Here is a 54,242-nt window from a genome sequence, read left to right on the forward strand (position 1 = left end):
GGTCGCGCAGCAGACCCAGCTGGCGCTCCACAAGGGAGACCGCCGTGCCGCGCTGGTGCGGAATGCGCATCTCGGCCAGCAGGTCCTCGCGGTCTGCAAAGAAGTCCGGATGCTGTTCCAGCCAGGCCGCAACCTGATCGGCATCGAGCGGGGGCGTTTGGTCTGTCATAAACGTACCTGGCCTTCGTATACACGGACGGCGGGTCCTGTCATGAGCACCGGCTTGCCGGGGCCGGCCCATTCGATATCGAGCAGGCCGCCAGGCAGCTCGATCTGTACAGGCGAATTTAGCCAGCCCTGGCGAATACCCGCAACCACGGCTGCACAGGCGCCGGTCCCGCAGGCCTGGGTTTCACCGGCACCGCGCTCCCAGACGCGCAGGCGCGCCCGGTGTTCATCGATGACCTGGAGAAAACCGATATTGGCCCGGTTCGGAAAACGGGGATGATGCTCAAGTTTGGGGCCGAGTTCATGCACTGGCGCGGTATCGACATTGTCGACCCGCAGGACGCCGTGGGGGTTGCCCATGGACACCGCTGCAAGTTCGACGGTACGGCCCTCGACCTGTACCGGGTAGCTGATCGCCTCGGCGTCGGCCTCGAATGGGATCTGCCTGGGCTCAAGGCGCGGCGCCCCCATGTCGACCGTCACCTGATTGTCGTTACGCAGCCGCAGCTCGATGATGCCGCCTTTGGTCTCGACCTTGATAACTTTCTTGACCGTCAGACGCTTGTCGAAGACAAAGCGGGCAAAGCAGCGCGCACCATTGCCGCACTGCTCGACCTCTGAGCCATCGGAGTTGAAAATCCGATAGCGGAAATCGACATCCGGGTTGCTTGGCGTTTCGACGATCAGGAGCTGATCGAAGCCGACCCCCGTGTGCCGATCGCCCCACTGGCGGGCGTGCTTGGGCTGGATATGCGCGTGCTGGCTAATCAGGTCAAGGACCATGAAATCATTGCCAAGCCCGTGCATCTTGGTAAACCGCAATAGCATGAGAGGTCACTCCGGTAGCCGGCTTTCGCCTGCATAGAGTTCCTCGACCGTCTCACGGCGGCGCACCTCGAAGGCCTGCTCGCCATCTACCAGCACCTCAGCCGCACGACCGCGACTGTTGTAATTCGAACTCATGGTAAAGCCATAAGCGCCTGCAGAGCAGACCGCCAGCAGATCACCTTCGGCCAGCGCCAGATCCCGGCCCTTGGCCAGGAAGTCGCCGGTCTCGCAGATCGGGCCGACCAGATCATAGGCACGGGTCTCGCCATCGCGAGGCGTCACGGGCACGACGTCCATCCAGGCTTCATACAAGGCCGGACGGATCAGGTCGTTCATGGCTGCATCGATAATGGCGAAGTCCTTGTGCTCGGTGTGCTTGAGGTATTCCACACGCGTAAGCAGCACGCCGGCATTGGCCACGATGAAGCGGCCGGGCTCGAAAACCAGAGCAATATTCCGTCCGGCAATGCGCTCGCGGATCGCCTTGATGTAATCGCTCGCCAGAGGCGGCTCCTCGTTGCGGTAACGCACGCCCAGGCCGCCACCGAGGTCCAGGTAACGGATTGTGATGCCACGCTCGGCCAAGCGGTCAATCAGTGCCAGCAAACGATCCAGCGCATCGATGAACGGCTCGAGCGTGGTGAGCTGGGAGCCGATGTGGCAGTCCACTCCGATGATCTGAAGGTTTGGCAGCTCCGCTGCGCGAGCGTATACGGCCTCGGCCTCGGCGATATCGATACCAAACTTGTTTTCCTTGAGGCCGGTGGAGATGTACGGGTGGGTACCGGCATCCACATCAGGATTCACCCGCAGCGAGACGGGTGCCTTGCGGCCCATTTCGGCGGCGACTTCCTGCAGGCGCTCAAGCTCCACCCGGGACTCCACATTGAAGCAGTGCACGCCGACTTCCAGCGCGCGGCGCATGTCGTCTCGGGTCTTGCCGACCCCGGAGAACACCACCTTGGCGGCTTCGCCGCCAGCGGCCAGTACACGCTCCAGCTCGCCACGGGACACGATGTCGAACCCTGCACCCATCCGCGCCAGGACGTTGAGAACGCCCAGGTTGGAGTTGGCCTTGACAGCAAAGCAGACGAGATGGGGCAGCCCGGCCAGCGCATCGGTATAGGCGCGGTACTGGCCCTCGATGTGTGCCCGGGAATACACGTAAGTGGGCGTGCCGAAGCGCTCTGCAATAGCGCTCAGCGGCACACCTTCCGCATGCAGGCTACCTGCGCGGGATGTAAATGACTCCATGGAAGGCTCCCTGGTCAGAACGTGTCGTGGCGATGCTCGTGAGCCGCTTTTTCATCGTCCGGAAGGTACAGGTCACCTTTTTGGCCGCAGCCTGCCAGCAGGCATGCGAAAGCAATTAGAGCAAGGGAAAGGCGCTTCATGGCGAATCCTTTGAAAAGCATGATTGACCCGGAGTATACCCGGCACCTGCCCCCTTGCCTATGTAACGCCGCGCGTGCCTGACAGGCCTGGGCGGTGCAGCCCTCTTTGCGACTGGACGAGGGGCGGTCGCCGGGGTAACGTCGAAGTTTTTTCAATACCGATTCAAGGAATCCCATGAGCAGTCTGAGCGAAGCCCGCTTCCACGATCTTGTCGATACTACCCAGCAGGCGGTCGAAGACATCCTCGACGACAGCGATCTGGACCTGGATCTGGAGAACAGCGCCGGTGTCCTCACGATTCGCCTGGAAAACGGCAGTCAGGTCATTCTGAGTCGTCAGCCTCCGCTACGGCAGCTCTGGGTGGCGGCCCGCTCGGGCGGCTATCACTTCGATTATGACGAGGCGGGCAACCGGTGGATCTGCGACAGCACTCAGGAGCCGCTGGGCGAACTGCTGACCCGTGTCATTCGCGAGCAGACGGGCGATGAGCTCGATTTCAGCCAGCTCTGATCCTGCGTCATCAGGCGAGGACGCCGAATCGGTGCCCTCGCCCTGCGTTCGGCGCTGTTGCCTGGACGATCACGATATCTGCCTGGGCTGCGGCCGCACGCTGGATGAGATTCTGGCCTGGGGCGAAGCGTCAGCCGAAGCGCGTCGGGCCATTATTCTGACCGCACAGGCGCGCAGGGACCATCGATCCAACACTGGCTGACCGGTGGTTCCGTCTACCCTGATCCCTGTGTTACGGTCAGGCCATCCGCAGCCGAAGGGCTGCACTCCCAACGCCGCCCGTGCGGCATCCGTTTCGGCATGAGACATGCTGTTCAGTACCTCGAAGCGCCGCCTGCAGCCGCTGCTGCAAGCGCGTTTCCGACATCCAGCCGCCAAAGGAGGCATCATGCGCCAGATCGCTCAGCCCATCATTACGCAGACTGACTACCAGCAGCTCGACCGCCTGCTCGATAGCCTTGAGGAATTCGGCCCGGCTGCCGAGGCGCTCGAAGAGGAGCTGGAGCGCGCCAAGGTGGTGCCGCCTGATGAGGCGGAAGGTGTTGTGACCATGCATTCCCAAGTGCATTGCCGCGAAGAAGGCAGCGGCAAGGAGTACCACCTGCGTCTGGTGTATCCCAACGAAGCCCGGGAAGAAGGCACCGTATCCGTGCTGACGCCCGTGGGCAGTGCACTGCTGGGCCAGACGGTAGGTCAGCGCGTTGAGTGCACGGCACCCGGCGGGAAAACGCTGCACCTGTCGCTACTGGAGCTGGAGCCGACGGCCAAAGCAGTCGGCTACTGATCAGACTGCCATGAATGCTTGGTTGAGCGCCTCTTCCAGCTCTGCCTTAAGCCTCAGGTAGGCTAGGGTGTGCGGGCGAGGCTCGCCAGGCACGTGCAGAAGATCCAGATCCGTCAGGTAGCAGCGGTAACGTTCTCCGGTACGGCGGCGCGCCAGGATATGGCGTGCCACCTCCTGGTACAGCCGTGGGCCGTAGTCGAGCTCGGAAAACTCACGGTGATCGCAGTATAAGGTTACCAGGCGGCGCCCGGCCTTGGTGGCGGTCACAATGGCCTGAACCGCATAGTACGGCACCGTTTCCAGGGGCAGATCAATCTGTCGCCGCTCCAGATGCCGCGCCCGTTGAGGTGCTGGGGGCAGGACCTGGAAATAGTGCATCTCAGCCAGCGGTACCCGACTGGCCTCCAGGGGCACTTGGGCACTCTGCCGGCGGTGAATGGAATGCAGGAAACGCTGCAGGGGGGCCAGCAGCGTATGCTCATCATGGAAAGGCAAGCGCTGTGACCAGAGGGCGTTGTGCTCATCCAGTACGTAGACACGTGCCGTTTCACCTTCCTGTCGATAAAACACCTGAATGCTGCCGGTACGGCCCAGCGGCAGGATAAGGCCGAGTTCGTCACCCTCCAACGCATGGGGGTCCAGGCTCAGGGGCGTCCATTCCTGCTTTGGAGCGGACAGGTGCAGCAACAGCGAATCCCGGTCGGCCAGTGGCGTATGGCTCAGCTTGCCCTCGCGCAGCTCGAGCATGTGGAAACGCTGCTGGATCTGGAGCAGGTAGCGCGTCTTGTGCTCACGCAGCATGGCCGTGCGGACTTCGTCGAACACTGCTTCCACGCGTTCTACGATCAGCGGTGCCCGGTTCCGGCAAAAGCTGCGTATCGACAGGCGAGGCAATGACTCCTGATCGCCAGAGGGCAGGCTGTTGAAGTAGGCGCATAAGCAGTCGAGCAGGGCATTGGCCCCTTCGAAACGGTTGACGTACAGTTCGTTCCAGCTGTTGAGGGTGATCTGGTCCAGCGTCAGCACCAGGTTCTCACGCATCCCGGCGTAGCCCAGGGCGTCGATACGATCGCTGGTGAGGTAGACATTGCGCTGACTGTGCTGGTAGAGCGGATCGATCCCTACGTTGATCAGCAGCAACACCTCGCGAGGCGCGGCCGGACGAAGCAGGACGGCTTCCGGTACGGTGTCCGGTCGGTCGTTGAAGCTCTGCTGGAAACTCTGGATCAGGTTGTTGAGTTCGAACGGGGTAAGGTCGCTCTCGCCGGCATGTAAGGTAAGGCGGGTGGCATTGTCGATAATGCCGTTGTAGCGACACCAGGCCAGCAGCTCGGCCAGTTCCCAGGTGCGCTTGAGTGGGGAGTGCGAATGGCACTCTTCTGCCGTCACGTTGCCACGGTGCAATGACCACGGGCGGCGGCGCTCGCCAAAGGGGCGCTCTTCCTGCACTAGGGTCACAAACTCCTCGGCCAGGTCTGGCGCAATGCCCGGGTTGATAAAGTCGATTTTGCCCGCCTTGCGCTCGAACGCCGCATACAGGCGGCGCCCCAGAATACTCAGGTCGCGCGGGGCGAGGTGGCTTTCAACCTGCTGTTGCTGGGCGAACTGCGCCAGGAAGCGGTAGCTGTGAGTCAGGGCATTGACCAGAATCCGACGCTCGGCGCTGACGTCATCTACCTTCCAGCCCTGGCGCTCGTCCAGCTTGCGCAGCATATGCTCATCCCAGCCCCAGGACTGGGTCAGCTTTTCCATCAGCAGACGTTGCCAGCTCTTGCGGCCCTGCCGGGGCAGACGGCTCAGGGGCTTGCCAACCTTGAGGTACAGGCAACGACGGACCAGTTCGAGCCGATCCAGGTCGCCGCGCAGGAGCAGATATTCTTCCAGGCGCTGGTACACCAGCCTATAGGGATCGACCTGATCGAGATCCGTGACGCCCGAATGGACCAGCTGTTTGAGGCGTCGGCTGAGCGTGACCGTGTGCGGGTGCTCGCAGGCGTACAGCTCGGTCACCATGAGTTTCAGGACTGATTTGTAGGGCGAGCTGATCCCTTTGAATAGTTGCCACAGCCCGGCGCCAATGTATTCGCCTGGAGGGATGTGGTCGATATGGCCGAAATCCAGTACCTCGCGCGCCTTGATGAAGCGATGGTGCAATAGTCGCTGGGTAAAGCCTTCGTAGTCGCTCTCCTCCTGAGCGACCGGCACCTGCCACCATAAAGGCGTACGGCCGCCTAGCCAGATGGCGGTGCGATAGAACTCGTCGAGTAGCAGAAAGTGCTGCGCCGTACCGCAATCGTCCGACGTCAGGAGCCCCGGGCGCTGGCCCTGGCTGAACTGGTCGGCGTCAATCAGAAAGATATGCAGCTCGGCATTGAGCGAGGCCGCCCAGGTTTCAAGCAGGGCGCACTTGCGCTGCAACTCGGCGAGCGCCTGTGCACTCATGCCGGGGGCATGGCAGAGCCAGATATCCAGGTCGCTGCTGTCGGCCTGGGTTAGGGTGCCCAGGCTGCCCATAAGGTAAAGGCCATGCAGCGGCTCGTCCCGATGTGTACGTGCGGGCTTATAGGCAAACGAGCGGGCAAGGCGACGGGCTTCTGCCAGCTGCTCGTCCGTCGGCTCAAAGCCGGTCAGGCCGGCCGGCGTACTGGCCGAGACATAGCCCGGCAGCATGGGATGGTTGACGTGCAGCAACAGGGGCAGCAGGGTCAATACCGGCTGCTGTCGGCTGGGCAGGCCTTCCAGAGCGCGAACGAGGCGACCAGTGTTGATGGTCAGAAAGCGCGCGCGTACCTGCTTGAGGGCTTTGCGATCAATGCCCTCGTCGTCATCCAGTTGAAGGTCAGGGAAACGGGTCATGACGGGTCCATAGCTAAGCCGCAAGCGTACCAGTCGTACCCATAAAGTACGACTGGTTCACAGTGCGTTCGTCTCGCTGGACGCTACCGCCTGTCCAAAACCACCGGTGGGCGGTTCGCTCTGCGCTACTCCACGTCCGCACCGGTTTCCGGTAAATCCGGCAGCGCCCGCAGCAATTGTTCGTAGCGGGTCGTGTCGAAGGGGCGGTCTTCGGTCATCATGGTTTCGATCTCGTTGGCCAGCACAATCGCCATCAGGTGGACGATTTCCTCACGTTCGTGCCCTACCAGGGTCAGTTTATTGAAGACGGCCTGTGTAAAAGGCGGTTCGCCGGCCGCCAACTGGTTCTCGATCGCCGAGATCAGATGGGATTCGACAAAGGATTCTTCGTTGTCATCATGGTCAGACATGGTATTGGTTCACTCAGGACAGTTGATGCCAGTCACTGGCAGATAATGGAGTTCAAGCAGCAATGATTACCTGCTACACCCTCGTTAACGGTATGTTAACCCCTAAGACCATTACGCCCGACGAGCCTTTCCCTCAGGATGCCTTGTGGATCGATCTTTTATCGCCTACCGATGAGGAAGAGCAGTTCCTGGAAAAGAGCCTGGCGGTAAACATTCCGACCCGGGAAGAGATGGCCGAAATCGAAGAGTCGTCCCGTCTGTACGAGAGTGAGCGGGCCCTGCACATGACGACAACGGTCGTCAGCGGATTCAGCGAACACCAGCCGACGGCTTCGGTGCTCAACTTTGTTTTGACGCCCGAGTGGCTGGTAACGGTGCGTTACGCCGAGCTATCAGCCTTTCGTGCCTTTCGCACCAAGCTCAGCCAGCACCCCGGACTGCACAAGCGCAGCGATACCATTTTCATCTCGCTGCTCGACAGCCTGGTCGACCGGATTGCCGATATTCTCGAATCGGTTCAGGCCCATCATAACCGGCTGGCCAATGCCATTTTCCGGGAGCCCAAGCCTGATGACGAAGGGCCCAAGGCGCCCAAGTCGGATCTGCAATCCATTCTGAAGCAGTTGGGGCGCAGCAGCCTGTTGCTGGCCCGGTTGAGCGATAGCCTTCTGGGCATCAATCGATTGCTCAGCTACCTGCGCCGAGCCGCCAGCGAGTGGATCTGTCGTGAAGCCAAAGCCTGGATGAAAACCGTCGAGCGTGACTCCCGCTCGCTGGGGGACTACCAGAACCGCATGAACAACGAAATCAGCTTTCTACTTGATGCCACCCTGGGCCTGATCAATATCGAGCAGAACGGCATCATCAAGGTGTTCTCGATTGCCGCCGTTCTGTTCCTGCCGCCCACGCTGGTCGGTACGGTGTACGGGATGAACTTTGAAAACATGCCCGAACTGAGCTGGCACTTCGGTTATCCCCTCGCCTTGGTAGCCATGGTGGTATCGGCCATCATTCCATATGCCTGGTTCAAGTTCCGCGACTGGCTGTAGTGATCAGGCCGTTGTGCTGACAACGGAGCCTGTGCTGCCGCTGGTGGCTTGCAGCAGCGCCGCATAGGCCTGTTGCAGCGCGGCGCTCAGGCTGCTGATCTGAGTTTGTACCGCCTGTATCCGTACTTGTTTTTCTTCTTCGGAAGCGTTGCTGGCTTGGATTTGTTGCAACTCTTTCTGGGCCTGCTGCAACTGCTTTTCCAGATCCTTGATGGTCTTTTTCAGCTTTTCGAGAGTGGTCTCGGACTCGCCGCCGCTTTGAACCTCACCACTACCAGCAGGCCCATGCTTGAGTGTCAGGCCTTGATCGGTTTTCCCGCTCTTTTCCACAGACGTCGTAGAGGTGTCAGTGTCTGCAGAAGTGGCAGATGAAGGCGAAGTGGATGGCGGTTGGAAGGCAACGTTCAGCGAGGTGGCGAGTCGGTCGGTTATTGTGGACATGGCATCCTGTCTCTTCGAAAGGGTGCCATGCCATCGGCTGGTTATCGCGGAAGTTGATTCAATAGTGATGAGTGGTTGCTAACCGTTACTCGCCGGTCGTAACGGCGTTGTTGGCAACGTTTGTAGAGGCTGACCGATGATCAGCAGCTCACATCCGTAGCCTTTTACTTAGCCGTACAGCAGATGCAGCGAGACCGCCAGCACACCCAGAAACGCCCATACCACACTAAAGATAAGCGGGGAGCGCAGCGAAAACAGCAGCGATTTTCGGTAACGGCTGCCATTGAGAGGCTCGTTTCCTGCGCCGTAAAGCGGCGTCACGCGGGTTACACAGGGTTCGTTCAGGGTGTCCAGCAGCTCGCATTGTTTGCGGTGCCAATGCTCGATTACATCAAAGGCAGCCTTGATGCCAGGCCAGGCGTGGATCGATGTCACCAACCCCAACAATGCCAGCAGAGTGGGCACATATAGGGTGAACTGAGTGCCCCATTGGCTGTTGGTATTGCTCATTGAAGACGCGAACGCAATCATCAGAAAGGACTGCGACGACAGATAGGCGTTGGTCCGGTTGGACAACATCGACGACTCGAACTGGATCTCCGCGCGGTAGAAATCAAGCTGCTCCCGGAGGCTGCCAAAGAGTGTTTCCGCCTTGTCCGTACGGGGATGCGCGGCTCCCGTAGGGCTCATCATGTGGATCGCTCCTGCTCAAAAAAGCTCTCTTGTAGGGCTTTTAAGACCGTGTAGAGTTCCGTTTCAAAGGCAACGGGCGAAGCCTTGTACAAGAAAAACTTTTCACCGACGCATTGGGCGTCTACGGTTATCTGGCTTATCTGTCCAATGCCTTGGAGGCATGTCGAATGCTCAAGCTCTATGGGTTTCCCGTCAGCAACTACTACAACATGGTCAAGTTTGCGTTGCTCGAAAAGGGGCTGGAATTCGAATCCGTCACGGTTTTCCCCAGCCAGGACGAACAGTTTCTTACCATCAGCCCCTGCGGCAAGGTGCCGGTGCTGGAAACCGAACATGGCTTTATCAGCGAAACCAGCGTGATTCTCGAGTACATCGAGGAAACCCAACCGGGAACGCCGCTGCTACCGACCGATCCCTTCGCGCGTGCCCGCGTGCGAACCCTCATGCGTGAGATCGAACTCTATATCGAGCTGCCGGCGCGCCAGTGTTACCCGGAAGTGTTCTTTGGCGCCAAGGTCGACGAAGCCATCAAGGAAAAGGCCCGGCATGAATTAAGGTCCGGTATCGCCACGCTCAAGCGGCAGGGGGCGTTCTCGCCTTATGTGGCAGGCGATACCCTGACCCTGGCCGATGTCTACTTTCTCTACAGCATCGACCTTGCCCGTGGGGTTGCCGAGCAACTGTTCAGTCTTGACCTGATGGCAGGCTTTCCGGCTGCCCAGGCGCTGCTGGATCGCCTGAAGCAGAACGCCCATGTGCAGCAGCTATATGAAGAAAAGGCCCAATCCATGAGCAGTTTTCTGGCCATGGTTCGCAAGCGTCTGGAAAGCGCCTGACCCAAGCGTTTTGTCGATCGCAGGGCACACTCGTCTGGCATGATGGTCAATCCAGCACTTAGCCATCAGTAACGAGGACATTGTCATGCGTATCGGATTCATCGGTTTGGGTGGAATGGGCAAGGGCATGGCCGGCAACCTGATCAAGGCCGGCCATGAGGTCCTGGTCTGGAATCGCTCGCAGCAGGCGGTTCAGGAAATGGTCAGCCAGGGTGCCAAGGCCGCCAGCGAGCCCGCGGACGCATTTGATGCCGAGGTGGTGGTGTCCATGCTGGCGGACGACGCCTCTACCCGCGCCGTCATTCTCGACAGTGGCGCGCTGGACCGTGCCCGCGCGGGGGCGATCCACCTCAGCATGGCCACGCTGTCGGTTGCCTTTGTAGCCGAATTGATCGAGCGTCATGCCAAGGCAGGCGTCGACTACATCTCCGCACCAGTCTTCGGGCGTACCGATGTGGCCGTGGCGGGCAAGCTGAACATTGTGGTGGCCGGCCCGCAGGCTGCGGTGGATAAGGTCCAACCATTGTTGGATGCCATGGGCCAAACGACATGGCCGCTGGGCGAGGACCCGCTACGGGCCAATATCGTCAAGATTGCCGGTAATTTCATGCTGGCAAGCGCTATCGAGACGATGGGCGAAGCGTCCGCCTTGACCAAGAGTTATGGCGTCGAGCCAGCCGATCTGTTGAATATCCTCACCAACACCCTCTTTGCGGCACCGGCTTACAAGAATTACGGAGCAATGATTGCTGAGCAGCGCTTCGAGCCGGCTGCCTTCAAGCTGACCCTTGGCCTGAAGGTTGTCGGGCTGGCGCTGAGTGCCGGTCAGGCGAAGAACGTACCGCTGCCGTTTGGCAGTGTGCTGCGGGATAACCTGCTGGAAGCCGTTGCCCAGGGCGAGGGGCATCTGGACTGGTCTGCATTGGGCGGTCGTGCGCTCAAGCGCTCCGGGCAGGCATAGGCAGAGCAGGGCGCCATCACGTATATGGCGCCCTGTTCCGATTTACCGGCTCGCCAGTAATTCCCGGCCGCGCTGAACGGCGGCGCGGACCTGCGCCGGTGCGGTGCCGCCGATGTGGTCACGGGCGTTGACCGAGCCTTCCAGGGTGAGTACTTCAAATACGTCCTGCTCGATCTGGTCGCTAAAGCGGCGCAGCTCTTCCAGGCTCATCTCGGCCAGATCCTTGCCGGAATCCACGCCATACTTCACGGCATGGCCCACAATCTCGTGACAGTCGCGGAAAGGCAGGCCTTTACGCACTAGGTAGTCCGCAAGGTCAGTAGCCGTGGAGAAGCCGCGGCGGGCCGCTTCGCGCATGATCTCGCGCTTGGGCTTGATGGCCGGGATCATGTCAGCAAAGGCGCGTAGGGAGTCACGCAGCGTGTCGGCAGCGTCGAACAGCGGCTCCTTGTCTTCCTGGTTGTCCTTGTTGTAGGCCAGCGGCTGGCCCTTCATCAGCGTCAGCAGGCCCGTCAGGGCGCCAAACACCCGGCCCGTCTTGCCACGCACCAGCTCCGGCACATCCGGGTTCTTCTTTTGCGGCATGATCGAGGAGCCGGTGCAGAAGCGGTCGGGCAGGTCGATGAACTGGAATTGAGCGCTCGTCCACAGTACTAGCTCTTCAGAGAAGCGAGACAGGTGCATCATGGCCAGCGAGGCAGCCGAGCAGAATTCGATGGCGAAGTCGCGATCGGATACACCGTCCAGCGAATTGCCGCCAACGGCCTCGAAGCCCAGCAGCTCACGTGTGATCTCGCGTTGGATCGGGTACGTGGTTCCGGCCAGGGCGGCGCTGCCCAGCGGCATGCGGTTCACGCGCTTGCGGCAGTCCACCAGACGCTCATGGTCGCGTGACAGCATCTCGAACCAGGCCAGCAGGTGATGCCCGAACGTCACGGGCTGCGCGGTCTGCAAATGGGTGAAGCCGGGCATGATGGTGTCGGCTTCACGCTCGGCCTGCTCCAGCAGACCCTGCTGCAAGCGGGTGATCTCCGCGAGGATTACATCGATCTCGTCGCGTAGCCACAACCGAATGTCTGTCGCGACTTGATCATTTCGACTGCGACCGGTGTGAAGTTTTTTACCAGTGATGCCGATACGGTCAGTAAGACGGGCTTCGATGTTCATGTGCACGTCTTCGAGATCGACGCGCCATTCGAACTGGCCTGTCTCGATTTCGTGCTGGATCTGGTTCAGTCCGTCTGCGATGGCGTCGCGTTCGGCATCCGTCAATACACCCACTTTGGCCAGCATGGTGGCGTGAGCGATGGAGCCCATGATGTCGTGGCGGTACAGGCGCTTATCGAAGTCGACCGAAGCGGTAAAACGTGCGACGAAGGCGTCGACGGGTTCGCTGAAGCGACCGCCCCAGGATTGATTGGTTTTTTCGTTGCTCATTGGTGGGCTCGCAAATGGCACTGAACGTGAATGGACGTAACGGGATGATAACAGCCTTGCGCTGGTGCAACGTGCACCACAGTTATCCCGTTAACTTTAAAACAACCTTGCCGTTCGTCGGATAGTAGTAAACACTTTGACCATGCCTATCAAATACCTGACCAAGCGCCGGCCTGCCCCGGTCGATGAGTTTTTCGTACCGGAGCTATGCGAGTCGGAAGCCCTGCTTGTCCTGATTGTGCTGGCGGAACTGCTGGTCCTGGTGCTCGTTTTGGCCGATCCCCTGACCACATCCTTCAACTGGGTACGGTTGGCGCTGGTCTCGCTGTTCGTGCAATGGAACGTGCTGCTCTCGGCCGCCGTTCTCTGCCGTTTGCGGCCTTTTCTGGCACGCCTGAAGCCGGCATTGGCTGGAGTTATCTGCTGCGCCCTGGTGGTGGGGCTGACCCTGGCCTGCACTGCCGTGGCTGACTGGCTGGAGCTGGCCGGCCCTATGCAGCAGTCCGGCGAGGTCAAGCTGTATGAGCGGCATGCCCTTATCGCGCTGATCATGTCGGCCCTGATGCTGCGGTATTTCTACCTGCAGAGCCAGTGGCGGCGCCAGCAGCAGGCCGAGCTCAAAGCCCGGATCGAATCGCTGCAGGCCCGTATCCGTCCGCATTTTCTATTCAACAGTCTCAACAGTATTGCCAGCCTGATCGCCATCGATGCCGACAAGGCTGAGCGTGCCGTGCTAGACCTGTCTAGCCTGTTCCGAGCAAGCCTGTCCAAGCCTGGAACACGGATTCGCTGGTCGGAAGAACTGGAGCTGTCACGTCGCTACCTGGAGATCGAGAAGCTACGCTTGGGAGATCGTCTTCAGGTCGACTGGCGCATCGATGGTGTGCCGGATGATCTGCCGATCCCGCAGTTGACGCTGCAACCGCTTCTGGAAAACGCCTTGATTTACGGGATTGCGCCGCGGATCGAGGGTGGATGTGTGGTGGTCGAGGCGACCTATGTCGCAGGGATATTCGAATTGTCGATGAGCAATCCATTCGATGAGCAGGCCGAGCAACATCCTCGGCCGCCAAAAGGTACGAAACAGGCTTTAACCAATATCGAATCGCGACTAACGGCACTTTTCGGCCCGGGAGCGAGTCTCAAAATCGAACGCCGTGACCAACGGCACATAACCTGTCTTCGCTATCCATGCGAGCGACTCACGCAGGAAGCCTGAGCCTATGAACGTCCTAATCGTCGATGACGAACCGTTGGCGCGCGAGCGTCTGGCCCGTCTGGTTGGGCAACTAGACGGCTATAAAGTCTTGGAGCCCTCCGCCAGCAATGGCGAAGAAGCGTTGGCCCTGGTCGAAAGCCTGAAGCCGGATATCGTATTGCTCGATATTCGTATGCCAGGTCTGGACGGGCTACAAGTAGCTGCCCGACTATGCGAGCGAGAAGCACCGCCTGCGGTTATTTTCGTAACCGCCCATGATGAATTTGCACTGGAGGCCTTCAAGGTCAGTGCCGTGGGGTATCTGGTCAAGCCGGTACGCCAGGAAGATCTTGAGGAGGCCCTGAAAAAAGCCGAACGCCCTAATCGCGTTCAGCTGGCTGCACTGACCAAGCCGCCGTCCAGCGGCGGTCCGGGGCCGCGCAGCCATATCAGCGCCCGGACCCGCAAGGGCATCGAGCTGATTCCGCTGGATGATGTCGTTTATTTCATTGCCGATCACAAATACGTGACCCTGCGTCACGGCAACGGTGAAGTCCTGCTGGACGAGCCGCTGAAGGCGCTGGAAGACGAGTTCGGTGACCGGTTCGTCCGTATCCACCGCAATGCCCTGGTGGCGCGGGAGCGGATCGAGCGCTTGCAGCGTACGCCGCTGGGCCATTTCCAGCTGTATCTGAAAGGGCTCAATGGCGATGCGTTGACGGTCAGCCGACGACATGTAGCAGGTGTACGGCGCCTGATGCAGAACCTGTGACGCTGAGGGGCAGGACCTGCCGTTCTGTGCGCACGCGCGCGGACGATTGGTCTTGCCTATCAGGCCGAAAGCGGCTTGCGACAGGAGAGCCTGTTATCATTCCGGTCATGTTTCAATCCCGGAATAGGCTCATGAACCGCGAGATTCGCATTGCCACGCGTCAAAGTGCGCTTGCCCTGTGGCAGGCCGAGTATGTAAAGGCCCGTCTGGAGGCAGCCCACCCGGGGTTGCACGTCAGCCTGTTGCCGATGACCAGCCGGGGCGACAAGCTGCTTGATGCGCCTCTGGCGAAGATTGGTGGCAAGGGCTTGTTCGTCAAGGAATTGGAAACAGCGTTGCTCGAAGGCGAGGCCGACATTGCCGTGCATTCCATGAAGGATGTGCCGATGGAGTTTCCCGAAGGCCTTGGGCTCTATGCCATCTGCGAGCGGGAAGATGCACGCGATGCCTTCGTTTCCAACACCTATTCCAGTCTGGCGGATCTGCCGGCCGGTAGCATTGTGGGTACCTCCAGTCTACGCCGTCAGGCCCAGCTGCTGGCCCAACGCCCAGACCTTGAGATCCGTTTCCTAAGGGGCAACGTTAATACGCGCCTTGCCAAGCTGGATGCAGGCGACTATCACGCCATCATTCTGGCAGCGGCCGGGCTGATCCGTCTGGGCTTTCAGGACCGCATCCGTGAATCTATCAGTGTCGAAGACAGCCTTCCGGCAGGTGGACAGGGCGCGGTAGGCATCGAGTGCCGCACGGACGATGCCGAAGTCCACGAACTCCTGAAGCCGCTCCATCATCTGGAGACCGAGCAGCGCGTCATTGCCGAGCGCGCCATGAACCGCCATCTCAACGGCGGCTGCCAGGTGCCCATTGCCTGCTATGCCATCCGCGAAGGCGAAGAACTCTGGTTGCGTGGCCTGGTGGGTCAGCCGGATGGCACCCTGCTGCTGCGCGCCGAGGCGCGGGGATCGGTTATCGACCCGTCTGCACTGGGTATCCAGGTTGCGGATGAGCTACTTGCCCAGGGCGCCGGTGACATTTTGCGGGCCGTTTACGACGAGGCGGCTCAGCCATGACGGCCTGGCGGCTGCTTCTGACCCGTCCGGCCGAAGAGTGCATACCTCTGGCGGCTGCACTGGACGAGCGGGGCATTCACAGCGCCAGCCTGCCGTTACTGGCCATCGAGCCGCTGCCTGAGACACCGGAGCAGCGCACCCTCATGCTGGATCTGGACCGCTACAAGGCGGTCATCGTGGTTAGCAAGCCGGCCGCCCGGCTCGGCCTGGAGCGGCTTGACCGGTACTGGCCGCAGCCGCCTATTAACCAGACCTGGTTCGCCGTAGGCGCCGCCACGGCGGATATTCTCGAAGCCTATGGCCTTTCGGTCATCACGCCCGACCAGAGCGAAGACAGCGAGGGCATCCTGGCCTTGCCGCAGCTTGATCAAGCCTTGCAGGAGGCTGATCCCCGCGTGCTGATCCTGCGGGGCGAAGGTGGCCGGGAAACCATGGCCGACACGCTGCGTGAGCGAGGCGTGCAGGTCGACTACCTTGAGTTGTACCAGCGCGTATTGCCGGATCATCCACAAAATGCCCTGACCGAGTGCCTTGCAGCGGAACGCCTCAATGGCATCATGGTCAGCAGTGGGCAGAGTTTCGCACACCTGCGTACCCTGGCCGGCTCTGCATGGCCGGACGTGTGTTTGGTGCCGCTGCTGGTACCCAGCGAGCGTGTGGCCGAGCAGGCCCGCGCGGCCGGTATCCAGCGTGTCATTACCTGTCATGGCGCCAGTACCGCTGCGGTACTGGCGGCGCTTGAAGAGCATCATCCTTGAATAACCGATCAAAGGAAGGACTTGTGAGCGAAACAGTCACTCCCACTGACGATGCCGTACCGGCATCTGGCGAGACCGTCAACGCGACGCCTCCACCTGCCCCGACTCCGGAAAAGCCCCGGCGTGGCAGTGCCGGGCTGGCTCTGCTGGCATTACTGGTAGGTGCTGCCGGCCTGGCGGCAGGTGGCTGGAGCCTCTGGCAGACACGGACCCTGCATGAGCAGGATCATGCCCAGCTGGCTCAGCTTGAAGATGCCCGTAGCCTGACGCGTCAGGTCGAGCAGCGTGAGCAGGCTCTGGCCGCTCAGCTGGAAAAGCTGCCCAATGCAGAAGATTTCGAAAGCCGCCGCCGGCTGATGAGCCAGCTGCAGGCCGACCAGCAGCACCTGGCCCAGCAATTCAATGAAGTGGTTGGGCAAAGCCGGCAAGTCTGGCGTCTGACCGAGGCCGAGCACCTGATGCGCATGGCCACGCTGCGCCTGACAGCGCTGCAGGATGTGCCCAGCGCGCAAAACCTGCTCCAGGCGGTCGATGAGATTCTCAAGTCGCAGAACGATCCGGGCGCCTTTGCCGTGCGCCAGCAGCTGGCGAGCAGTCAGCAGGCGCTGCGCCAGTTGCCGGATCTGGACCGCACCGGTCTGTTCGTTCGGCTGTCCGCTTTGCGAGATCAGGTACAGACGCTTGAGCCGCTGCCGCCGCGCTTTGTGCACCCCGAGGGGGACCAGCCTGGTGTCCAGGCCAGCGAGGAAAGCACGAACCGCTTCGTGCGTGCCTGGCAGCGCCTGCGCGAGCGTGTTTCCGGCTACTTCCGGATCGATTTTTCAGCGGACAAACCCATCAAGCCGCTGCTGGCTGAGGAAAGCCTGGCCCAGGTCCGCCTGGCCATGAACCTGGCCCTTGAGCAAGCTCAGTGGGGAGCACTCAATGGCAACCAGGCGGTCTACCAGCGTGCGCTGACCCAGGCGCAAGGCGTTCTTGAGGCTCACTTCAATAGCCAGAACGCTGAAAGCCGCGCGGTTCGTGAGACCTTGAGCGAGCTGGCGGACAAGCCTGTAACGCTCAATCCACCGGATCTCAGCCCGACGCTGTCGGCTCTTCAGGCGTATATCGCCCGCCGTCAGCAACCTGAATCGACTACTTCTGCCCAGCCTGCACCCCCGGCTGCGTCGCCTGCCCAGGAGGAGCAACTGTGAAACGACTGACTCTGCTGTTCCTATTTGCCGTACTGGTTGCCCTCGGGGTAGCCGTCATCATGGCGGATGAGCCAGGCTATGTGCTGTTCTCCTACAACAGCTTCCGTTACGAATCGAGCTTCTGGGGGTTCCTCGCCCTGATCGTAGCGGCCGTGATCGTCCTGTACCTGTTGCGGCTGGCCTTGTCGGCCCTTGGCGTTTCGGGCCGAGTGGTCAATCCCTGGTCGCGTTACAACAAGCAGCGCCGTGTCGCCCAGGCCGCTCATCGTGGTCAGCTGGAGCTGGCTGAAGGTGACTGGTCGTCAGCGCTCAAGCACCTGAAGACTGCAGCGGAAAGCGATGCACACCCGCTGACTCACTATCTGGGTGCCGCCCGGGCTGCCAACGAGATGGGTCAGTACGAAGAAAGCGACGCGCTTCTGCAGAAGGCCCGAGAGCGCGAGCCCCATGCCGATGTGGCCATCGGTCTGACTCAGACTCAATTGCAGATCCATCGGGCGCAGTATTCCGAGGCACTGGCAAGCCTGGCGCCTTTGCATGCAAAGTATCCCAAGCATCCCTACGTACTCTCACTGATGCAGCGCCTGTATGTGACCACGCGTGATTGGCCGGCACTGATCGGCCTGTTGCCGGAGTTGCGCAAACAGCGCGTTCTGGGCGAATCGGAATTAAGTGATCTTGAGCGCCGCGCCTGGTTGGCCTCGCTGGATGAGGTTAGCCCCATTGGCGATGAGGCACCTACACAGGCAATAGCGCGCCAATGGCAGCAGGTCCCCAGTGCGCTGAAAAGCGACGTGGAAATCGCCCATGCCTACGCGGCTCGTTTGCATGAGCTGAACCGAGAGGATGATGCCGAGGACGTACTGCGTGCTGCCATCAAGCGTAATTACGACGACCGGTTGGTCCGCCTGTATGGCTACATCAAGAGCCGTGACCCGGCCAAACAGCTGCAGTTGGCCGAGGGTTGGCTGCGCAACCGTCCAAACGACCCCGTTCTGTTGCTGACGCTGGGCCGTCTGTGTCAGACCAACCAACTCTGGGGTAAGGCGCGGGATTATCTCGAGGCCAGCCTGAGCGCCCAGCGCACACCCGAGGCCTGCGGTGAGTTGGCACGTCTTCTGACCCATCTGGGCGAGACGGATCGCAGCAACCAATTGCTGCTGGAAAGCACCGGCAGCCGCCCGACTCCTCCGGCGCTGCGGGCCTAAGAGGTGTTTATGCAGGGTCTGGTGCGCTTCTTCACGCCAGACCCTTTATCCCCCTTGCAGCACCTCTCATCCGCCCTACCGCGTATAAGCTGCTTTACTTCGCTTGAAAGGCCGCAACGCTTTCACTACCGTAGCGACCTCTATTTCTTTTGGAGCCGTCCTGCTCGTGACTAGCCCGCGTTTTATTTTTTCGCTAATCGCTATTGCTTGCGCCGTGCTCATGGCCGCCGGCCTTTACCTTGAGCACGTCCTCGGCCTTGAACCCTGCCCGCTCTGTATCGTCCAGCGGATATTCTTCATCATCGCCGGCATCCTGGCATTTATCGCGGCCCTGCATAATCCGGCTACCCGCGGCCAGCGTGTCTATGCGGTCCTGATCTTTCTGTCCTCGGCCCTGGGCGCTGCGACCGCCGGTCGGCAAGTGTGGCTGCAGACGTTACCGGCCGACCAGCTGCCTGCCTGCCTGCCCAGCCTGGATTACATGATGCAGGCCCTGCCATTCCAGGACGTTGTGCGCTTGGTTCTGCATGGCACGGCCGATTGCGCCGAAGTGAACTGGACATTGTTTGGCATGAGCGTGCCGGAGTGGAGCCTGCTGGCCTTTACCGGCTTTATTCTGCTTTCGATCTATCAGTTCTTCCGCCGCTCCCGTGGTGTCATTGTCCGATAATCGGAATGCCGTTCAGCAGGTCGCAGGGGTTGCAGTCGATCACTGAACGGCACTACTCTGCTTCGACGGTGTCCGAACAGTCTCTGGTTGGATTAACCGGGTCGAACGCCTTACGACGAAGACCGTCGGGGCTATTGTTTCGCCGCTGAGGAAGAGTTCGTCATGCTTGAACGTTGCCGAAATGCACAAGAACGTTGGGGTGGGGTGCACCAGATGATTGATCGCTGGTTGCAGGAACGTCAAAAACTGGTAACGGCATATCAAGCCCTGCAGCTAGAGCCTCAGTTGGCTCCGATGGTAAATCACAAGGGCCTTGAGCAGCTGTGCGATCTGCTCGTGGACTATGTATCGGCAGGGCACTTCGAAATCTATGAGCAACTGATGAACGAGGCAAAGGCCTTTGATGATCAGCGTGCCATGGAATTTGCCCATACCGTTTATCCACGCCTGCAGGCCTTGACCGAGGCTGCCCTGAATTTCAATGACCGTTGCGACAGTGGCGACTGCCATGAGCCGGCTCGCCTGCTGGTTGAGCTGCAGCAACTGGGCAAACTGCTCGATGAGCGCTTCGAGCTTGAAGACTGCCTGATCGAAGTGCTGCACAATTCGCATCAGTTGCAGCCAATGTCCACGCCCGGCGTGGCCGCGTCCCAACAGCCGGTCTATTGAGTGACGCGCTGATCGATGCACATGAAAAACCCCGCCTAAGCGGGGTTTTTTGTGCCCGATGGATTAGCAGAATTCTGCCGGATCCGGGCCCAGGCGCTTGCCTTCATCCAGAGCGGCGATCTTTTGCATGTCATCGCTGTCGAGGCTGAAGTCGAAGATATCGGCGTTTTCACGGATACGTTCGGGATTGGTGGATTTGGGAAAAATGATTGAGCCAAGTTCGACATGCCAGCGCAGGATGACTTGGGCAGGCGTCTTGCCATGCTTTTTCGCCAGTTCCTGGAACAAGGGATGCTTGAGCAGCTCGCCGCCCTGAGCGAGCGGACTCCAGGCTTCGGTCAGGATATTCTTCTGACGGTTCACTTCGCGCAGGTCATTTTGCTGTAGCAGCGGATGAACTTCGATCTGATTCACCACTGGGGTTACGCCGGTTTCCAGAATGATCTGCTCCAGATCTTCCTGGCGGAAGTTGGAGACGCCTACCGAGCGAACGCGACCCTCTTCACGCAGGCGCAGGAACGCTTTCCAGGTATCCAGAAACTTGCCAGCCTTGGGGCAGGGCCAGTGAATGAGGTAGAGGTCTACGTAGTCCAGCTTGAGCTTGGACAGGCTCTCGTCAAAGGCCTTGAGGGTTTCGTCGAAGCCCTGGCGCTCGTTCCACAGCTTGGTTGTCACGAAGAGTTCGCTGCGGTCGATGCCGGATTCAGCGATGCCCTGGCCTACGCCTTCCTCGTTGTTATAGGCAGCCGCTGTATCGATGTGGCGGTAGCCCATTTCGAGGGCTGAGCGGATCAGCTGGGGCGCTTCTTCGTTCGGGGTTTTCCAGGTGCCCAGGCCGAACTGGGGAATATGGTGACCGTCATTGAGTTGAAGGCTCGGAATCGAGGACATGATTACTCCTGTGTCGAGATGAAGGGAGTCGTATATTTCCGGCGGTATCGGTGATACGACCGGGGAGAAGCCGTTTCTATCCCGGCGCGTTACGAACGGGCTCGGGAGCATGGGGCAGACGCGCCTCCAACGCCTGGGCCAGATATCGGACAAAGACCTTGATACGGCGAGGCACGTGCCGGCGGTACGGGTAGACCGCGTAGATGTCGGCACGGGGTGCCTCGTACGCGGTCAGCAGCGGCAGCAGGGCGCCCGAGGCGAGGTGCTCATGGACATCCCACCAGGAGCGCAGGATCAGCCCATGGCCGTCCAGCGCCCATTGCAGGGCAACTTCTCCATCATTGCTCGACAGGCTGCCGCTGACCTTGTGGGCGTACTCACGGCCCTCTTTATGGAAACGCCAGATAGCGTAGTCGCTGCCATCCTGGCGCAGCACGATGCAGTTATGTGCACTCAGCTCGGATACCTCACGGGGCGTACCGGCGCGGCTCAGATAGGCTGGAGAAGCGCAGAGCAGGCGCGGATTGCCCAGCAGGCGATGGCCGATCAGGCGTGAGTCCGGCGGCTCGCCCATACGAATACCGATATCCATGCCCTGGTCTAGCAGGCTGAGCGGCTGGCTAGTCAGCTCAAGGGATAGCTCGACATCAGGGTACTCCTGGGCGAAGCGGGACAGGACAGGGGCGAGGTGGCGTCGTCCAAAACCAAAGGTTGCGTTGATTCTGAGCTGCCCGCGCAAGGTCTGGCGTTGGTTGCCCAAGGCGCTTTCCAGTTCCTCCAACTGCTGGAGAATCGGCCGGGCGCCCTCCAGGTACAGCTCGCCTTCTGCCGTCAGGTCAAGCCGCCGCGTCGTGCGTTGTACCAGCTGAACACCCAGGCGCTGTTCCAGCTGCGTCAGGCGCTTGCTTACTGCAGGGAGTGACAGCCCCAGCTCACGCGCCACGGCGGTAAGGCTGCCCCGTGTGGCGACGCGCTGGAAAAAGCTGAGGTCATCGATGGCGGACATGCAATTCTTTACCTGGATTCAATAATGGCTTTCGTCAAAGGCGAATTGTGTGGGTCAGGGGAGTGAATAACACTGGCCGGACTGTGTATCAACTACAAGAGGATTCGCCCATGAGCACGCCCTGTTACCGGATTGCAGTCATTCCCGGCGATGGCATCGGCAAGGAAGTCATGCCTGAGGGCATTCGGGTCATGGATGCCGCTGCAAAGGCATTCAACCTGACGCTGCAATGGGACTGGTTTGATTTTGCCTGTGCGGATTACTACGTGAAGCACGGCAAGATGATGCCGGACAACTGGTTCGAACGGCTCAAGGGCTACGACGCGATTTACTTTGGCGCGGTGGGCTGGCCCGAGGTGGTTCCTGATCATGTCTCCTTGTGGGAGTCGCTGCTGAAATTCCGCCGTGACTTCGACCAGTACGTGAACCTGCGCCCCTGCCGCCTGATGCCGGGCGTGAGAAGCCCGCTGGCCAACCGCAAGCCGGGTGATATCGATTTCTATGTGGTGCGCGAGAATACCGAAGGCGAATACTCCAGCATCGGCGGCAAGATGTTTGCTGGCACCGAGCGCGAAGTGGTCATGCAGGAAACGGTCATGAGCCGTATCGGGGTTGATCGCATCCTCAAGTTCGCCTTTGAGCTGGCGCAGCGGCGTCCGAAAAAACACCTGACCTCGGCCACCAAGTCCAACGGCATTTCCATCACCATGCCTTACTGGGACGAGCGGGTGGAAGCCATGGCGGCAGGCTATCCAGAGGTCAAGGTCGACAAGTACCACATTGATATCCTGACGGCGAATTTTGTGCTGCATCCGGACTGGTTCGACGTCGTCGTGGCAAGCAATCTGTTCGGGGACATTCTTTCCGACCTTGGCCCGGCCTGCACGGGTACGATCGGTATTGCGCCTTCGGCCAACATCAATCCGGACCGCCGCTTCCCCAGCCTGTTCGAGCCCGTCCATGGCTCGGCGCCGGACATTGCAGGCCAGGGGATTGCCAATCCCATCGGGCAGATCTGGTGCGGCGCGATGATGCTGGAGCACTTGGGCCACCATGACGCTGGCGCGGCAGTACTGGTTGCCATCGAGACCGTTCTGGCAAAAGGTCGGGACAATGCACCGCTGACACGGGATATTGGCGGGACGGGAACGACCGAGGCGCTTGGCAAGGCCATTGCCGCGCAGTTCTAAAGAGTGTTCTCTGACCAATAAAAAAGCCCCGCCTAGGCGGGGCTTTTCAGGTCCAGTGACGCTTACGCCCGTCGGGGCAGGGTAAAGCTGAGCAGGAAGAGCGCTGCGGCCGAGACCACGATGGATGGACCGGCAGGCGTGTCCTGATACCACGACAGCGATAGGCCCAGACACACTGCAATGATACCCAGCACACTGGCGCCAAAGGCCATCTGCTCAGGACTGCGGGCATGGCGCTGCGCGGCAGCGGCGGGAATGATGAGCAGCGACGTGATCAGCAGGACGCCGACGATTTTCATCGCGACCGCAATCACGATGGCAATGAGTAGCATCAGGGCCATACGGATTGCCGTGACCGGCAGGCCTTCCACCTGAGCCAGCTCCTCGTGGACGGTAATGGCCAGCAGGGGTCGCCAGAGTGCGGCCAGCGCGGCCAGTACGATCACGCTGCCGATCAGAATCCACCACAGATCGCTCTGGCTGACGGCAAGCAGATCCCCAAAGAGATAGCTCATCAGGTCGATCCGTACGTCCTTCATGAAGGACAAAGCCACCAGGCCTAGCGACAAGGTGCTGTGGGACATGATGCCCAGCAGCGTATCGGCGGCCAGGCCCCGGCGGCGTTGGAGCAATACCAGGAGGACAGCCAGAACGACGCAGCCAACGGTAACCGCCAGGGTCGGGCTGACATCAAGCAAAAAGCCCATCGCCACACCGAGCAGGGCTGCGTGGGAAAGGGTGTCGCCAAAATAGGCCATACGTCGCCAGACCACGAACGAGCCCAGCGGCCCGGCAACAATCGCCAATGCAAGCCCGGCGAGCAAGGCGTAAAGAAGAAAATCAGCCATGCTTGCAGTGTTCACCATGGACGTGGGGTTTCATCACGACGCCGCCATGCAGTTCATGGGCATGGTCGTGGTGATGGTGGTAGATCGCGAGGCTGCGCGCGTCCTGGCCGAACAGTTCGACAAAGGCCGGATCGCCGCTGACCTGCTCAGGATGGCCGGAGCAGCAGATGTGATGATTCAGGCAGACGACCTGATCAGTGGTGCTCATGACCAGATGCAGGTCATGGGAAACCATCAGCACGCCACAGCCGTAGCGGTTGCGTAATTGGGTAATGAGCCGATAGAGCTCCGCCTGACCGCTTACGTCCACACCCTGGACCGGCTCGTCGAGCACTAGCAGCTCGGGCTTGCGCAAGAGCGCACGGGCCAGCAGCACGCGCTGCAACTCGCCTCCGGAAATGGTTTGCAAGGGGCTGTCGAGTAAGTGATCTGCACCTACCTCGGCCAGGGCGCTGGCGGCACTTGTACGGTCTACACCCGGCACGAGCCGGAGAAAACGCAGTACAGAGAGCGGAAGCGTTGCATCTACGTGCAGCTTTTGCGGCATGTAGCCAATCGTCAGGCGTGGCTGACGCCAGACGCTGCCAGTATCCGGCTTGAGCAGACCCAGTACGGTGCGCACCAGTGTTGTCTTGCCGGCCCCGTTGGGCCCGATCAGCGTGACGATTTCGCCACGCGTGAGGGTCAGGTTTACCTGATCAAGAATGTTCTGCCCGGAAAAGCGCACGCCCACATCGGACAGCTGGATCAGCGCATCGCTCATTGAGCGTCCTGGCAGGCAGAGCAGAGGCCGATGACTTCGACCGTCTGGCCTTCGACCTTGAAGCCGACCGTGCCGGCACCTGCCTGAATAGCCTCATGAATGGCAGGCTGTTCAAGCTCGATCGCCACATGGCAATGGCGGCAGATCAGGAACTGACCCTGGTGGGCATGCCCTGGGTGATTGCAGCCAATAAAGGCGTTCAGGGAGGCGATGCGGTGCACCAGGCCGTTTTCGAGCAGGAAATCCAGCGCACGATAAACGGTCGGCGGTGCAGCACGGCGGCCGTCCTGCTCGCTGAGAACCGCCAGGATGTCATAGGCCCCGAGCGGCTTGTGGCTTTGCCAGACCAGCTCCAGCACGCGGCGGCGCAGGTCGGTCAGGCGTACACCGGACTTCGTGCACAGCGATTCAGCCTCACCCAGCGCATGGGTGACGCAATGGGAATGGTCATGCGGGCGAGAAGCCAGAGGGATACTCGTCATTGAAATGAGCCGTTTATGAATAGGGACGTTATTATATTGCAAACGTACTGCTTTGAGACCCTTCCGTGATCCGATCCCTGATTGCCGGCGCTCTGTTCGGCCTGACCGCTTTTGCAGCCTCGGCCCATGCCGAGGTCAACGTACTGACCAGCATTAAACCCTTGCAGCTGATTGCCGCGGCGGTGCAAGAGGGTGTCGATACGCCCGATGTCCTTCTGCCACCAGGCGCCTCCCCGCATAACTACGCCCTGCGGCCTTCCGACATACGGCGCATCCGCGAGGCGCAGCTGTTCTATTGGGTAGGGCCGGACATGGAAGTCTTTCTCAAGGATGTGCTGCCCGGCCGGGACAAGCCCAGCGTCGCTATACAGGAGCTACCTGATCTGCACCTGCGGCGCTTCGTCAATTTCAGCGCCGAAGCAGATCACGAACACGACCATGGCCATGACGAAGCTTTCGAGCACGACCATGACCATCGTCCCGGCTCCATCGATGCGCATCTCTGGCTCTCGCTGAACAACGCACGTGTGATCGCTGCCAGGATGGCAGCTGATCTTTCGGCCCAGGACAGTGCCAACGCCGACCGCTACAAGGCGAATCTGGCAGCCTTCAATCAGCGGCTCGACCGCCTCGATGGCCAGCTCAAGCAGGATCTGACGCCCTTGATCGGCAAGCCGTATTTCGTCTTCCATGAGGCCTTCGACTACCTCGAGGAAGCCTACGGCCTGTCACACCGTGGTGTATTTGCCATCAGTGGGGATGTGCAGCCGGGCGCCCGCCATGTTGCCGCCATGCGCGCCATGCTCAAGAGCGCCGGGCCCACTTGTGTCTTTACCGAGCCGCCGCTGCGCCCACGTCTGGCCGATACGCTAAGCCAGGGCCTGCCAGTCACGCTGTCCGAACTGGATCCGCTGGGCGCTGATGCGCCAGTCAATGCCTCCGGTTATGAGACGCTGCTGACCAACCTGACGGGCAAGCTGACGGATTGCCTGGGTAAAATTTAGGCAAAGGCGATTTTGACTAGCTGAGTCGTTGAGGCAGGGGCTTCGTACACAGGACGAAGCCCTCGAAGAGCTTACAGCGACATGGGGAGCCGCAGCGCAACACTCTGGCGCTGGGCGAGACGGTGCTCGAACTCGGCAGGGTCGTGGATCAGCACATCCTGACCGGCAAAGGCCTTGGCGGCAATCAGGCGGGACAGCCAGAAGCGTACACAGGCAATCCGCAGCATGACCGGCCAGAGTTCGACTTCGAGCGGCGTGAAGCGGCGCTTGGCGGCATAGGCGGCCAGTAATGAGCGGGCGCGCGGCTCGTCGAGCGAGCCGTCTTCGCGGGAGCACCAGTCATTCACCGTGATGGCGAGGTCATAGAGCATCCAGCCTGAGCAGGCATTGTAGAAGTCGATTACGCCAGACAGGTGCGGCCCGTCGAACATCACGTTGTCGCGGAACAGGTCGGCATGCAGGTTGGCGCATGGCAGGCTGGGGTTTCGCTCCTGCAGCGCGCGAATCTCATCCAGTGTGTTATGCAACATCGCCTGGGCCGATTCGGGTAGCTCGTTTGCCAGTTGTGGGCCCTGCTCCAGCATCCAGGCAAGACCCCGGTCGCTTGGGCGCTCGATGATTCGATCGCGTGTTGCCAAGTGGATGCAGGCCAGCAGCGAGCCGACTTCCTGGCAGTGATGAGGGTTCGGTGCGCGCTCATGCTTGCCCGGTAGCCGCGGCTGCAACAGGGCAGGCTTGCCCTTCAGGGTCCGTAGCCCGTCTCCCGCCTCGGTGCGCAGCGCATACGGCACTGGCAGATCGGCTTCATGCAGCACATCCAGGAGCTGGATGAAAAACGGCAGATCGGCTGCCGGACCGCGCTCGACCAGCGTTAGCACGAACTCACCGCCTTCCAGGCTGATAAAGTAGTTGGTGTTCTCGGACCCTTCGGCAATACCGTGAAAGTCGCGCAGGCGGCCAAGGCCGTAGTCTGCCAGGAAAGCTTCAAGCGTCGGGCGGTCGAGCGGGGTAAAGACGGACATGGGGTGAAGCTTTCCTCAAAGCGTCATGGACGAGAACGGCCTGCAAGCCGAAAAACGGCGGGCAGTTTACCGCCTGCTGCCGCCTGAGGAACAGCCACCCGTACCGACAGGGCCGAATAAAATCACCAGCGGAAGATTTCCCATTGGGGAATCAGCATGTCGGGCTGGTCCGAGCGGATGAAATTGCTGTCGCCATCGGCGCGCACCAGAAAATACGGCTTGCCGTGCTTGGGAGTGATTTTGATGGCATACAGAAAACCGTTCACGCGGTATTCCTGGATGGTCTTGTCGCCATCATGACGGATGGTCACGTCCGGCTCGGGCGAAGGGTCCTCCTGGGCCAGTACGGGTACGATGGGGGCAGCTAAAAGACCGATGAGTAAAAGTCTGCTGAGCACTCGCATGGTAACCTTGTCCTTTTGAATAGGTCAGAGGAAATTCTACCTCTAGGCCTCGCGAAAAGGTTGATCTCGCTCATGAGCCAAGCGCCTCTCGTCCTGGTGGACGGTTCCTCCTATCTCTACCGTGCCTTCCATGCCCTGCCGCCGTTGATGACATCGACCGGCCGGCCGACCGGCGCCGTGAAAGGCGTCCTCAACATGCTGCTGTCCCTGCGCAGACAATACCCGGACAGCCCCTTTGCCGTAGTCTTCGATGCCAAGGGCCCAACGTTCCGCGATGAACTCTTCGCCGACTACAAGGCCCATCGCCCGGCCATGCCCGATGACCTGCGCAGTCAGGTCGAGCCGCTACACGCCTGCATTCGCGCCCTGGGCCTGCCGCTGCTCAATGTGGAAGGTGTCGAGGCGGACGATGTGATCGGCACTTTGGCCCGCAGCTGCGCAGCCGCTTCTCGTCCGGTGGTGATTTCCACAGGCGACAAGGACATGGCCCAGCTGGTCTGCGAGCATGTCACGCTGGTCAACACCATGAGCGGCAGCGTGCTGGACGTCGAGGGTGTGAAGGAGAAGTTTGGTGTGGGGCCTGAGCACATTATCGACTTCCTGGCACTCATGGGCGACAAGATCGACAACATTCCCGGCGTACCGGGCATTGGCGAGAAGACGGCCTGTGGCCTGCTCAACGGGATTGGCGGCGGCCTGGACGCGCTGTATGCCAATTTGGACAAGGTGGCTACGCTACCGATCCGCGGCGCCAAGTCGCTGGCGGCCAAGCTCGAGCAGCACCGCGATCAGGCGTATCTTTCGTATCAGCTGGCAACCATCAAGATCGATGTTCCGCTCGACGTAAAATTCGATGAGCTGATGCCGGAGGAACCTCACCGCGAAGCGCTGATCGCCCTGTACAAGGAAATGGAATTCAAATCCTGGCTGGACGACCTGCTGCGGGAGGCCAAGGACAGCGGCGAACCGCTGCCACTGGGTGAAAGCGAGCAGGCGACACTGGAGCTCGATTACCAAACGGTCCTGACCCAGGACGAATTCGACGCCTGGCTGGAAAAGCTGAAGGCGGCCGACCTGTTTGCCCTGGACACCGAAACCAACAGCCTGGACGCTCATCAGGCGGATCTGGCCGGTATCTCGTTCGCGGTAACAGCAGGCGAGGCGGCCTATGTGCCGGTTGCGCACAATTACATGGGGGCGCCCGCCCAGCTTGACCGTGACGCCGTACTGGCTGCGCTCAAGCCATTGCTGGAAGACGAGACCAAGCTCAAGATCATGCAGCACGGCAAGTACGACAAGAACGTCTTTGCCCGCTATGGCATCACCCTGCGCGGCATTGCCTTCGACACCATGCTCGAATCCTACGTGCTGGACGCCACCGCCACCCGTCATGACATGGACAGCCTGGCGCTCAAATATCTTGGCCATAGCACCATCCGCTTCGAGGACATTGCCGGCAAGGGCGCCAAGCAGCTGACCTTCGACCAGATTGCCCTGGAGCAGGCCGGCCCTTACGCCGCCGAAGATGCTGACGTTACCCTGCGCCTGCATCAGGCCCTCTGGCCCAAGCTGGAGGCCGTTCCGGCGCTGGCCAGTGTGCTGAAAGACATCGAGATGCCACTGGTGCCGGTACTGGCGCGTATCGAGCAGAACGGGGCCTATGTGGACCGCGATCTGCTTGGCGTGCAGAGCCGCGAGCTGGGTGAAAAGATGATCGCCCTGGAAAAAGAGGCCTACGAATTGGCCGGCCAGGAGTTCAACCTGGGCTCGCCCAAGCAGCTCGGCGAGATCCTGTTTGTGAAGCTAGGCCTGCCGGTGGTATCCAAGACCGCGTCCGGCCAGCCGTCCACGGCTGAAGCGGTGCTTCAGGAGTTGGCTGATCAGGACTACCCACTGCCCAAGGTCATCATGCAGCACCGCTCGATGAGCAAGCTCAAGAGCACCTATACCGACAAGCTGCCCCAGCAGATCAACCCGCACACCGGGCGTATCCACACCTCTTATCATCAGGCGGTGACGGCGACGGGACGGCTGTCTTCGTCTGACCCGAACCTGCAGAATATCCCGATCCGCACCGCCGAGGGCCGCCGCATCCGTCAGGCCTTTATCGCGCCCAAGGGATACAAGCTGATGGCGGCGGACTATTCGCAGATTGAGCTGCGCATCATGGCGCATCTGGCCCAGGACGAAGGCCTTTTGCATGCATTCCAGAACGACCTGGACGTACATCGTGCCACGGCTGCCGAAGTCATGGGCGTAAGCCTGGACGAGGTAACCAACGAGCAGCGTCGCCGCGCCAAGGCGATCAACTTTGGCTTGATCTACGGCATGAGTTCGTTTGGCCTGGCCAAGCAGATCGGTGTGGATCGCAAGGAGGCCCAGGCCTATATCGACCGATACTTCCTGCGTTACCCCGGCGTGCTGGCCTACATGGAGCGCACCCGCGCCCAGGTCGTGGATCAGGGCTATGTGGAAACGCTGTTTGGCCGCCGTCTGTACCTGCCGGATATTCACTCCAAGAACCAGAACATCCGTCGTGGTGCCGAACGTGCGGCGATCAACGCACCCATGCAGGGCACGGCGGCAGACATCATGAAGCGCGCCATGGTGCGTGTGGATGACTGGCTACAGCGTTCGGGTATTGATGCCCGCGTCATTTTGCAGGTACACGACGAACTGGTACTGGAAGTACGGGAAGATCTCGTCGAGACCGTCCGTGAAGAACTCTGCCCATTGATGAGTGGTGCGGCTGAACTGGACGTACCGCTGCTGGTGGAAGCAGGCGTTGGCTGTAACTGGGACGAGGCGCACTAAGAGGGCAACGCAGAAGGCTCCGCTGGGGCCTTTTGTAGCCTTTTATGGCGAAATAGTGGCTAAAAGGAGCGAATTGGCCAGTATCTTGAGGTTCAGGAATGAGTCTTCGAAAAAATAACAAGCGGTTATGACATTTTTTCGATGAACGGAGAACTTTTGTGAAGCCGTTCTGTCTGATTTTGTGAATGGCTTGGAGAAGCCCTTCGATGCTCCTTTGCTGTTTAGTGTTGGCAGATTAACGGACCCCGCCCTAGCGGTCCGAACTTAAACCCCGATCTTTTCCCCTCCCCAATGAAGATCGGGGTTTTTTTTGCGTCTGGAAAAGTGCGGCAGAGGTTTTTGCCTGAACAAGAGCGGTAGCGCTTCGATGGACATGTGCTGCCAGCCTATGGCGCACCCACAATTCAGTGCGCCATGCTCCTGTGCTTATTCCACGTCGTTGGCCGCTTCGTCCTCAAGCAGCCCCAGCCATTGAGCCAACACCTTGTGGGCTTCTTCAATCCCCTGGCGCTTGGGAGCCGAGAACAGCTGTACGCTGGCGTTGTCGCCCCAGCCTTTCTTGATGTCGCGCTGCACCTTGAGCAGTGCATTCTTGGCTGCGCCAAAAGCCAGCTTGTCGGCCTTGGTCAACAGAACATGGATCGGCATATGGCTTGCCTTGCCCCAGTCCAGCATCAGGAGGTCAAACTCGGTCAGTGGGTGGCGTATATCCATCAGCAAGACGATACCCACAAGGCTCTCACGGCTGCCCAGATAGGCTTCCAGGTGCTGCTGCCAGTGCTGTTTGAGCGGAATCGGGACCTTGGCATAGCCATAGCCAGGCAGGTCGACCAGACGTCGCTCCTCATCCAACTGGAAAAAGTTGAGCATCTGGGTACGGCCAGGGGTTTTGGAGGTACGGGCCAGGCTGGCATGGGTCAGGGTATTGAGTGCACTGGATTTGCCCGCGTTAGAGCGGCCGGCAAAGGCGACTTCGTAGCCAATATCCGGCGGGCACTGGTCCACCCGGGTGGCGCTGATCTGGTAGGTCGCTTGTTGGCAAAGGCCGATAATAGGGTTTTTGAACGTCATAGTAGGTCTCGATGGCGCCGCAGCGCTGCGACTCCCGCTTTCGCTCAGCGGAGCCGTCTCTATAGAATGATGCAGATTCTGTACGCATAGTATGCCTGGGGTCGAGCAGGCTGGCTTGCGTCCCGTACACAGGCGTAATGGATCGACGGATGAAAACACTGATGGTGAGCCTTTTGCTCACCCTGGGAATCAGCATGACGGCCCAGGCCGCAGGCGATGTTGCCGCCGGACAAAGCAAGTCGATGGTCTGTGGTGCCTGCCATGGTCCCGATGGTAACAGCCCTATACCCAATTTTCCCAAGATTGCCGGTCAGGGCGAGCGCTATCTGATCAAACAGCTCCACGATATCAAGAGCGGCGCCCGGCCCGTGCCTGAAATGATGGCGTTCATGCCAGGCCTGAGCGATCAGGATATAGAAGACCTGGCGGCCTATTTTGCCTCCCAGAAGCCAGTGATCGGCGCCGCTGACCCTGCGCTTGTGGCTGCTGGCGAAGCGCTTTATCGAGGCGGACGTCTGGAGACGGGTCTGCCTGCCTGTACGGGCTGTCATGCGCCGGATGGTGTCGGCAATCGCCAGGCCGGCTTTCCCTTGCTTTCAGGCCAGCACGCCGCTTATACCCTCAAGCAGCTGACCGCTTTTCGCGAAGGACAGCGCGCCAATGATGGCGAAGCCATGATAATGCGCAGCATTGCCGGCAAGCTGTCTGACCAGGATATTTCAGCCTTGGCAACCTATATTGAAGGATTGCACTAGAGCTGTTTACGGTGCATCCCATTGGGTGGACGCGTTGAGAAGTTGAATCAAGCCTGAATGTCACGTTAAAAAGCGCCGCACCAGCCGTCATTTTGGTGGTTATGACCGCTACAATGGCAGACCCCGTCGCACGCTTCGATTGAAGCATGGCTTTATCCGGCGTGGCCTGCCTGCTGCGGGCTTCGCAGCATGGCCTTTCAGCCCAGGAGTAGATTAATGCGTAACCTGATTCTTACCGCTGTATTAGCCTTTTCCGGCCTGTTTGGTACGTTTGCCAACGCCCAGGAGATTGAGGCTGGCAAACAATACACGGAAATGAGCAACCCGGTCCCAGTGGCTACACCGGGCAAGATCGAAGTGGTCGAACTGTTCTGGTATGGCTGCCCGCACTGCTATGCCTTCGAGCCGACGTTGAATGCCTGGGCCAAAAAGCTGCCTGACGATGTGAGTTTCCGTCGCGTGCCGGCCATGTTTGGTGGTGTCTGGAACGTTCATGGCCAGCTGTTCGTGACGCTGGAAGCCATGGGCGTCGAGCAGAAGGTGCATGAGGCGATTTTTGCGACCATTCATAACGGCCAACAGAAGCTGGCCACTCCTGAGGAGATGGCGGACTTTCTGGCCAATCAGGGTGTTGATCGCGAGAAATTCCTGAGCACCTACAATTCCTTCGCTGTGAAGGGACAGGTCGAGAAGGACAAGAAACTGGCAATGGCCTACCAGATCAGCGGCGTTCCGACCATGGTCGTCAACGGTAAATACCGCTTTGACTTGGGTAGCGCAGGTGGTCCGGACCAGGCCCTGCAAGTGGCTGATTTCTTGATCCAGAAGGAACGCGCCGCCAAGTAATACCCTGCCGGGCCTGCCATTCTGGCGGGCCCTTCCAGGCGGCGCTGCTGGCTGGATCTTCTATGCTGCCCAACCAGCTGGCGTAAATCTGTCGCTATTTACAACCTGTATCACACTTCTGCTGTGTACGTTAAAGGCCGGGTTATTTCGGCCGTTACAACTGCCATGAACCTTATCGAAGCGATACAACCTGTGGCGTCTGCTAAAACATGCATAACGCTTTAGATTTACCCATGCTCTTCTCTCGGGGCCTGACATGAGCCAGGACGATCTCGAACGCTGGAAAAACAAGTACCTGGAGGTCGTCGAGCGCCAGGAAGAAGTGGAGGCGCGCTGGGAAGCGCGTCTTGACCTAGTACGCCGTGGCCTGACCCGCACCAGTATCGCAGCCGAAGGCAACGACAAGGCTGTGGATGAGTGTCTCCATGATCTGCGCAATATCCTGCGCCACGAGAACATGGACGACGAGCTCTCGCGCATGATTCCGCGTCTGGAGAAAACCGTGCTCGAGTCGGAGCGTCGCCGTAGCGAGCGCGCCGAGCATGCGGCCAAGGCCTTTGCGGACCTGTCTCATATGCTGATGGCGCTACCGTTGCCTCGGGATATCCGCAAGTCGCTGAAGCGCTTTGCCAAGAAGGCGGCTAATTCAGCCGAGCAGCCAGGTGATTTCCCCAAACTGGTGATCGAGTTGAGCCGACTGCAGCGTCAGGCCCTGGAAGCTCAGGCCAATGCCCAGCCCCATAAGCCTGGTTTTCTGGAGCGGCTGCTGGGTAAGGGAAAGGAGGAGGCGCCTGTTGTTGCCAAACCCGTACCAGCCCCGCATGACGAGGCGGATGACGAAGACGACCTGGATGACGAGCCGGCTTCGAACGCTGCCGACCTGCCAGTGGTTGCGGAGCCCGCTACGCCTGAGCAAGTCGTACTGCCCGTAGCAGAGACGCCTCAGCCCTCGCCTATCACTGTGCCGATCGAGGGAGCCAGCTCTGCGGTCGAGCAGGAACCGCTTGCCGAGCCGACTGCTCAGGCTGCGCCGATTGCTGCCATCGCACCGGATGTACCCAGCGAGACGCCAGCCAGCACACCCGTTGAGGCTGAGGCCGATAAGCTTGAGGTCGCTGAGCCTACAGAAACTGCTATTGAAACCGCTACTGTCGAAGACGAGAAGCCCGCCGAGCTAGAAGCCGCAGTAGAAGAGCCGTCTCAAGTCATGGAAAGTGCTGAGGCCGAGCAGTCTAAAATGGCTACGGCTGAAGTTACGTCAGACGAGTCCCATTTTGATCTGCCACCACCGCCAGAGCCTGGATACAGCGCTATCGCTCCGCACATCGAGGCAACGCTGATTCATCTATTGGACGAGCTGCAGCTGCCGGATAGCCACAAACCGCAGGCTGAAGCCTTGCGACAGCGCATGTTCGGACGGTTGAACTGGTATGAGCTGGTGCCGTTGCTGGATGACCTGTCAGGCTTGGTGCTCTCGCTCAACGACCAGGGTCACCGCGAGTTCGAGGGCTATCTCAAGCAGCTCAATCAGCGCCTGGACAGCTTCCAGAATCACCTGCAACAGGTCAACGAAGGCCATGACGAGGCTCGTGAGCAAGAGCGTTCCTTCAGCGAAGAGCTCCGTGAGCAGGTCAGCGACCTGCAGACTCATGTGCAGGAAGCCGCTGAGCCGGATAATGTGAAAAAGGCGCTGGAAAGCCGCCTGGATGGCATGCTGACACACATGGAGCAGTATCAGCAGCAGCGTGAGGCACGCGAGCTGGAAATGGCCGAGCGGCTGAAAACGCTTTCGGAGCGTGTGGTCAGCATGGAGCAGGAGGCCAACGACTATCGCTCCCACGTCGAAGAGCAGCGCAAGAAAGCTCTGACCGATCCGCTGACCGGCCTGCCTAACCGTGCGGCCTGGACCGAGCGCCTGGATGCCGAAGTCTCGCTTTGGCAGCGTTACCATAGCAGTCTGCTGCTGGCAGTGATCGACGTGGATCACTTCAAGCGGGTCAACGATGATTTCGGCCATCTGGCGGGAGACAAGGTGCTCAAGATCATCGGTACCCAGTTGAGCAAGAAGCTACGGCGGACCGACTTTATTGCGCGCTTCGGTGGAGAGGAATTTGTCGTCCTGTTGCCTAACACGTCCATGGAGGAGGGCGAGCCCCTGATTCAGGCGTTACGTGCAGCCATTGAAGCCTGCCCATTTCATTTCAAGGGCGAGCGCGTCACCATAACCTGCTCGGCCGGCCTCACGGCGTTCCAGACAGGCGAAGGCAGCAAGCAGGCTTTCGAACGTGCGGATCAGGCGCTTTACCGCGCCAAGCGCGGAGGGCGGAACCGAATCGAGCTGGCCTGACGGCCTGCCATACCCTACAAAAGTTGTCCGAGGTTCTTGCGTCATGCGTCTGCTACTGCCCTTGTTATTGCTCTTCAGCACCTTGCTCGCCGGTTGTGCCGGCGGGCTTCGCATCAATACGGACCACACGGCCAAGGATCAGGACAGTCGTGTGCAGTACATCGTGCTGCACTACACCGCATCGGACTCGCAACGCTCCCTGGCCATGCTGACCCATGGCGGTGTAAGCGCCCACTACATGATTGACCAGGAAGGCACGATCTACCGGTTGGTCGACGAAAATCGCCGTGCCTGGCACGCCGGGGAGAGCGAGTGGGAAGGGCGGACCTGGCTCAACGCGACGTCCATCGGGATCGAGATGGTAAACCTGGGCTTCCGTGACACGCCCACAGGACGTCAGTGGTATCCCTTCACGGAAGAGCAGATCAAGGCGCTTATCCCGCTACTCAAGGATATCCAGCAGCGTCACCGCCTGGGGCCGAATGCCGTGATTGGCCACAGCGACATCGCACCGTCCCGCAAGCAGGACCCGGGCCCGATGTTCCCTTGGGCGCGTCTGGCCGCTGCCGGTATCATCAACTGGCCAACCCCGGCCACGGTCGCACAGCGGCAGGCCAGCCTGGGTGGCGTTCTCCCTCCGCCTGCGTGGTTCCAGCAGCAGCTGGCCCGTGTTGGTTATGCCGTACCGCAGACCGGCCTGCTGGACAAGGCGACCCGCGATGTGATTGCGGCCTTCCAGATGAAGTACCGCCCAGGTCGATTCGACGGTGAGCCGGATCTGCAGACGGCAGCTTTGCTGCTCAGCCTGCCAACGGGCCGTTAACCTCCCTTCGGGTTCGCGTCACGAACCTTGCCTAGCAGGCGCAGCAGCTGCGCCTGCTCATCGGCTTCAAGCGCTGCAAAGACAGCCTCCAACGCCTGCCGACGGGGTGCCTGCGCGAGCGTAAGCGCATGCCGGCCCGCATCAGTCAGGTACACCAGGACCGCCCGGCGGTCATCCGGGTGGGGCTCACGGCGAACCAGTCCGTCACGTTCCAGTGCATCAATGGCATCTGTCAGGGTGCGGGGCGCGTGCTTCAAATGTTCCGCAAGCACACCGGGGCGACAGGGGCCTAGCTTATCCAGAAGGCTCATGACCTTATAACGGGCAAACGAGAGCCCCGAGGCTTGCAGCGCGCTATCCAGATGCTGACGCATGCTGCGCTTGATGTCGTGCAGGGCTTCGGCAATTTCAAAAATGGTTGACATGGTGCATCACTTATCTTGAATATAGTGAGGAACCTCAATGAATGGGTCCTCTTTAATGACTGCATCATTTCATAGCCGCACGGCAGATTCCAGTACACGTCACGTTTTTCAGCGCGTCCGCCATGAACTCAAACGTCGCTGGGCCCAGGTCGTACGCCGTGAAAGCCTGGGTGGCGATATGCTGCGCCTGACCTTTGGCGGCCCGGATCTCGCGGATTTCAACAGCCCGGCCTTCGATGACCATATCAAACTGTTTCTCCCAGCCGATGGGGCGCCTATCCGCAGCGTTCCGCTGGATAGACTTGTGGGCCGCCATTACACGCCGCGCCGCTATGACTCTGCTACCGGTGAACTCGACATCGACTTTTACCTGCACGAAACAGGTGTAGTCACCGCGTGGGCTGCCCAGGCCCAGCCGGGTGACGAGATCGTTATTGGCGGTCCCAGAGGCTCGATGCTTCCGCCCAGCGACTTTGACTGGTATCTGCTGGCTGGTGACGAAACGGCCCTGCCGGCCATGGCACGCCGTCTTGAGGAGCTGCCCGCCGACAAGACAGCTATTGCGCTGGTAGAGGTAGCCCGACCAGGCGGCGAAATCCCCTTGCCGAGTCAGGCGGCCGTGACGCTGATCTGGGTCTACCGTGAGACGACGAGTGATTCGCTGGCGGACTCGCTGGCGCGATTGCAACTGCCCGCAGGTGAAGGCTACGCCTGGATCGCCAGTGAAGCCGGTGCTGCACGCGCCGCTCGGCAGGTGATGCTCGAACAGCACGGACTGCCTCGCGAATGGGTCAAGGCAGCCGGCTACTGGAAACGCGGCGAAAGCGATCAGCACGTGAAGCTTGAAGATTGAACACAACCACCTCTTCCTCAGCTCCTGCGGGCCGTGATGGCCTGCCAACGCCCCGGCGCTATCAGGCCATTGCGGCGCTGCTGGCGGCCATCAGCATGACAGTTCTGGATTCGGGCATTGCCAATCTGGCGCTGCCTACCATTGCCCAGGCACTTGATGTTTCCGCCGCGCAGTCAGTCTGGATCGTCAGTGCCTATCAGCTGGCGCTGGTGGCCCTGCTGCTGCCCTTGGCAGCGTTGTCTGAGCGGATCAGTCTGCGCCGTGTATTCGGCGCCGGGGTCTGTCTGTTCAGCCTGGCGTCGCTCGGGTGTGCCCTGGCGCCGGATCTCTTCTGGCTGGTGCTGGCGCGAGCACTTCAGGGCATTGGGGCTGCTGCCATCATGTGTGTCAGCGCTGGCATCGTAAAGCTGACCTATCCCAGGCATCTGCTGGGACGGGGCATCGGTATCAATGCGCTTTGCGTTGCCCTGGGATCAGCCCTGGCACCCAGCCTGGGCGCCGGCATCCTGGCCTTGGGTGGATGGCCCTGGCTGTTTGCGATCAATCTGCCCATAGGACTGGCTGTTCTGATGCTGCTCAAGGCCTTGCCGGATAACCCACGGGCGCAACGCCGTATCGATCCACTCAGCGCACTGCTCAATGTCGCCTTGTTCTGCGGTGCCATCGGTGGGCTTGAGCGACTGGCAGTAGAGCCCCTGCAAGGTGCTGCGCTATTGCTCGTGGCGGTCGGCTGCCTGTGGGGGTTGTTACGTCGTGAACGGGGTCAGACGGCGCCGCTGCTGCCGGTGGATCTGCTTGAACACTCAGCGTTCCGCCATGCGATCATGGCGTCCATCTGCTCGTTCGCTGCACAAATGCTGTGCTTTCTGGCTATTCCGTTTTACCTGCAGCATCAGCTGGGGCTCACACCGGTACACGTAGCCTTGCTGATGCTGTCCTGGCCGCTGACGGTGGCCGTGGCCGCTCAGGTCGCCGGGCGTCTGGCGGATCGTTACCGCCCCCAGACACTGTGCATGCTGGGTGGATTGGGTATCGCCCTGGGGTTGGGAATTACCGCGGTCTGGCCGCTGGCACAAGGACAAGGCCCCCTGGTGGCTTTCATGGTCATCGGCGGGCTGGGCTTCGGCTTTTTCCAGGTGCCCAACAACCGGGTCATGCTGACGTCCACGCCGTCTTCCCGGACCGGAGCGACTGGCGGTATGCAGGCGACTGCACGGCAAACCGGCATGGCCCTGGGCGCCGCCGCGCTGGCCATCCTGCTGCATCTGTGGCCTGAGGAAGCGCCTCGTCTGGGATTGGCCCTGGCTTCTGCATTGGGTCTGTTAGCGGCCTGGGTCAATTGGCACGTGCCAAAAGAAGATCAGGCATAAAAAAGCCGCCTAGTAGGCGGCTTTTGCGTTCAGGTTGGCAGGGTCATGAAGAATTGCGTTCCCTGGCCCGGTCGCGAGACGACGCCAATACGCCCGCCGTGGAGCTGAATGATCTCCTTGCAGAGCGCAAGGCCAAGACCGGCACCGCCTTTCTTGGTACCAATCTGCACAAACGGCTCGAATACCCGGCCTTGTTGGGCATAGGCGATCCCTTCACCGTTGTCCTGTACAGCCATAAGCAGGCGATCGTTCTGACGCATGGCCTGAAGCGAGACGCGGCCACCTGCAGGGGTATGGCGAAGGGCATTGCTGATGAGGTTGTCCAGCACCCGGCCCATTTGTGCCGGGTCCAGCGTGACCCGGGGAAGCGGGGTATGCAGCAGTTCCACCACCAGTTCGACCGACTTGTCCCGAGCGGCATCGGCATGCCGTGCGCGGGCCTGATCGAGCAGCTCGCTAACTTCACTCGGGACCTTCTCGGGACGTTGCAGGCCGCTCTGATAGCGTGAGAAGTCCAGCAGGTCGTTGATCAGGCGGACCAGGCGATGGGTTTCCTCATCCACTGTCTGCAGCAGGTAAGCCTCACGCGAGTCTTCGGGAAACTTCAGGCGCTCCTGCAACAGGGCAAAGGCCATGTGCATGCCGGTTACCGGCGTCCGTAGCTCATGGGAGGCTCGCAGGACGAACTCGTTGCGGACCCGGTCGAAGGCACGCTGCTCGGTCACATCACGCAGGACCATCAAGGCACCGACACTGCGGCCGTCGGCATGGTTGACCGGCGTGACTGTCCAGGCGAGCAGGCGTGTCTCACCCGCAATATCGATCTGCAGATCTTCCGGGACAGCTTCCAGCGTCTTGCCGGACAGGACACGCTGGACGGCTTCGTCGATATCCGGGCGTTGCAGGGCCGCGCCCAGGAGCTGACCCTGACGCTCGTCATCCCAACCTAGCTGACGGTTCGCCACCGGGTTGGCATGTTCGATATGTCCGAGGTAGTCGAGGATGATCAGGCCGTAGTCGATACTGTCCAGCACCGCTTGAAGACGACGTTGCCCGGCCACCAGGGCCTCGATGTTGGTCTGGCTCAGCTGACGCAGGGACTCGGCCATGGAGCCGAAGCGGCGACTCAGCAAGGCCAGCTCGGTCACCTTGGAGGTCGGCAGGGTAATGTCGAAATGCCCTTGGCTGATCTGGTCGGCTGCCTTGGCCAGCGAGTCGATAGGACCGCCAAAGCGACGTGCAATGGTGTTGGCCGTTGCAAATCCAATCCCCAGGATAGCCAGCCCGACGAGCCCCAGCAGGACGGCAATCAGCGTGGCCCGGTTATGGGCGTGTTGCTGGGTACTGTCCATGTCGCTGATAAAGCTGGTCTGCAGGTCATACACCTGATTGCGCAGGCTGTTGACCAGGTCCAGAAAAACCTTGTTTTCCCTGAGCGCAGAGTATCCATCCGGTGGATTGCCCAGCATCTTGTAGTACTGGTTGTACTTGCTCTCGAGCTGACTCAGCTGCTGGATATCGTCCGGATGGCTGACCAGGCTCTGGGTCGTGGCCAGGTAGTTGCGAAACTCCTGATCATGATTGCGAAGCTGATTGGCGTCCGGCGCCCCATCCATGAGCGAGTACAGCTCGTTGCTCAGCTCCTGTCGCATGCCCAGTGAGGCATTGATGAACAGCAGCGTGTGCTTGTTGTAGCTCTCCTGGCTATTGGAGAACTGCAGGACACTGACCAACCCGATAATGAGTCCGAGCAGCGCAACGGTAATGAGCGCGGAAATGCTCAGGAACAGGCGTGTCCTAAGTTTTATCGGAAGCTTCATAGCCCGTACTGCTTGCGTTTACGGTAGAGCGTCGACGAGTCGATGCCGAGAATTTTGGCGGCCTGATCCAACGTCTCGCTTGTCGCCATGACCGCCGCAATATGCGCCTTCTCGAGCGCTTCCAGGCTCATGGTCTCACCCACACGCGGAGCGCTACTGGCGGAGCTGGGCTGTTCGGTCAGGCCAAGGTTAGTAACGTCCACCAGATCCTTGCTGCAGATAATGCTGGCGCGCTCGATTACGTTGCGCAGCTCGCGGACGTTGCCGGGCCAGTCATACTTGCGCAGCGCTTCCTTGGCTTCCTCACTGAATCCATGGGCCGGACGGCCATAGTCCTTGACGAAGCGGGCCAGGAAACGCTCGGCCAGATCAATGATGTCTTCCTTACGCTCGCGAAGCGGCGGCAGGGTCAGCACGATGACGTTCAGGCGGTAGAGCAGGTCTTCGCGGAACTGACCTTCGGCCACCATCTGCTCGAGGTTGCGGTTGGTCGCGGCAAGAATGCGTACATCGGCACGGCGCGTGACCGGATCGCCCACCCGCTCATATTCCTTATCCTGGATGAAGCGCAGCAGCTTGGGTTGCAGGGCAAGCGGGAAATCACCGATTTCGTCGAGAAACAGAGTACCCCCATCGGCTTGGCTGACGCGACCCAGGGTGCTTTCACTGGCTCCGGTAAACGCACCGCGGGTGTGGCCGAACAACTCGCTTTCCATCAGGTCGGCGGACAGGGACGGGCAGTTGATGGTGACAAAGGTTTTCTTGGCGCGGCGGCTCCAGGCATGGATGGAGCGGGCCAGCTCACCCTTGCCGGAACCGGATTCGCCCAGAATAAGAATATTGGCGTCGGTCGTAGCGACCTGTCGGGCCGTTTCCAGTATCGACATCATGGCCGGACTACGGGATTCCAGACCCAGGCTGGACTTGCGTACTTCACCTTCGAGCGCTTCAAGGCGAGCGGACAGCTGGCGAAACTCCAGCTGCTTGGCCGCGGCCATGCGCAGCTGATCAGGGCTGCAAGGTTTAACCAGGTAATCGGCAGCACCAGCCTGCATGGCATCGACCGCTGTATCCACCGCCGAATGGGCGGTAACGATGACTACCCGCATCCAGGGTGCCTGGATACGCATCTGTTGCAATACATCCAGACCGTTGTCCTCGCCCAGGCGTAGGTCGAGAAAACAAAGGTCGTATACCTGCCGCAGCAGCAGGGCCTCGGCCTGAGCGGCCGAGTTGGCCGTAGCGACACTATAACCAGCATCTTCAAGGCAGAAACGGAAAGTACGCAGGATCGCTGCCTCGTCATCGACGAGAAGAATCCTTCCGCTCGGTTGATCCATGGAATGTTCTCCGTAGGTACATCCCGCACCTATATAAACAGAAGGGGGCGGGAGGTCTGTGCCTTAGTCAGTTGTAAGTCGTGCAAGTTGCAATATGCACGACGAACGATGCAAGTCTTTTGATGAGATGTCATGACGCGCTGACAGGGGCAGATGGAGGAGGGCCATGCAAATTGCAGGGAAGCCTCGAAAAACACCAGCCTTACTACCGATCCGGCCAGGAGTTCGGTACAGACAACGAGGCACTGACGCTGAGGTTTCGCCTTTTCCTTTAAGGAAGGCAACACAAGTAGAGGCCGCTTGGCTTGAGAAGTTCGCCAGGACGGTCAGTTTTTCTCTATAGGCATCATGCAAAACGCAATGCTTGAAACCCTGCATCTTGCAGTATGCAAGCGGCAGAAAGCGGATCTAATTTTTAACTTATTGATTTTAAAGGATTTTTTATATTCAAAAACTTGGCATGCCGTCTGCAATATCTCTTGCATATAGCCTGAAACGGCCAATGACAGTTGAAGGAGTAAACCCATGGTCAGCCAGATTGCACGTAACAATATGATCTGTTCGGCATTCTTCGCAGGTGTAGCAGCAGTGCTGTTCACCACTGGCCATACCTCTACTCCTGTTGCTGCTCCGCAAGCCGTACCTCACATTGAAGTGAAGGCACCGGCGGCCAAGCCCCTGGCAAGCCATGTAAGCGTCGAGCAGCAAAAAGCTATTCCGGCTCAATCTACTGTTGACCGTTTCCCCCGTCAGACTCGCTGGGTTTTCTAAGGAGACGCTTGCGATGTCCGGGACCTACACAACCTTCGCTTTGACCTTCGCCAGTGCGATAGTTCTATTGGGCCTTGTAGCCAGCATGATTTTGATCGGCCGTGCGTTAAAACAGACGGATAGCCGGAACACACGCGATTTAGAAGTATCCATACCGAGGAGCCTATCTTTCTCGGAAAGCGGTGCCAGAGAGTCTCGGATAAGACAGTCGGCCTGGCCTGAGAAAGTAAGTGTTTCTCGATAATCAACTAGAAATCCAAACTAGAAACCAGAGAAAAGTAAGACGAGGAGAATCATCATGCTGAGCTGGGCTATCACGTTTCTAATCATCGCTATCATCGCAGGTGTTTTGGGCTTCGGCGGCATCGCCGGTACAGCAGCAGGTATTGCCAAGATCCTGTTCGTTCTGTTCCTGATTCTGTTTGTGGTGTCCTTCTTCTTCGGTCGCCGCCGACCCTGACACAGGGCCTGCGATTGTCATCAAATCGTAGCCGTAGGCCGGTTTAATGACCTGACCGAACACACGCCCCGACTTGTCGGGGCGTTATAGGCCAAGGGGCTTGGGTGCTTTGCGGTAAGAGGAGCATCCTCAGGGTACAGGGAGTACCTTCGTTGAGACGAGCCAGGCTGGACGATATATCCCCCAGACGTTTTGGGCCTCGACCGTGGGGTCTTGAGGACTAAAAAGCCTGGGGGACATAATTTTGGGTTACTGCATTTTTACCGCCAGCTTGGCGACATGCTTGCCCTGATGGCTCGCCAGCTGTAGTTCCTTCGCACTGGGCAATCGAGAGCCATCGGCTCCTGCCAGCGTGGCTGCGCCGTAAGGCGAACCTCCCTTCACTTCAGTAATATCCGCCAGCATGGGATCGGTATAAGGCATACCGACAATCAGCATGCCATGGTGCGCCAGCGTGTTCCAAAAGGACGTAATGGTAGTCTCACTACCGCCCCCGGTTCCCGTCGAAACGAACACACTGCCCAGCTTGCCTACCAGCGCACCCTTCACCCATAGACCGCCCGTCTGATCGAGGAAGGTGCGCATCTGGCCGGCCATGTTGCCGAAACGGGTTGGTGTTCCAAAGATGATTGCATCATAGTCAGCCAGCTCTTGAGGCGTGGCGACCGGCGCTGCCTGATCAAGTTTGGCGCCAGCATTGCGGGCCACGTCTTCAGGCATGGTTTCGGGGACGCGCTTGATCGTCACTTCAACGCCTGGTACACGTCGTGCGCCTTCTGCCATGGCTTCAGCCAGGCGCTCGATATGTCCATACATGGAATAGTACAGAACCAGAACTTTCTTCATGTCGTCTCCTTGGTTAACACAGAGGGCCGAGTGACAGCCTTTTGATGGCTTAAGAAAGGACAACAGCGGTCAGGAATCGTCGGCAGGTTTCTCTTCCTGAACCATCTCAATTCTGGTTGATACCTATCGAAGCGTTCGACTTTTTACAGGCGCAGGGCTGCTCGACCTTCGCCATCGGGAGTCAACCCTCGTATCATCCCCGGCTGGTTTCGGGGAGATGCATCATGCTGAACGGGTTATGGCTGGGCTTTTTCATCGTGGCGGCGATCAGTGCGCTGGGACGATGGTTGATCGGAGACGATGCAGGCGTGTTTGCAGCCATGGTCGAGAGCCTGTTTGCCATGGCCAAGCTGTCGGTAGAAGTGATGATTCTGTTATTCGGCACGCTGACGCTCTGGCTGGGTATCCTGCGTATTGCCGAGAAGGCCGGGCTGGTCGAAAAGCTGGCCTATGTCCTTGGGCCGCTGTTCCGCCGTTTGATGCCGGAAGTACCTGCCGGCCACCCGGCGCTGGGGCTGATTACGCTCAACTTTGCAGCTAACGGCCTGGGGCTCGATAATGCGGCCACGCCCATTGGCCTCAAGGCCATGCGGGCTTTACAGGACCTGAACCCCAAGCCGGAAACGGCCAGTAATGCACAGATTCTATTTCTGGTGCTCAATGCGTCCTCCCTGACGTTACTGCCCGTCACTATCTTCATGTATCGCGCCCAACAGGGTGCGCCTGATCCAACCCTGGTCTTTCTGCCTATCCTGCTGGCGACCAGTGTCTCCTCGCTGGTCGGGCTGCTATCCGTTTCGTTCATGCAACGGCTCAAGCTGTGGGATCCGGTCGTCCTGGCGTGGCTGGGTGGCGGCGCACTGCTTCTGGGCGGCTTCATGAGCATTCTGGTCACCTTGTCGGCAACGGCCCTGGCGGCATTGTCGTCGCTATTAGGTAATCTGGTGCTGTTCGGCCTGATCCTGATGTTCCTGATCTTTGGCGCGCTCAAGCGGGTGCCGGTTTACGAAACCTTTGTCGAGGGTGCAAAAGAAGGATTCGAGGTTGCCAAGAACCTGTTGCCCTATCTGGTTGCCATGTTGTGCGCGGTGGGCGTGTTACGGGCATCAGGCGCACTGGAAATCATTCTTGACGGTGTTCGCCATGCCGTGGGCTGGTTAGGTTGGGACACCCGCTTCGTCGATGCGCTGCCTACAGCACTGGTCAAGCCGTTTTCGGGCAGCGCCGCCCGCGCCATGCTGATCGAGACGATGCAGGCCAAAGGCGTGGACAGTTTTCCAGCCCTGATTGCGGCCACTGTCCAAGGCAGTACCGAGACGACCTTTTATGTGCTGGCTGTCTACTTCGGTTCGGTAGGAATCCAGCGGGCTCGCCATGCTGTCGGATGCGCACTGTTGGCCGATGGCGCCGGGGTGCTGGCGTCCATCCTGGTCTGCTATTGGTTTTTCGGCTGAGTCATCAATTTTCGAATTCCGCCATCCAGTGCTTGCGAACGATGCGGCGCTGGCGACGGGTCGTGAACTGTTCTGTCTGCCGGCTTTCGGCAATCAGTGAACAGTAATGCCCTTTGTACTGACCCAGGCGGAAGCGGCGGCGTACACCGATGGGGTGCCTGTCGGAGCCATAAAATGCGATCACGTGGATTTCCAGACCATCAAAGACCCAGCCTTCCGGCGGGTGCATGCCATTGAGTTCCAGATCGTGTGCAGCGGCTACCCGGGAGATCAATCGTTGAAAGGTGCCAATGTGCGTAAAGTCACCCGTTTTCAGCGGTCCCTGGCGGGTGGCTTTATACAGCTCGGCATCCTGATCGAAATCATCCTCGCTGCTCTCGCGAACATCGGTCACATCCGCCTTGAGCGTACCGCGCGAGGTGTGCAGGTGCACGATCAGCTGGTTAATGAAGATCGGCTCGGCACTCATGTTGGAAAGCAGGCACAGGGCGCCTACCCCCTTGCCGGCGCCGCGGTTGATAATGAGCCGCGGTTGACGCTGGCGCTTGAAGCCGCTCAGCAGCAGCTGTGCATAAAAGATCCATACCAGCAACGTGCAGCCGGAGATGAACAGGGTCAGGACGTCACGGTACTCGCGTAACCAATCCAGCATTGGGCTACCTTTAAGGGAAAATTTGCACCCTATTGGAAGAGCCCCCGGCAGGCTGGTTCCCCGCGTGGTGCCTTTCCGTGACGGGATACTAGAAACTCAATGTGACGGCTCTAGTCAAAATCAAGAAGGGCATTGCCCGCTCAAGGAGTGAAACCTATGAAAACGCTTGGATTGTTCGTTGCAGCCAGCCTGTTTACAGCCCCGCTCTGGGCGGCACCGTTACCATGCGATCAGCTCAAATCTGAGATCGAGGTAAAGATCCAGGCTGCCGGAGTCAGCTCGTACACGCTGGAAATCGTACCGAACGCAGACGTCACCGATCCCAACATGGTAGTGGGCAGCTGTGAAAACGGCACCAAGAAGATCATTTACCAGCGTAACGACGGCTAGAGCGGGATGCACTGACGCTGACGAACCGTTCCAACCGACTGCCCCCGGCTATCGTGCAGCTCCAGCCGGGGCTGGTCCATGTAGGCTGATGCCTCGATGCGGTAGCGTTCGCCTGCCTTGAAATCACCGTACTGGACGATCATGTAGCAGTTGATTTCTACCGGCTCGTAGCCAAAACCCATCATGCCGCCGCCCGGAACCATGCCGCCCAGCTCGAACTGATAGCGAACCTGTAGCTCATGCGCGCCGGGCGAGACCTGGAAATAGCGTCCATCGTCGAGCCGCTTGCCATCAAGACGATCCGCCATCAGCACGTTGCCTACCGAGGCCATCTGCATGTGCAGATCCACCCAGGCCATATTTGGGTCCTTGGGCGGAAGAGGACTGGCGCAGCCTGCCAGCAGTACGGCGGCGAACAACAGGTGCTTTTTCATGGCCTTTAGCCCGAGCGAGTCTGAGAGTATCGATTAGACATCGCCGCAGCGACTTTCTCCACCCCGTGCGACTTCCTGCTGACTGGCATCGTACAGCTTGGCCCAGGCGCGGAACCCGGCCTGCTCAGCCTGTAGCCGATAGCGTTCGCCCGCCGAGAAATCCTTGTAATGGACATTGAGCAGGCAAGTGCGGACCAGGGGCGTGGCACTGGGGCCGATATTGGCCGGATCGACCTTGAACTGGTAGCGCACCTGAAGATCATGGCTACCGGGTTGCACCTGGAAGTAACGGTCGTCCTCAAGGGTCTGGCGATCGGCTTGCTGGGCTTGGAGCAGATCCGGTTTTTCGGTCTTGAGGTCGATCCAGGCCTGGGAAGGGTCCGGCTTGGGCAGCGGCATCAGGGAACAGGCAGTCAGTGCCAGGGCAGGGCACAACAGGAGAATACGACGCATGAGTGAGCTCCAGACAAAGGTAATGCAACGGGGCAGGATTCTCGGCTTCCTTCCTCAGTGCCGGTTTCCATGGGGCCGATACTCATACTAGAGTGTCGCCTCCTCATACCGGCGCTCCAGGTTATTTACCATGTCCCGTCTCTGGTTAGCCCAAGTCGACCTTAAAAGCTTGAGATGGGTTCCATTTATCGCGGCCCTTTGGCTGTGCGGCTGTTCGTCTGTCGGATATTACGGGCAGATGGCAAAGGGGCAGGCGGCCCTGTTATGGCAGCGCACACCCATCACCCAGGTCATTGATGATCCTTCTACCGATCCGGCCCTGAGGCGTCGCCTTGAGCTGGCCCTGCGCGCCCGTGAGTTCGCCAGTCAGCAATTGGGCTTGCCGGATAACCGCAGCTATCGTCTGTTCGTAAAGCTGGACCGGCCCTACGTTGTCTGGAATGTCTTTGCAGCACCGGAGTTCTCACTCTCGCCCCTGATGCATTGCTTTCCCATTGCCGGTTGCGTGGCGTATCGCGGTTACTACCATGAAGAGGCAGCGCAAAAGGCGGCAGAGCCGCTCAAGGCCAAGGGGTGGGATACCTATGTGGCAGGTGTGCCAGCGTATTCGACGCTGGGATGGTTCGATGACCCGCTGCTCAGCAGCATGCTGCGTTGGGATGACGATCAGTTGATTGCAACGATCTTCCACGAGCTGGCCCATCAGAACCTCTATGTGCAGGACGACACGACCTTTAATGAGTCCTATGCCAACTTCGTCCAGCAGGAAGGGCTGCGCCAGTGGCGTGCGGCTCAAGGGTTACCGCCACCTGATCCGCTCCGCGAACAACAGTACCGGCAATTCGTAGGGCTGATACTGGATACACGTAAGCAGCTTGAGTCGCTTTATGCTCAGCCGCTTGCAGCCGAGGCGATGCGACAAGCAAAGGGTAAGGTATTCGAGACGATGCGGCGTGACTATGCACAGCTGAGGGATACACAGTGGCGAGGCGATCACCGCTTTGATGCCTGGATGGCAGGTCCGCTAAATAACGCAAAGCTCTTACCGTTCGGGCTATATGAGCAGTGGGTGCCGGCCTTTGCTGCCTTGTATGCCGAGCATCCCGGAAACTGGCCAGCCTTTTATGCACGTGTCCGGGCGTTGGCAGCGTTACCAGCCGCCGACCGCCAGGCTCGGTTGAAAGCCCTGGCGGAGCGGCAGGCAGAACAGAACGATTAGAGCGGTTCGCTCCAGAGCGTGGCGCTGATCTGACCGGTCTCGCCGGGAGCCAGCACCATCACATCGTCCATGACACGGGCGGTCTCGATGCACAGCATGCGCTGCCAGGCATCATCGGCGAACGGTGTCAGACGCTTGGATTTTTCGATCCAGGGGTTCCATAGGACCGCAGACGAGGTGTTCTTGGTCTCGATGAAAATACGGCGATTCCACTGAGGGTCACGAATCCCCAGGCGTGAGGGCAGCCCCTGATAGACGCGGTCCACTTCCTGGTCGATGACCGGCTCGCCGTTCTGGCGCTTGCGCTCCCAGCCGTCGAGGCAATCGTAGTAGTCAGCGTGGGTAAAGCCCTCAATACCGACCTGACGGGAGTCGCTCACAGCAAAGTAGGTGTGCAGGGCCTGGCTCAGGGTCAGCGTCTGATCACCGATATTGCGAGTGGTAAGCGTCATGGTGAGACGATCGCTCACCTCAACCGACAGGGTCAAATCGGCGGCATGGGGCCAGCCAGGCATGTGGGCGGCAGAGGTCTGGTAGTGGAAGTCCAGGCGGACGCGGTCCACATCCACATCCATGTCACCGGTTGCCCACCCGGCCTGACGAACGAGGCCATGCTGCGGGGCGCCTTCTACCTCGGTCAGCATGTGCTGAACGGCCGGCGGGTTACGCTTGATATCGCCAAACCAGGGCCAGCAGACCGGTACGCCGCCACGAATGGGTTGGCCATGAATGAATTCGGCATCCGGATTGTCCCAGATGATCGGCTGCTCGCCATCAAGGCCGAAGCTGAGGATATGGGCGCCCTGGCAGGCAATCACGGCTTCGGCACGGCCGATACGGATACGCCAGCAGGGCAATTCGCCCTTCTGGATCTGTTCAACGAGGGGAGCGGCTTGGGTCATCAATAATTCCTTGGTCGTTATTATCAGTGAGCGCTGGGCCTGTTCGGTTTGGCCGCGTCAATCGGTTCCGGCAGGACATGACAAGACCTGCCGGATAAGGTGAGTAGAGTAGCGCTATCTCGCGCCACGGTGTGCGTTTCGAAGGCTACGACTCATGAAGGTCGGGTGGGGTTTCCATTGAAGCTGCGTGCTCGGTCTCATATCCGGATTCCGCCTGCTCCAGGACGCCATAGGCGATACTGCAGAACAGCGAATTGAGACGCTTCATGTCTGACAGCAGGCCAAGGTGTAGCGAGCTGGTCTCGATGCTTTGTACGACCTGATGGTGCAGACGCTCCACATGGGCGTGGGCGTATCGCCGCTCCAGGACGCGAAAGCGCTGCTTGGCACGCCGCAGGCGACGGGCCGAGTCGGCATCGCCAGACAGAAAGACTGACAGGCATAGCCTCAGGTTGGCCATCAGGTGGCCGTGCAATGCGGCGAGTTCTTCAAGGCCTTGCTCGGAAAAGGAGCGATTGGCCGAGATTTTCTTGTTTTCCAAATCACTGGCCATGCGCTCGATGATATCTCCGGCCTGCTCAAGGTTGATGGCCAGTTCGATGATCTGCGCCCAGCGACGGCTGTCCCGATCCCCCAGATCTTCTCGCGGAATACGGGCCAGATAGAGCTTGATGGCGGTGTAGAGCGCATCAACATCATCATCCAGGCGGCGGACTTCCCGTCCCTGGGCCTTGGTGCCACCGCTTATCAAGGCCATCAGCTCCGTGAGCATATGCTCTACCACATCGCCCATACGCAGCGCCTCACGGGCGGCGTTGGCAAGCGCCAGGGCGGGGGTATCCAGTACGGACGTATCCAGATGACGTGGGTTCATGGTGATGTCTGCCTGCGGCCGGTCCGGCAGGACGAGTGTGCAGAAGCGCGCCATCGGACGTGTCAGGGGCAGGAACACCACACAGCGGACGAGGTTGTAGAGTACGTGGAAGCCAATTACCAGCTCTGCGGCTGCCAGTTCCCAGTTGTCCATCCAGTCGGCCACGGTGTCGACCCACGGCAGTACCAGCGCGCAGCCGGCCAGCTTGAACAGCAGGCTGCCCAGGGCTACCCGCCGACCGGCCGGGGTCTGGCGGGACGCACTCAACATGGCCAGAAGACCGCTGCCCAGATTGGCACCCACCACCAGGCAGAGGGCTACTTTCAGCGAAATGACGCCTGAGCCGGCCAGCGTTGCCGTCAGCAGGACAGCCGCAAGACTGGAATAGGAAATCATGGCGAACAGAGCCCCGGTCAGGGCGTCGAGCATTTCGTCTCCGGTCAGTGAGGAGAACAGCACCTTGACGCCCGCAGCCTGGGTCATGGGTGTTGCGGCCGCTACGATCAGCTCCAGCGCCAGAATGATCAGTCCCAGCCCGATCGCCACCCGGCCCAATTGCCCGGGGCGGGACTGCTTGTGACCAATGAAAAGAATGACGCCCACCAGGATCAGCAGCGGAGAAAGCCACGACAGATCAAAGGTGAGCACACGGGCCATTAGTGCCGTCCCTACGTCGGCGCCCAACATGATCGCAAGGGCAGGCCTGAGGGTCATAAGCCCCTGGCCTACGAAGGAGGTTGCCAGCAGCGCGGTGGCATTGCTGCTTTGCACGAGTGCGGTAACCCCAATGCCAGCGGCAAAGGCTAGCGGGGTGTGACGTACGCTGCGGCTGAGTACGCGACGCAGGTTCGCCCCGTAGACCCGCATGATGCCGGTCCGGACGATGTGCGTTCCCCATACCAGCAGGGCCACCGCAGAAAGAAGGTTCAGTAGTGTCAGCATTCAGGCGCCCTCCCGGCGCAACTGCTTCCCGGCTGCCTGGCCAGGCTGTAACAAAAGTTTCACATTCATATGACATGCAGGCCGCAGCGTCTGCTGAGACGGCAGGACGGTAATCGGGGCTATACAGGGTTAGTCGCCTGTGTAAGGCATATGTTCAGCCTGTGGAGAGCGGCCTTTTCGCGCTAGGGGCGCAGGAGCACACCGTAAACGCTCTAGCTCGGCAGACGGCGCGAGTTAGGTCGGGAGCGTTTTCGCTGAATATGGCGTCTGACTGATTGTGAATCGACACAAGGTAAGGTGTTCGCGGCAGGGGTGCGTTATAGTCCGCCGCCGTGTCCATATGCCATTTTTGCCGCTGCATTTAGAAAACAAATATTAAGAAGATATAAACAGCCGCGGTAAACTGTGCGTTTATGTGGGCGCTTTGCCAGCGTCATATCGATAAATCAGGAGGCACAGCCGCTTATCAGGGCTGACCACGCCTACAGCAATACCCACAAGGTTTCGCGTTAAGTGATCGAATTTCAGAACGTTCAAAAGACCTACCTCGTTTCAGGTCGCCAGGTGCCGGCGCTCCAGTCGACCAACCTGCGCGTCGAGGCGGGCGAAGTCTTCGGCCTCATCGGCCACTCCGGGGCCGGCAAGAGCACCATGCTGCGCCTGATCAACCGGCTGGAAGCACCCAGCGGCGGCCGGATCATTGTGGATGGCGAAGACGTCACCGCGCTGGACAGCGCCGGTCTACGTGCCTTCCGCCGTCGCGTCGGCATGATCTTTCAGCATTTCAATCTGCTGTCATCCAAGACCGTGGCGGCCAATATCGCCATGCCGCTTGAGCTGGCAGGTGGACATTCCCGCGCCGAGATCAACGCGCGCGTGGATGAATTGCTGGCCCGTGTTGGCCTGACTGACCATGCCCGCAAATACCCGGCACAGCTCTCGGGCGGCCAGAAACAGCGGGTCGGCATTGCCCGTGCGCTGGCGACGCGGCCGAAGATCCTGCTGTGCGACGAGGCCACCAGTGCTCTCGACCCGCAGACCACCGGACAGGTGCTGCAGCTGCTGGCGGAGATCAACCGTGAACTGGGTCTGACCATTGTGCTCATCACCCATGAAATGGATGTGATCCGTCGAGTCTGTGACCGCGTGGCGGTACTCGATGCCGGCACAGTTGTCGAGCAGGGCACAGTGGCGGATGTCTTCCTGCATCCCAAGCATGCCACCACTCGGCGCTTTGTGTTCGAGGCCGAACACGTGGACGAGGGCGATCTGATGTCGTCCTACAGCCATGTGGAGGGTCGTATCTTGCGCCTGACCTTCCGTGGCGAAGCCACCTATGCGCCTCTTCTGGGTCAGGTAGCCCGGGAAACCGGCGTGGATTACAGCATTTTGGGCGGTCGAATCGACCGTATTCGCGAAGAACCCTACGGCCAGCTGACCATTGCCCTCGTGGGAGGGGATCTGGACGCCGCTCTGGCTCGTTTCGACGCCGCTGATGTAACCGTGGAGGTCATTCGCTGATGGACGCTTTTCTCGCCTTTTTTGCCGATATCGACTGGGCCGAAATCTGGCAGGCTACCCTCGACACCCTGCAAATGCTGGGCTGGTCGATGTTGTTTACCGTACTGCTCGGCTTGCCGCTGGGCGTTCTGCTCTTTTTGACCGGCAAGCGGCAGTTGCTGGAACAGCCCATCGTGTATGGCCTGCTGTCGTTTCTGGTGAACGTCCTGCGTTCGATTCCCTTCATTATCCTGTTGATTCTGATGATCCCGATTACCGTATGGCTGATCGGCACCTCGCTGGGCGTCGAGGGTGCTATTCCGCCGCTGGTGGTGGGGGCTGCGCCCTTCCTGGCACGTCTGGTCGAGACGGCGCTGCGCGAAGTGGATCGTGGCATCATCGAGGCAACCCAGGCCATGGGCGCAAGCCTCTGGCAGATCGTGACCCGTACCCTGCTGCCCGAGGCCCTGCCTGGCCTGATCGCCGCTGCAACCGTTACAGCGATTGCGCTGGTGTCCTACACGGCCATGGCGGGCGTGATCGGTGGCGGTGGTTTGGGTGATCTGGCGATCCGCTTCGGATACCAGCGCTTCCAGACCAATGTCATGGTGGTCACCGTCGTACTTCTGCTGATCCTGGTACAGGTGCTGCAGATGGTCGGTGACCGCCTGGTTGTAAAGTTCAGCCGCCGCTAACAGGCTGTCCGCCGGGCCTCAAGGTCCGGCGGAAAACACTAGCATTACACGCTGTTCCCTCTTATTTTCGAAAGGAATCCGCTATGTCTCTGAAACGTACCCTGCTTTCCGTTGCGCTTGGTTTTGGTCTGGTGACAGCGGCTCATGCCGAGACCCTGAAGGTGGCAGCGAGCCCTATTCCCCACGCAGAGATCCTTGAGCTGGTCAAACCCCAGCTGGCAAAGGAAGGTGTAGATCTGGAGATCAAGGTCTTCAACGACTATATCCAGCCGGATCGCCAGACCGACCAGAAGCAGGTCGATGCCAACTATTTCCAGAGCAAGCCCTATTACGAGTCCTACCAGAAGAGCAACAAGGACAGTAATCAGGTGCCGGTCGTAGCCGTACACGTCGAGCCATTTGGCGCCTATTCCCAGAAGATCAAGTCGGTTTCCGAACTAAAAGACGGCGCGACCATTGCCATCCCCAACGATCCGACCAACTCGGGTCGCGCGTTGCTGCTGATCGCCAAGCAGGGTTTGATCACCCTGAAAGACCCGAACAACATCTCTGCTACCCAGCGCGACATCGTGGATAACCCCAAGCACCTGAAGTTCAAGGAGCTTGAGGCCGCTACGCTGCCGCGTGTACTGAACCAGGTGGACCTGGCGCTGATTAACGCCAACTATGC

Annotated in this window: 57 protein-coding genes (2 of these 57 only partly in view); 31 read left to right on the plus strand and 26 right to left on the minus strand. The window is 59.8% G+C overall.

Features of this window, described 5'->3' with window-relative positions; translation table 11 throughout:
* The 4 genes in view from AC4LF3_RS00835 to lptM are tightly spaced (at most 14 nt apart) and all read right to left on the minus strand, a layout consistent with a single transcriptional unit that may run on beyond the window.
* Positions 1-169, minus strand: partial view of a DUF484 family protein gene (locus AC4LF3_RS00835; protein ID WP_074821270.1) — the start only. It extends 521 nt beyond the left edge of the window; 169 of the gene's 690 nt are visible here — the first part of the coding sequence; it begins with the start codon at positions 167-169; its stop codon lies beyond the left edge, outside the window.
* Positions 166-996: a diaminopimelate epimerase gene (gene dapF, locus AC4LF3_RS00840; RefSeq protein ID WP_010796520.1), complete on the minus strand. Its 831-nt coding sequence runs from the start codon at positions 994-996 to the stop codon at positions 166-168. Before dapF ends, AC4LF3_RS00835 begins: the two co-directional genes overlap by 4 nt.
* A gap of 6 nt (positions 997-1,002) precedes the next feature.
* Positions 1,003-2,250, minus strand: a complete 1,248-nt coding sequence (gene lysA, locus AC4LF3_RS00845; protein ID WP_491834620.1) for a diaminopimelate decarboxylase — start codon at positions 2,248-2,250, stop codon at positions 1,003-1,005.
* 14 nt (positions 2,251-2,264) lie between these two features.
* Positions 2,265-2,390 (minus strand): LPS translocon maturation chaperone LptM, encoded by a 126-nt coding sequence (lptM, locus tag AC4LF3_RS00850; RefSeq protein ID WP_010796522.1) that lies wholly within the window; start codon positions 2,388-2,390, stop codon positions 2,265-2,267.
* A gap of 175 nt (positions 2,391-2,565) precedes the next feature.
* On the opposite strand from lptM, the gene cyaY reads away from it, so the two are divergent.
* From cyaY to rnk, 3 genes are all read left to right on the plus strand, one after another.
* Positions 2,566-2,901 (plus strand): iron donor protein CyaY, encoded by a 336-nt coding sequence (gene cyaY / locus AC4LF3_RS00855; protein ID WP_219651446.1) that lies wholly within the window; start codon positions 2,566-2,568, stop codon positions 2,899-2,901.
* The gene (locus AC4LF3_RS00860) at positions 2,876-3,103 is read left to right on the plus strand and encodes a DUF1289 domain-containing protein (RefSeq protein ID WP_219651448.1); all 228 of its coding nucleotides are present in this window, start codon (positions 2,876-2,878) and stop codon (positions 3,101-3,103) included. Before cyaY ends, AC4LF3_RS00860 begins: the two co-directional genes overlap by 26 nt.
* Positions 3,104-3,289: 186 nt before the next feature.
* A complete protein-coding gene (gene rnk / locus AC4LF3_RS00865; RefSeq protein ID WP_074821715.1) occupies positions 3,290-3,685 on the plus strand; it encodes a nucleoside diphosphate kinase regulator in 396 nt (131 codons plus the stop codon).
* On the opposite strand, the gene AC4LF3_RS00870 is transcribed toward rnk, so the two are convergent.
* Entirely contained in the window at positions 3,686-6,541 is a 2,856-nt protein-coding gene (locus AC4LF3_RS00870) for a class I adenylate cyclase domain-containing protein (RefSeq protein WP_491834621.1), read from the minus strand.
* 125 nt (positions 6,542-6,666) lie between these two features.
* Positions 6,667-6,951: a hypothetical protein gene (locus tag AC4LF3_RS00875; protein ID WP_219651452.1), complete on the minus strand. Its 285-nt coding sequence runs from the start codon at positions 6,949-6,951 to the stop codon at positions 6,667-6,669.
* 62 nt (positions 6,952-7,013) lie between these two features.
* Here AC4LF3_RS00875 and AC4LF3_RS00880 point away from each other — a divergent pair, with 62 nt between their 5' ends.
* Positions 7,014-8,000, plus strand: a complete 987-nt coding sequence (locus AC4LF3_RS00880) for a magnesium transporter CorA family protein (RefSeq protein WP_010796528.1) — start codon at positions 7,014-7,016, stop codon at positions 7,998-8,000.
* Positions 8,001-8,003: 3 nt separating this feature from the next.
* On the opposite strand, the gene AC4LF3_RS00885 is transcribed toward AC4LF3_RS00880, so the two are convergent.
* On the minus strand, positions 8,004-8,441 hold the full coding sequence (locus AC4LF3_RS00885; protein WP_239383197.1) for a FlxA-like family protein: 438 nt from the start codon (positions 8,439-8,441) through the stop codon (positions 8,004-8,006).
* 168 nt (positions 8,442-8,609) lie between these two features.
* Positions 8,610-9,134, minus strand: coding sequence for a RipA family octameric membrane protein (locus AC4LF3_RS00890; protein WP_125888128.1), 525 nt, complete (start codon positions 9,132-9,134; stop codon positions 8,610-8,612).
* Between the two features lie 167 nt (positions 9,135-9,301).
* Between AC4LF3_RS00890 and AC4LF3_RS00895 the strand changes: the two genes are divergently transcribed.
* Both AC4LF3_RS00895 and AC4LF3_RS00900 read left to right on the plus strand, forming a co-directional pair.
* Positions 9,302-9,970 (plus strand): glutathione S-transferase family protein, encoded by a 669-nt coding sequence (locus AC4LF3_RS00895; protein WP_312509178.1) that lies wholly within the window; start codon positions 9,302-9,304, stop codon positions 9,968-9,970.
* An 85-nt stretch (positions 9,971-10,055) separates the two neighbouring features.
* Positions 10,056-10,931, plus strand: a complete 876-nt coding sequence (locus AC4LF3_RS00900; protein WP_491834622.1) for an NAD(P)-dependent oxidoreductase — start codon at positions 10,056-10,058, stop codon at positions 10,929-10,931.
* A 42-nt stretch (positions 10,932-10,973) separates the two neighbouring features.
* Here AC4LF3_RS00900 and argH read toward each other — a convergent pair whose 3' ends face one another.
* Positions 10,974-12,368 carry an argininosuccinate lyase gene (gene argH, locus AC4LF3_RS00905; RefSeq protein WP_491834623.1) on the minus strand — a complete coding sequence of 465 codons (1,395 nt, stop codon included), beginning with the start codon at positions 12,366-12,368 and terminating at the stop codon, positions 10,974-10,976.
* Positions 12,369-12,510: 142 nt separating this feature from the next.
* Between argH and AC4LF3_RS00910 the strand changes: the two genes are divergently transcribed.
* The 8 genes from AC4LF3_RS00910 (at position 12,511) to AC4LF3_RS00945 (ending at position 19,906) form a co-directional block, all read left to right on the plus strand.
* Positions 12,511-13,587: a sensor histidine kinase gene (locus AC4LF3_RS00910; RefSeq protein ID WP_125888131.1), complete on the plus strand. Its 1,077-nt coding sequence runs from the start codon at positions 12,511-12,513 to the stop codon at positions 13,585-13,587.
* Positions 13,588-13,591: 4 nt separating this feature from the next.
* Positions 13,592-14,338: a LytR/AlgR family response regulator transcription factor gene (locus tag AC4LF3_RS00915; RefSeq protein WP_010796535.1), complete on the plus strand. Its 747-nt coding sequence runs from the start codon at positions 13,592-13,594 to the stop codon at positions 14,336-14,338.
* A 107-nt stretch (positions 14,339-14,445) separates the two neighbouring features.
* Complete coding sequence (hemC, locus tag AC4LF3_RS00920; protein WP_230382228.1) at positions 14,446-15,408, plus strand: hydroxymethylbilane synthase; 963 nt, start codon at positions 14,446-14,448, stop codon at positions 15,406-15,408.
* Positions 15,405-16,166, plus strand: coding sequence for a uroporphyrinogen-III synthase (locus AC4LF3_RS00925; protein ID WP_491834624.1), 762 nt, complete (start codon positions 15,405-15,407; stop codon positions 16,164-16,166). Before hemC ends, AC4LF3_RS00925 begins: the two co-directional genes overlap by 4 nt.
* Positions 16,167-16,189: 23 nt before the next feature.
* Complete coding sequence (locus tag AC4LF3_RS00930; protein ID WP_074821287.1) at positions 16,190-17,359, plus strand: uroporphyrinogen-III C-methyltransferase; 1,170 nt, start codon at positions 16,190-16,192, stop codon at positions 17,357-17,359.
* A complete protein-coding gene (locus AC4LF3_RS00935) occupies positions 17,356-18,567 on the plus strand; it encodes a heme biosynthesis protein HemY (RefSeq protein ID WP_219651460.1) in 1,212 nt (403 codons plus the stop codon). The genes AC4LF3_RS00930 and AC4LF3_RS00935 overlap by 4 nt, the downstream gene beginning before the upstream one ends.
* 160 nt (positions 18,568-18,727) lie before the next feature.
* The gene (locus AC4LF3_RS00940) at positions 18,728-19,237 is read left to right on the plus strand and encodes a disulfide bond formation protein B (protein ID WP_037030661.1); all 510 of its coding nucleotides are present in this window, start codon (positions 18,728-18,730) and stop codon (positions 19,235-19,237) included.
* A 162-nt stretch (positions 19,238-19,399) separates the two neighbouring features.
* On the plus strand, positions 19,400-19,906 hold the full coding sequence (locus tag AC4LF3_RS00945) for an Rsd/AlgQ family anti-sigma factor (RefSeq protein ID WP_010796541.1): 507 nt from the start codon (positions 19,400-19,402) through the stop codon (positions 19,904-19,906).
* Positions 19,907-19,969: 63 nt separating this feature from the next.
* Here AC4LF3_RS00945 and AC4LF3_RS00950 read toward each other — a convergent pair whose 3' ends face one another.
* Both AC4LF3_RS00950 and AC4LF3_RS00955 read right to left on the minus strand, forming a co-directional pair.
* Complete coding sequence (locus AC4LF3_RS00950) at positions 19,970-20,797, minus strand: aldo/keto reductase (RefSeq protein WP_010796542.1); 828 nt, start codon at positions 20,795-20,797, stop codon at positions 19,970-19,972.
* A 76-nt stretch (positions 20,798-20,873) separates the two neighbouring features.
* A complete protein-coding gene (locus AC4LF3_RS00955; RefSeq protein WP_491834625.1) occupies positions 20,874-21,803 on the minus strand; it encodes a LysR substrate-binding domain-containing protein in 930 nt (309 codons plus the stop codon).
* A gap of 110 nt (positions 21,804-21,913) precedes the next feature.
* Here AC4LF3_RS00955 and AC4LF3_RS00960 point away from each other — a divergent pair, with 110 nt between their 5' ends.
* Positions 21,914-22,993 (plus strand): tartrate dehydrogenase, encoded by a 1,080-nt coding sequence (locus AC4LF3_RS00960; RefSeq protein ID WP_491834626.1) that lies wholly within the window; start codon positions 21,914-21,916, stop codon positions 22,991-22,993.
* Between the two features lie 62 nt (positions 22,994-23,055).
* Here AC4LF3_RS00960 and znuB read toward each other — a convergent pair whose 3' ends face one another.
* From znuB to AC4LF3_RS00975, 3 genes are read right to left on the minus strand one after another with little or no spacing between them, the layout of a single operon-like run.
* Entirely contained in the window at positions 23,056-23,841 is a 786-nt protein-coding gene (gene znuB, locus AC4LF3_RS00965; protein ID WP_312271280.1) for a zinc ABC transporter permease subunit ZnuB, read from the minus strand.
* Positions 23,834-24,604 (minus strand): zinc ABC transporter ATP-binding protein ZnuC, encoded by a 771-nt coding sequence (gene znuC, locus AC4LF3_RS00970; RefSeq protein ID WP_010796546.1) that lies wholly within the window; start codon positions 24,602-24,604, stop codon positions 23,834-23,836. The genes znuB and znuC overlap by 8 nt, the downstream gene beginning before the upstream one ends.
* Positions 24,601-25,086 (minus strand): Fur family transcriptional regulator, encoded by a 486-nt coding sequence (locus tag AC4LF3_RS00975; protein WP_010796547.1) that lies wholly within the window; start codon positions 25,084-25,086, stop codon positions 24,601-24,603. Before AC4LF3_RS00975 ends, znuC begins: the two co-directional genes overlap by 4 nt.
* 68 nt (positions 25,087-25,154) lie before the next feature.
* Between AC4LF3_RS00975 and AC4LF3_RS00980 the strand changes: the two genes are divergently transcribed.
* Positions 25,155-26,090, plus strand: coding sequence for a zinc ABC transporter substrate-binding protein (locus AC4LF3_RS00980; RefSeq protein ID WP_491836229.1), 936 nt, complete (start codon positions 25,155-25,157; stop codon positions 26,088-26,090).
* Positions 26,091-26,161: 71 nt separating this feature from the next.
* Here AC4LF3_RS00980 and AC4LF3_RS00985 read toward each other — a convergent pair whose 3' ends face one another.
* Both AC4LF3_RS00985 and AC4LF3_RS00990 read right to left on the minus strand, forming a co-directional pair.
* Complete coding sequence (locus AC4LF3_RS00985; protein WP_491834627.1) at positions 26,162-27,112, minus strand: homoserine kinase; 951 nt, start codon at positions 27,110-27,112, stop codon at positions 26,162-26,164.
* 122 nt (positions 27,113-27,234) lie between these two features.
* Positions 27,235-27,516 (minus strand): DUF2782 domain-containing protein, encoded by a 282-nt coding sequence (locus AC4LF3_RS00990; protein ID WP_122041085.1) that lies wholly within the window; start codon positions 27,514-27,516, stop codon positions 27,235-27,237.
* 72 nt (positions 27,517-27,588) lie between these two features.
* Between AC4LF3_RS00990 and polA the strand changes: the two genes are divergently transcribed.
* Positions 27,589-30,330 carry a DNA polymerase I gene (gene polA, locus AC4LF3_RS00995; RefSeq protein WP_491834628.1) on the plus strand — a complete coding sequence of 914 codons (2,742 nt, stop codon included), beginning with the start codon at positions 27,589-27,591 and terminating at the stop codon, positions 30,328-30,330.
* Between the two features lie 426 nt (positions 30,331-30,756).
* Here polA and yihA read toward each other — a convergent pair whose 3' ends face one another.
* Positions 30,757-31,401 carry a ribosome biogenesis GTP-binding protein YihA/YsxC gene (yihA, locus tag AC4LF3_RS01000; protein ID WP_010796552.1) on the minus strand — a complete coding sequence of 215 codons (645 nt, stop codon included), beginning with the start codon at positions 31,399-31,401 and terminating at the stop codon, positions 30,757-30,759.
* A 149-nt stretch (positions 31,402-31,550) separates the two neighbouring features.
* Between yihA and AC4LF3_RS01005 the strand changes: the two genes are divergently transcribed.
* The 4 genes from AC4LF3_RS01005 (at position 31,551) to AC4LF3_RS01020 (ending at position 36,172) form a co-directional block, all read left to right on the plus strand.
* Positions 31,551-32,156 carry a c-type cytochrome gene (locus AC4LF3_RS01005; RefSeq protein ID WP_491834629.1) on the plus strand — a complete coding sequence of 202 codons (606 nt, stop codon included), beginning with the start codon at positions 31,551-31,553 and terminating at the stop codon, positions 32,154-32,156.
* A gap of 216 nt (positions 32,157-32,372) precedes the next feature.
* Entirely contained in the window at positions 32,373-33,002 is a 630-nt protein-coding gene (locus AC4LF3_RS01010) for a thiol:disulfide interchange protein DsbA/DsbL (RefSeq protein ID WP_010796554.1), read from the plus strand.
* 256 nt (positions 33,003-33,258) lie between these two features.
* Positions 33,259-35,349, plus strand: coding sequence for a GGDEF domain-containing protein (locus AC4LF3_RS01015; protein WP_491834630.1), 2,091 nt, complete (start codon positions 33,259-33,261; stop codon positions 35,347-35,349).
* A 43-nt stretch (positions 35,350-35,392) separates the two neighbouring features.
* A complete protein-coding gene (locus AC4LF3_RS01020; RefSeq protein ID WP_239382369.1) occupies positions 35,393-36,172 on the plus strand; it encodes an N-acetylmuramoyl-L-alanine amidase in 780 nt (259 codons plus the stop codon).
* Here the strand turns inward: AC4LF3_RS01020 and AC4LF3_RS01025 are convergent.
* Positions 36,169-36,597: a MarR family winged helix-turn-helix transcriptional regulator gene (locus AC4LF3_RS01025; protein WP_239382367.1), complete on the minus strand. Its 429-nt coding sequence runs from the start codon at positions 36,595-36,597 to the stop codon at positions 36,169-36,171. The two genes, AC4LF3_RS01020 and AC4LF3_RS01025, sit on opposite strands and share 4 nt — an antisense overlap.
* 55 nt (positions 36,598-36,652) lie before the next feature.
* Between AC4LF3_RS01025 and AC4LF3_RS01030 the strand changes: the two genes are divergently transcribed.
* Both AC4LF3_RS01030 and AC4LF3_RS01035 read left to right on the plus strand, forming a co-directional pair.
* The gene (locus AC4LF3_RS01030; RefSeq protein ID WP_491834631.1) at positions 36,653-37,450 is read left to right on the plus strand and encodes a siderophore-interacting protein; all 798 of its coding nucleotides are present in this window, start codon (positions 36,653-36,655) and stop codon (positions 37,448-37,450) included.
* Positions 37,447-38,820 carry an MFS transporter gene (locus AC4LF3_RS01035; protein ID WP_491834632.1) on the plus strand — a complete coding sequence of 458 codons (1,374 nt, stop codon included), beginning with the start codon at positions 37,447-37,449 and terminating at the stop codon, positions 38,818-38,820. Before AC4LF3_RS01030 ends, AC4LF3_RS01035 begins: the two co-directional genes overlap by 4 nt.
* Positions 38,821-38,849: 29 nt before the next feature.
* Here AC4LF3_RS01035 and AC4LF3_RS01040 read toward each other — a convergent pair whose 3' ends face one another.
* Together AC4LF3_RS01040 and algB are read right to left on the minus strand one after the other, a co-directional pair.
* Complete coding sequence (locus AC4LF3_RS01040; protein WP_219651480.1) at positions 38,850-40,640, minus strand: ATP-binding protein; 1,791 nt, start codon at positions 40,638-40,640, stop codon at positions 38,850-38,852.
* Positions 40,637-41,980, minus strand: coding sequence for a sigma-54-dependent response regulator transcription factor AlgB (gene algB / locus AC4LF3_RS01045; protein WP_491834633.1), 1,344 nt, complete (start codon positions 41,978-41,980; stop codon positions 40,637-40,639). The genes AC4LF3_RS01040 and algB overlap by 4 nt, the downstream gene beginning before the upstream one ends.
* A 525-nt stretch (positions 41,981-42,505) precedes the next feature.
* Here algB and AC4LF3_RS01050 point away from each other — a divergent pair.
* Both AC4LF3_RS01050 and AC4LF3_RS01055 read left to right on the plus strand, forming a co-directional pair.
* Complete coding sequence (locus AC4LF3_RS01050; RefSeq protein WP_010796562.1) at positions 42,506-42,751, plus strand: hypothetical protein; 246 nt, start codon at positions 42,506-42,508, stop codon at positions 42,749-42,751.
* Between the two features lie 298 nt (positions 42,752-43,049).
* The gene (locus tag AC4LF3_RS01055) at positions 43,050-43,211 is read left to right on the plus strand and encodes a DUF1328 domain-containing protein (protein ID WP_010796564.1); all 162 of its coding nucleotides are present in this window, start codon (positions 43,050-43,052) and stop codon (positions 43,209-43,211) included.
* Positions 43,212-43,460: 249 nt separating this feature from the next.
* Here the strand turns inward: AC4LF3_RS01055 and wrbA are convergent, their stop codons facing one another.
* The gene (gene wrbA, locus AC4LF3_RS01060) at positions 43,461-44,057 is read right to left on the minus strand and encodes an NAD(P)H:quinone oxidoreductase (protein WP_491834634.1); all 597 of its coding nucleotides are present in this window, start codon (positions 44,055-44,057) and stop codon (positions 43,461-43,463) included.
* A gap of 224 nt (positions 44,058-44,281) precedes the next feature.
* Between wrbA and AC4LF3_RS01065 the strand changes: the two genes are divergently transcribed.
* Positions 44,282-45,511, plus strand: a complete 1,230-nt coding sequence (locus AC4LF3_RS01065) for a nucleoside recognition domain-containing protein (protein ID WP_010796566.1) — start codon at positions 44,282-44,284, stop codon at positions 45,509-45,511.
* 4 nt (positions 45,512-45,515) lie between these two features.
* Here the strand turns inward: AC4LF3_RS01065 and AC4LF3_RS01070 are convergent, their stop codons facing one another.
* Entirely contained in the window at positions 45,516-46,163 is a 648-nt protein-coding gene (locus AC4LF3_RS01070) for a hypothetical protein (protein ID WP_073450068.1), read from the minus strand.
* A 156-nt stretch (positions 46,164-46,319) separates the two neighbouring features.
* On the opposite strand from AC4LF3_RS01070, the gene AC4LF3_RS01075 reads away from it, so the two are divergent.
* Positions 46,320-46,553, plus strand: coding sequence for a DUF1161 domain-containing protein (locus tag AC4LF3_RS01075; protein ID WP_010796568.1), 234 nt, complete (start codon positions 46,320-46,322; stop codon positions 46,551-46,553).
* On the opposite strand, the gene AC4LF3_RS01080 is transcribed toward AC4LF3_RS01075, so the two are convergent.
* Together AC4LF3_RS01080 and AC4LF3_RS01085 are read right to left on the minus strand one after the other, a co-directional pair.
* Positions 46,550-46,987: a PA0061/PA0062 family lipoprotein gene (locus AC4LF3_RS01080; protein ID WP_122041077.1), complete on the minus strand. Its 438-nt coding sequence runs from the start codon at positions 46,985-46,987 to the stop codon at positions 46,550-46,552. The two genes, AC4LF3_RS01075 and AC4LF3_RS01080, sit on opposite strands and share 4 nt — an antisense overlap.
* 33 nt (positions 46,988-47,020) lie before the next feature.
* Positions 47,021-47,440, minus strand: coding sequence for a PA0061/PA0062 family lipoprotein (locus tag AC4LF3_RS01085; RefSeq protein ID WP_010796570.1), 420 nt, complete (start codon positions 47,438-47,440; stop codon positions 47,021-47,023).
* 130 nt (positions 47,441-47,570) lie between these two features.
* On the opposite strand from AC4LF3_RS01085, the gene AC4LF3_RS01090 reads away from it, so the two are divergent.
* Positions 47,571-48,659 carry an aminopeptidase gene (locus tag AC4LF3_RS01090; RefSeq protein ID WP_491834635.1) on the plus strand — a complete coding sequence of 363 codons (1,089 nt, stop codon included), beginning with the start codon at positions 47,571-47,573 and terminating at the stop codon, positions 48,657-48,659.
* Here AC4LF3_RS01090 and AC4LF3_RS01095 read toward each other — a convergent pair.
* Both AC4LF3_RS01095 and AC4LF3_RS01100 read right to left on the minus strand, forming a co-directional pair.
* Positions 48,656-49,561 carry a D-hexose-6-phosphate mutarotase gene (locus AC4LF3_RS01095; RefSeq protein WP_010796572.1) on the minus strand — a complete coding sequence of 302 codons (906 nt, stop codon included), beginning with the start codon at positions 49,559-49,561 and terminating at the stop codon, positions 48,656-48,658. The genes AC4LF3_RS01090 and AC4LF3_RS01095 overlap by 4 nt on opposite strands.
* A gap of 145 nt (positions 49,562-49,706) precedes the next feature.
* Positions 49,707-51,377, minus strand: coding sequence for a Na/Pi cotransporter family protein (locus tag AC4LF3_RS01100; protein ID WP_010796573.1), 1,671 nt, complete (start codon positions 51,375-51,377; stop codon positions 49,707-49,709).
* A gap of 513 nt (positions 51,378-51,890) precedes the next feature.
* Here AC4LF3_RS01100 and AC4LF3_RS01105 point away from each other — a divergent pair.
* The 3 genes from AC4LF3_RS01105 to AC4LF3_RS01115 all read left to right on the plus strand — a co-directional run.
* Positions 51,891-52,898: a methionine ABC transporter ATP-binding protein gene (locus AC4LF3_RS01105; RefSeq protein WP_010796574.1), complete on the plus strand. Its 1,008-nt coding sequence runs from the start codon at positions 51,891-51,893 to the stop codon at positions 52,896-52,898.
* Positions 52,898-53,572 carry a methionine ABC transporter permease gene (locus AC4LF3_RS01110; RefSeq protein ID WP_074821341.1) on the plus strand — a complete coding sequence of 225 codons (675 nt, stop codon included), beginning with the start codon at positions 52,898-52,900 and terminating at the stop codon, positions 53,570-53,572. The genes AC4LF3_RS01105 and AC4LF3_RS01110 overlap by 1 nt, the downstream gene beginning before the upstream one ends.
* 89 nt (positions 53,573-53,661) lie before the next feature.
* Positions 53,662-54,242, plus strand: partial view of a MetQ/NlpA family ABC transporter substrate-binding protein gene (locus tag AC4LF3_RS01115; protein WP_491836230.1) — the 5' portion only. 199 nt of this gene lie beyond the right edge of the window; the window shows 581 of its 780 coding nt (coding positions 1-581); the start codon lies at positions 53,662-53,664; its stop codon lies beyond the right edge, outside the window.

Source organism: Pseudomonas sp. C2.3V (assembly GCF_058536325.1).

What these genes read in the sequence shown, in the direction of transcription:
- dapF (WP_010796520.1), bottom strand. Translation starts at nt 996, where the DNA reads ATGCTATTGCGGTTTACCAAGATGCACGGGCTTGGCAATGATTTCATG.
- lysA (WP_491834620.1), bottom strand. Translation starts at nt 2,250, where the DNA reads ATGGAGTCATTTACATCCCGCGCAGGTAGCCTGCATGCGGAAGGTGTG.
- lptM (WP_010796522.1), bottom strand. Translation starts at nt 2,390, where the DNA reads ATGAAGCGCCTTTCCCTTGCTCTAATTGCTTTCGCATGCCTGCTGGCA.
- cyaY (WP_219651446.1), top strand. Translation starts at nt 2,566, where the DNA reads ATGAGCAGTCTGAGCGAAGCCCGCTTCCACGATCTTGTCGATACTACC.
- AC4LF3_RS00860 (WP_219651448.1), top strand. Translation starts at nt 2,876, where the DNA reads ATGAGCTCGATTTCAGCCAGCTCTGATCCTGCGTCATCAGGCGAGGAC.
- rnk (WP_074821715.1), top strand. Translation starts at nt 3,290, where the DNA reads ATGCGCCAGATCGCTCAGCCCATCATTACGCAGACTGACTACCAGCAG.
- AC4LF3_RS00870 (WP_491834621.1), bottom strand. Translation starts at nt 6,541, where the DNA reads ATGACCCGTTTCCCTGACCTTCAACTGGATGACGACGAGGGCATTGAT.
- AC4LF3_RS00875 (WP_219651452.1), bottom strand. Translation starts at nt 6,951, where the DNA reads ATGTCTGACCATGATGACAACGAAGAATCCTTTGTCGAATCCCATCTG.
- AC4LF3_RS00880 (WP_010796528.1), top strand. Translation starts at nt 7,014, where the DNA reads ATGATTACCTGCTACACCCTCGTTAACGGTATGTTAACCCCTAAGACC.
- AC4LF3_RS00885 (WP_239383197.1), bottom strand. Translation starts at nt 8,441, where the DNA reads ATGTCCACAATAACCGACCGACTCGCCACCTCGCTGAACGTTGCCTTC.
- AC4LF3_RS00890 (WP_125888128.1), bottom strand. Translation starts at nt 9,134, where the DNA reads ATGATGAGCCCTACGGGAGCCGCGCATCCCCGTACGGACAAGGCGGAA.
- AC4LF3_RS00895 (WP_312509178.1), top strand. Translation starts at nt 9,302, where the DNA reads ATGCTCAAGCTCTATGGGTTTCCCGTCAGCAACTACTACAACATGGTC.
- AC4LF3_RS00900 (WP_491834622.1), top strand. Translation starts at nt 10,056, where the DNA reads ATGCGTATCGGATTCATCGGTTTGGGTGGAATGGGCAAGGGCATGGCC.
- argH (WP_491834623.1), bottom strand. Translation starts at nt 12,368, where the DNA reads ATGAGCAACGAAAAAACCAATCAATCCTGGGGCGGTCGCTTCAGCGAA.
- AC4LF3_RS00910 (WP_125888131.1), top strand. Translation starts at nt 12,511, where the DNA reads ATGCCTATCAAATACCTGACCAAGCGCCGGCCTGCCCCGGTCGATGAG.
- AC4LF3_RS00915 (WP_010796535.1), top strand. Translation starts at nt 13,592, where the DNA reads ATGAACGTCCTAATCGTCGATGACGAACCGTTGGCGCGCGAGCGTCTG.
- hemC (WP_230382228.1), top strand. Translation starts at nt 14,446, where the DNA reads ATGTTTCAATCCCGGAATAGGCTCATGAACCGCGAGATTCGCATTGCC.
- AC4LF3_RS00925 (WP_491834624.1), top strand. Translation starts at nt 15,405, where the DNA reads ATGACGGCCTGGCGGCTGCTTCTGACCCGTCCGGCCGAAGAGTGCATA.
- AC4LF3_RS00945 (WP_010796541.1), top strand. Translation starts at nt 19,400, where the DNA reads ATGCTTGAACGTTGCCGAAATGCACAAGAACGTTGGGGTGGGGTGCAC.
- AC4LF3_RS00950 (WP_010796542.1), bottom strand. Translation starts at nt 20,797, where the DNA reads ATGTCCTCGATTCCGAGCCTTCAACTCAATGACGGTCACCATATTCCC.
- AC4LF3_RS00955 (WP_491834625.1), bottom strand. Translation starts at nt 21,803, where the DNA reads ATGTCCGCCATCGATGACCTCAGCTTTTTCCAGCGCGTCGCCACACGG.
- AC4LF3_RS00960 (WP_491834626.1), top strand. Translation starts at nt 21,914, where the DNA reads ATGAGCACGCCCTGTTACCGGATTGCAGTCATTCCCGGCGATGGCATC.
- znuB (WP_312271280.1), bottom strand. Translation starts at nt 23,841, where the DNA reads ATGGCTGATTTTCTTCTTTACGCCTTGCTCGCCGGGCTTGCATTGGCG.
- znuC (WP_010796546.1), bottom strand. Translation starts at nt 24,604, where the DNA reads ATGAGCGATGCGCTGATCCAGCTGTCCGATGTGGGCGTGCGCTTTTCC.
- AC4LF3_RS00975 (WP_010796547.1), bottom strand. Translation starts at nt 25,086, where the DNA reads ATGACGAGTATCCCTCTGGCTTCTCGCCCGCATGACCATTCCCATTGC.
- AC4LF3_RS00985 (WP_491834627.1), bottom strand. Translation starts at nt 27,112, where the DNA reads ATGTCCGTCTTTACCCCGCTCGACCGCCCGACGCTTGAAGCTTTCCTG.
- AC4LF3_RS00990 (WP_122041085.1), bottom strand. Translation starts at nt 27,516, where the DNA reads ATGCGAGTGCTCAGCAGACTTTTACTCATCGGTCTTTTAGCTGCCCCC.
- polA (WP_491834628.1), top strand. Translation starts at nt 27,589, where the DNA reads ATGAGCCAAGCGCCTCTCGTCCTGGTGGACGGTTCCTCCTATCTCTAC.
- yihA (WP_010796552.1), bottom strand. Translation starts at nt 31,401, where the DNA reads ATGACGTTCAAAAACCCTATTATCGGCCTTTGCCAACAAGCGACCTAC.
- AC4LF3_RS01005 (WP_491834629.1), top strand. Translation starts at nt 31,551, where the DNA reads ATGAAAACACTGATGGTGAGCCTTTTGCTCACCCTGGGAATCAGCATG.
- AC4LF3_RS01010 (WP_010796554.1), top strand. Translation starts at nt 32,373, where the DNA reads ATGCGTAACCTGATTCTTACCGCTGTATTAGCCTTTTCCGGCCTGTTT.
- AC4LF3_RS01015 (WP_491834630.1), top strand. Translation starts at nt 33,259, where the DNA reads ATGAGCCAGGACGATCTCGAACGCTGGAAAAACAAGTACCTGGAGGTC.
- AC4LF3_RS01020 (WP_239382369.1), top strand. Translation starts at nt 35,393, where the DNA reads ATGCGTCTGCTACTGCCCTTGTTATTGCTCTTCAGCACCTTGCTCGCC.
- AC4LF3_RS01025 (WP_239382367.1), bottom strand. Translation starts at nt 36,597, where the DNA reads ATGTCAACCATTTTTGAAATTGCCGAAGCCCTGCACGACATCAAGCGC.
- AC4LF3_RS01030 (WP_491834631.1), top strand. Translation starts at nt 36,653, where the DNA reads ATGACTGCATCATTTCATAGCCGCACGGCAGATTCCAGTACACGTCAC.
- AC4LF3_RS01040 (WP_219651480.1), bottom strand. Translation starts at nt 40,640, where the DNA reads ATGAAGCTTCCGATAAAACTTAGGACACGCCTGTTCCTGAGCATTTCC.
- algB (WP_491834633.1), bottom strand. Translation starts at nt 41,980, where the DNA reads ATGGATCAACCGAGCGGAAGGATTCTTCTCGTCGATGACGAGGCAGCG.
- AC4LF3_RS01050 (WP_010796562.1), top strand. Translation starts at nt 42,506, where the DNA reads ATGGTCAGCCAGATTGCACGTAACAATATGATCTGTTCGGCATTCTTC.
- AC4LF3_RS01055 (WP_010796564.1), top strand. Translation starts at nt 43,050, where the DNA reads ATGCTGAGCTGGGCTATCACGTTTCTAATCATCGCTATCATCGCAGGT.
- wrbA (WP_491834634.1), bottom strand. Translation starts at nt 44,057, where the DNA reads ATGAAGAAAGTTCTGGTTCTGTACTATTCCATGTATGGACATATCGAG.
- AC4LF3_RS01065 (WP_010796566.1), top strand. Translation starts at nt 44,282, where the DNA reads ATGCTGAACGGGTTATGGCTGGGCTTTTTCATCGTGGCGGCGATCAGT.
- AC4LF3_RS01070 (WP_073450068.1), bottom strand. Translation starts at nt 46,163, where the DNA reads ATGCTGGATTGGTTACGCGAGTACCGTGACGTCCTGACCCTGTTCATC.
- AC4LF3_RS01075 (WP_010796568.1), top strand. Translation starts at nt 46,320, where the DNA reads ATGAAAACGCTTGGATTGTTCGTTGCAGCCAGCCTGTTTACAGCCCCG.
- AC4LF3_RS01080 (WP_122041077.1), bottom strand. Translation starts at nt 46,987, where the DNA reads ATGAAAAAGCACCTGTTGTTCGCCGCCGTACTGCTGGCAGGCTGCGCC.
- AC4LF3_RS01085 (WP_010796570.1), bottom strand. Translation starts at nt 47,440, where the DNA reads ATGCGTCGTATTCTCCTGTTGTGCCCTGCCCTGGCACTGACTGCCTGT.
- AC4LF3_RS01090 (WP_491834635.1), top strand. Translation starts at nt 47,571, where the DNA reads ATGTCCCGTCTCTGGTTAGCCCAAGTCGACCTTAAAAGCTTGAGATGG.
- AC4LF3_RS01095 (WP_010796572.1), bottom strand. Translation starts at nt 49,561, where the DNA reads ATGACCCAAGCCGCTCCCCTCGTTGAACAGATCCAGAAGGGCGAATTG.
- AC4LF3_RS01100 (WP_010796573.1), bottom strand. Translation starts at nt 51,377, where the DNA reads ATGCTGACACTACTGAACCTTCTTTCTGCGGTGGCCCTGCTGGTATGG.
- AC4LF3_RS01110 (WP_074821341.1), top strand. Translation starts at nt 52,898, where the DNA reads ATGGACGCTTTTCTCGCCTTTTTTGCCGATATCGACTGGGCCGAAATC.